Source organism: Cyanobium sp. LEGE 06113, from assembly GCF_015207615.1.
Genome location: NZ_JADEWM010000001.1, coordinates 105,888 through 160,388 on the forward strand (window position 1 = coordinate 105,888; position 54,501 = coordinate 160,388).

Annotated in this window: 51 protein-coding genes, 2 tRNA genes and 10 pseudogenes (1 of these 63 cut by a window edge); 35 read left to right on the top strand and 28 right to left on the bottom strand. The window is 69.6% G+C overall.

The window, feature by feature from the left end; all coding sequences use genetic code 11:
- From IQ220_RS00630 to murA, 3 genes are all read right to left on the bottom strand, one after another.
- On the bottom strand, positions 1-627 hold the 5' portion of the coding sequence (locus IQ220_RS00630) for an aspartate aminotransferase family protein (RefSeq protein ID WP_193913130.1). It extends 567 nt beyond the left edge of the window; only the first 627 of its 1,194 coding nucleotides appear in the window; it begins with the start codon at positions 625-627; its stop codon lies beyond the left edge, outside the window.
- Positions 628-659: 32 nt separating this feature from the next.
- A tRNA-Leu gene (locus IQ220_RS00635) sits at positions 660-741 on the bottom strand.
- A 12-nt stretch (positions 742-753) separates the two neighbouring features.
- Positions 754-2,115, bottom strand: coding sequence for a UDP-N-acetylglucosamine 1-carboxyvinyltransferase (murA, locus tag IQ220_RS00640; RefSeq protein ID WP_193912814.1), 1,362 nt, complete (start codon positions 2,113-2,115; stop codon positions 754-756).
- Between the two features lie 326 nt (positions 2,116-2,441).
- Here murA and IQ220_RS00645 point away from each other — a divergent pair.
- From IQ220_RS00645 to IQ220_RS00675, 7 genes and pseudogenes are all read left to right on the top strand, one after another.
- Positions 2,442-2,525 (top strand) — tRNA-Leu (locus tag IQ220_RS00645).
- An 11-nt stretch (positions 2,526-2,536) separates the two neighbouring features.
- Positions 2,537-2,785, top strand: a complete 249-nt coding sequence (locus IQ220_RS00650; protein WP_186697079.1) for a hypothetical protein — start codon at positions 2,537-2,539, stop codon at positions 2,783-2,785.
- 22 nt (positions 2,786-2,807) lie between these two features.
- Positions 2,808-3,616 (top strand): annotated as a pseudogene (locus IQ220_RS00655) (TrmH family RNA methyltransferase).
- 64 nt (positions 3,617-3,680) lie between these two features.
- Entirely contained in the window at positions 3,681-5,135 is a 1,455-nt protein-coding gene (gene lpdA / locus IQ220_RS00660) for a dihydrolipoyl dehydrogenase (RefSeq protein WP_193912816.1), read from the top strand.
- A gap of 40 nt (positions 5,136-5,175) precedes the next feature.
- Positions 5,176-6,060, top strand: a complete 885-nt coding sequence (gene trpC, locus IQ220_RS00665; protein ID WP_193912818.1) for an indole-3-glycerol phosphate synthase TrpC — start codon at positions 5,176-5,178, stop codon at positions 6,058-6,060.
- Positions 6,061-6,097: 37 nt separating this feature from the next.
- Positions 6,098-7,063 (top strand): amidohydrolase family protein, encoded by a 966-nt coding sequence (locus IQ220_RS00670; RefSeq protein WP_193912820.1) that lies wholly within the window; start codon positions 6,098-6,100, stop codon positions 7,061-7,063.
- A gap of 272 nt (positions 7,064-7,335) precedes the next feature.
- Entirely contained in the window at positions 7,336-8,070 is a 735-nt protein-coding gene (locus tag IQ220_RS00675) for a sulfotransferase (protein ID WP_228008786.1), read from the top strand.
- A gap of 129 nt (positions 8,071-8,199) precedes the next feature.
- On the opposite strand, the gene rpsD is transcribed toward IQ220_RS00675, so the two are convergent.
- Complete coding sequence (gene rpsD, locus IQ220_RS00680) at positions 8,200-8,808, bottom strand: 30S ribosomal protein S4 (RefSeq protein ID WP_186697074.1); 609 nt, start codon at positions 8,806-8,808, stop codon at positions 8,200-8,202.
- Between the two features lie 139 nt (positions 8,809-8,947).
- Between rpsD and yidD the strand changes: the two genes are divergently transcribed.
- The 4 genes from yidD (at position 8,948) to aqpZ (ending at position 11,963) form a co-directional block, all read left to right on the top strand.
- Positions 8,948-9,208, top strand: a complete 261-nt coding sequence (gene yidD / locus IQ220_RS00685) for a membrane protein insertion efficiency factor YidD (protein ID WP_193913132.1) — start codon at positions 8,948-8,950, stop codon at positions 9,206-9,208.
- A gap of 74 nt (positions 9,209-9,282) precedes the next feature.
- On the top strand, positions 9,283-9,558 hold the full coding sequence (locus IQ220_RS00690; protein WP_193912824.1) for a glutaredoxin family protein: 276 nt from the start codon (positions 9,283-9,285) through the stop codon (positions 9,556-9,558).
- A 29-nt stretch (positions 9,559-9,587) separates the two neighbouring features.
- A complete protein-coding gene (locus IQ220_RS00695) occupies positions 9,588-11,111 on the top strand; it encodes a UDP-N-acetylmuramoyl-L-alanyl-D-glutamate--2,6-diaminopimelate ligase (protein WP_193912826.1) in 1,524 nt (507 codons plus the stop codon).
- Positions 11,112-11,219: 108 nt separating this feature from the next.
- Positions 11,220-11,963: an aquaporin Z gene (gene aqpZ, locus IQ220_RS00700; protein ID WP_193912828.1), complete on the top strand. Its 744-nt coding sequence runs from the start codon at positions 11,220-11,222 to the stop codon at positions 11,961-11,963.
- Here aqpZ and IQ220_RS00705 read toward each other — a convergent pair whose 3' ends face one another.
- The 12 genes and pseudogenes from IQ220_RS00705 to sppA form a co-directional block, all read right to left on the bottom strand.
- The gene (locus IQ220_RS00705; RefSeq protein WP_193912830.1) at positions 11,964-13,127 is read right to left on the bottom strand and encodes an aminotransferase class V-fold PLP-dependent enzyme; all 1,164 of its coding nucleotides are present in this window, start codon (positions 13,125-13,127) and stop codon (positions 11,964-11,966) included. It lies immediately after the preceding gene.
- Positions 13,128-14,123 (bottom strand): hypothetical protein, encoded by a 996-nt coding sequence (locus IQ220_RS00710; RefSeq protein ID WP_228008787.1) that lies wholly within the window; start codon positions 14,121-14,123, stop codon positions 13,128-13,130.
- Positions 14,124-14,423: 300 nt separating this feature from the next.
- Entirely contained in the window at positions 14,424-14,603 is a 180-nt protein-coding gene (locus IQ220_RS00715; protein WP_186697068.1) for a hypothetical protein, read from the bottom strand.
- 70 nt (positions 14,604-14,673) lie between these two features.
- Positions 14,674-16,190, bottom strand: a pseudogene (locus IQ220_RS00720) (AAA family ATPase).
- Positions 16,187-16,807: a DUF177 domain-containing protein gene (locus tag IQ220_RS00725; RefSeq protein ID WP_193912839.1), complete on the bottom strand. Its 621-nt coding sequence runs from the start codon at positions 16,805-16,807 to the stop codon at positions 16,187-16,189. The pseudogene IQ220_RS00720 and the gene IQ220_RS00725 overlap by 4 nt, the downstream one beginning before the upstream one ends.
- A gap of 83 nt (positions 16,808-16,890) precedes the next feature.
- A complete protein-coding gene (yidC, locus tag IQ220_RS00730) occupies positions 16,891-18,039 on the bottom strand; it encodes a membrane protein insertase YidC (protein ID WP_186697065.1) in 1,149 nt (382 codons plus the stop codon).
- Between the two features lie 61 nt (positions 18,040-18,100).
- Positions 18,101-18,511: a PH domain-containing protein gene (locus tag IQ220_RS00735; RefSeq protein WP_186697064.1), complete on the bottom strand. Its 411-nt coding sequence runs from the start codon at positions 18,509-18,511 to the stop codon at positions 18,101-18,103.
- On the bottom strand, positions 18,508-18,891 hold the full coding sequence (locus tag IQ220_RS00740) for a ribonuclease P protein component (RefSeq protein WP_193912841.1): 384 nt from the start codon (positions 18,889-18,891) through the stop codon (positions 18,508-18,510). Before IQ220_RS00740 ends, IQ220_RS00735 begins: the two co-directional genes overlap by 4 nt.
- A 4-nt stretch (positions 18,892-18,895) precedes the next feature.
- Positions 18,896-19,033, bottom strand: coding sequence for a 50S ribosomal protein L34 (gene rpmH / locus IQ220_RS00745; RefSeq protein WP_186697062.1), 138 nt, complete (start codon positions 19,031-19,033; stop codon positions 18,896-18,898).
- Positions 19,034-19,115: 82 nt separating this feature from the next.
- Complete coding sequence (locus IQ220_RS00750) at positions 19,116-19,718, bottom strand: DUF2808 domain-containing protein (protein WP_193912843.1); 603 nt, start codon at positions 19,716-19,718, stop codon at positions 19,116-19,118.
- A 72-nt stretch (positions 19,719-19,790) separates the two neighbouring features.
- A complete protein-coding gene (gene aroH, locus IQ220_RS00755) occupies positions 19,791-20,165 on the bottom strand; it encodes a chorismate mutase (RefSeq protein ID WP_186700667.1) in 375 nt (124 codons plus the stop codon).
- The gene (sppA, locus tag IQ220_RS00760; protein ID WP_193912845.1) at positions 20,162-20,974 is read right to left on the bottom strand and encodes a signal peptide peptidase SppA; all 813 of its coding nucleotides are present in this window, start codon (positions 20,972-20,974) and stop codon (positions 20,162-20,164) included. Before sppA ends, aroH begins: the two co-directional genes overlap by 4 nt.
- 63 nt (positions 20,975-21,037) lie before the next feature.
- On the opposite strand from sppA, the pseudogene IQ220_RS00765 reads away from it, so the two are divergent.
- The 3 genes and pseudogenes from IQ220_RS00765 to IQ220_RS00775 all read left to right on the top strand — a co-directional run bounded on the left by IQ220_RS00765 (position 21,038) and on the right by IQ220_RS00775 (position 24,947).
- Positions 21,038-21,972, top strand: a pseudogene (locus IQ220_RS00765) (DMT family transporter).
- Complete coding sequence (locus IQ220_RS00770) at positions 21,972-23,096, top strand: glycosyltransferase (protein ID WP_193912846.1); 1,125 nt, start codon at positions 21,972-21,974, stop codon at positions 23,094-23,096. The pseudogene IQ220_RS00765 and the gene IQ220_RS00770 overlap by 1 nt, the downstream one beginning before the upstream one ends.
- Before the next feature lie 24 nt (positions 23,097-23,120).
- On the top strand, positions 23,121-24,947 hold the full coding sequence (locus IQ220_RS00775; RefSeq protein WP_370566291.1) for a glycosyltransferase family 39 protein: 1,827 nt from the start codon (positions 23,121-23,123) through the stop codon (positions 24,945-24,947).
- Here IQ220_RS00775 and IQ220_RS00780 read toward each other — a convergent pair.
- Positions 24,941-25,516 carry a DUF721 domain-containing protein gene (locus IQ220_RS00780; protein ID WP_193912848.1) on the bottom strand — a complete coding sequence of 192 codons (576 nt, stop codon included), beginning with the start codon at positions 25,514-25,516 and terminating at the stop codon, positions 24,941-24,943. The genes IQ220_RS00775 and IQ220_RS00780 overlap by 7 nt on opposite strands.
- Before the next feature lie 111 nt (positions 25,517-25,627).
- On the opposite strand from IQ220_RS00780, the gene IQ220_RS00785 reads away from it, so the two are divergent.
- The 6 genes and pseudogenes from IQ220_RS00785 (at position 25,628) to IQ220_RS00805 (ending at position 30,210) form a co-directional block, all read left to right on the top strand.
- Complete coding sequence (locus IQ220_RS00785) at positions 25,628-26,407, top strand: PspA/IM30 family protein (protein WP_186697056.1); 780 nt, start codon at positions 25,628-25,630, stop codon at positions 26,405-26,407.
- A gap of 157 nt (positions 26,408-26,564) precedes the next feature.
- Positions 26,565-26,897: a co-chaperone YbbN gene (locus IQ220_RS00790; protein WP_186697055.1), complete on the top strand. Its 333-nt coding sequence runs from the start codon at positions 26,565-26,567 to the stop codon at positions 26,895-26,897.
- Positions 26,884-28,086: pseudogene (locus IQ220_RS00795) on the top strand (aminotransferase class I/II-fold pyridoxal phosphate-dependent enzyme); the annotation flags it as partial. The gene IQ220_RS00790 and the pseudogene IQ220_RS00795, both read left to right, overlap by 14 nt.
- 130 nt (positions 28,087-28,216) lie before the next feature.
- A pseudogene (locus IQ220_RS16305) lies at positions 28,217-28,429 on the top strand (biotin--[acetyl-CoA-carboxylase] ligase); the annotation flags it as partial.
- 237 nt (positions 28,430-28,666) lie between these two features.
- Positions 28,667-28,843, top strand: a complete 177-nt coding sequence (locus IQ220_RS15440) for a hypothetical protein (protein WP_228008852.1) — start codon at positions 28,667-28,669, stop codon at positions 28,841-28,843.
- A gap of 416 nt (positions 28,844-29,259) precedes the next feature.
- Positions 29,260-30,210 (top strand): M23 family metallopeptidase, encoded by a 951-nt coding sequence (locus IQ220_RS00805; RefSeq protein WP_370566292.1) that lies wholly within the window; start codon positions 29,260-29,262, stop codon positions 30,208-30,210.
- Here IQ220_RS00805 and IQ220_RS00810 read toward each other — a convergent pair.
- A complete protein-coding gene (locus tag IQ220_RS00810; protein WP_186697051.1) occupies positions 30,207-30,914 on the bottom strand; it encodes an ABC transporter ATP-binding protein in 708 nt (235 codons plus the stop codon). The two genes, IQ220_RS00805 and IQ220_RS00810, sit on opposite strands and share 4 nt — an antisense overlap.
- A 4-nt stretch (positions 30,915-30,918) precedes the next feature.
- The gene (locus tag IQ220_RS00815; RefSeq protein WP_370561834.1) at positions 30,919-32,511 is read right to left on the bottom strand and encodes an NAD(P)H-quinone oxidoreductase subunit N; all 1,593 of its coding nucleotides are present in this window, start codon (positions 32,509-32,511) and stop codon (positions 30,919-30,921) included.
- A gap of 149 nt (positions 32,512-32,660) precedes the next feature.
- On the opposite strand from IQ220_RS00815, the pseudogene topA reads away from it, so the two are divergent.
- The 4 genes and pseudogenes from topA (at position 32,661) to cobT (ending at position 37,751) form a co-directional block, all read left to right on the top strand.
- Positions 32,661-35,422 (top strand): annotated as a pseudogene (topA, locus tag IQ220_RS00820) (type I DNA topoisomerase).
- A complete protein-coding gene (locus IQ220_RS00825; protein WP_193912850.1) occupies positions 35,422-35,958 on the top strand; it encodes a hypothetical protein in 537 nt (178 codons plus the stop codon). The pseudogene topA and the gene IQ220_RS00825 overlap by 1 nt, the downstream one beginning before the upstream one ends.
- Positions 35,959-36,009: 51 nt before the next feature.
- Positions 36,010-36,615, top strand: a complete 606-nt coding sequence (locus IQ220_RS00830; protein WP_193913140.1) for a DUF2232 domain-containing protein — start codon at positions 36,010-36,012, stop codon at positions 36,613-36,615.
- A gap of 2 nt (positions 36,616-36,617) precedes the next feature.
- Positions 36,618-37,751 carry a nicotinate mononucleotide-dependent phosphoribosyltransferase CobT gene (cobT, locus tag IQ220_RS00835; protein ID WP_193912852.1) on the top strand — a complete coding sequence of 378 codons (1,134 nt, stop codon included), beginning with the start codon at positions 36,618-36,620 and terminating at the stop codon, positions 37,749-37,751.
- A gap of 1,101 nt (positions 37,752-38,852) precedes the next feature.
- On the opposite strand, the pseudogene IQ220_RS00840 reads toward cobT, so the two are convergent.
- Both IQ220_RS00840 and IQ220_RS00845 read right to left on the bottom strand, forming a co-directional pair.
- Positions 38,853-40,033: pseudogene (locus tag IQ220_RS00840) on the bottom strand (aldo/keto reductase).
- On the bottom strand, positions 40,011-40,589 hold the full coding sequence (locus IQ220_RS00845; protein ID WP_193912854.1) for a bifunctional nuclease family protein: 579 nt from the start codon (positions 40,587-40,589) through the stop codon (positions 40,011-40,013). Before IQ220_RS00845 ends, IQ220_RS00840 begins: the two are co-directional and overlap by 23 nt.
- A 71-nt stretch (positions 40,590-40,660) precedes the next feature.
- Here IQ220_RS00845 and IQ220_RS00850 point away from each other — a divergent pair, with 71 nt between their 5' ends.
- Positions 40,661-41,314, top strand: a complete 654-nt coding sequence (locus tag IQ220_RS00850; RefSeq protein ID WP_193913142.1) for a riboflavin synthase — start codon at positions 40,661-40,663, stop codon at positions 41,312-41,314.
- Positions 41,315-41,341: 27 nt separating this feature from the next.
- Positions 41,342-41,962, top strand: coding sequence for a DUF308 domain-containing protein (locus IQ220_RS00855; RefSeq protein ID WP_193912856.1), 621 nt, complete (start codon positions 41,342-41,344; stop codon positions 41,960-41,962).
- A gap of 47 nt (positions 41,963-42,009) precedes the next feature.
- Here IQ220_RS00855 and IQ220_RS00860 read toward each other — a convergent pair whose 3' ends face one another.
- From IQ220_RS00860 to IQ220_RS00875, 4 genes and pseudogenes are all read right to left on the bottom strand, one after another.
- Positions 42,010-42,411, bottom strand: coding sequence for an AbrB family transcriptional regulator (locus tag IQ220_RS00860; protein WP_193913144.1), 402 nt, complete (start codon positions 42,409-42,411; stop codon positions 42,010-42,012).
- A gap of 118 nt (positions 42,412-42,529) precedes the next feature.
- A complete protein-coding gene (locus tag IQ220_RS00865; protein WP_193912858.1) occupies positions 42,530-43,159 on the bottom strand; it encodes a cytochrome c oxidase subunit 3 in 630 nt (209 codons plus the stop codon).
- Positions 43,156-44,780, bottom strand: a pseudogene (gene ctaD / locus IQ220_RS00870) (cytochrome c oxidase subunit I). Before ctaD ends, IQ220_RS00865 begins: the two are co-directional and overlap by 4 nt.
- Before the next feature lie 50 nt (positions 44,781-44,830).
- Positions 44,831-45,699 (bottom strand): annotated as a pseudogene (locus IQ220_RS00875) (cytochrome c oxidase subunit II).
- A gap of 206 nt (positions 45,700-45,905) precedes the next feature.
- Between IQ220_RS00875 and IQ220_RS00880 the strand changes: the two are divergent.
- From IQ220_RS00880 to IQ220_RS00910, 8 genes and pseudogenes are all read left to right on the top strand, one after another.
- Complete coding sequence (locus IQ220_RS00880; RefSeq protein WP_370566293.1) at positions 45,906-46,712, top strand: heme A synthase; 807 nt, start codon at positions 45,906-45,908, stop codon at positions 46,710-46,712.
- On the top strand, positions 46,700-46,960 hold the full coding sequence (locus tag IQ220_RS16310; protein WP_370566294.1) for a hypothetical protein: 261 nt from the start codon (positions 46,700-46,702) through the stop codon (positions 46,958-46,960). Before IQ220_RS00880 ends, IQ220_RS16310 begins: the two co-directional genes overlap by 13 nt.
- 3 nt (positions 46,961-46,963) lie before the next feature.
- Positions 46,964-47,924, top strand: a pseudogene (locus IQ220_RS00885) (heme o synthase).
- A 39-nt stretch (positions 47,925-47,963) separates the two neighbouring features.
- Positions 47,964-48,986, top strand: coding sequence for an ABC transporter ATP-binding protein (locus IQ220_RS00890; RefSeq protein WP_228008824.1), 1,023 nt, complete (start codon positions 47,964-47,966; stop codon positions 48,984-48,986).
- A 6-nt stretch (positions 48,987-48,992) separates the two neighbouring features.
- Positions 48,993-49,892: an ABC transporter permease gene (locus IQ220_RS00895; RefSeq protein WP_193912862.1), complete on the top strand. Its 900-nt coding sequence runs from the start codon at positions 48,993-48,995 to the stop codon at positions 49,890-49,892.
- A 12-nt stretch (positions 49,893-49,904) separates the two neighbouring features.
- Positions 49,905-50,273, top strand: a complete 369-nt coding sequence (locus IQ220_RS00900) for a hypothetical protein (protein WP_193912864.1) — start codon at positions 49,905-49,907, stop codon at positions 50,271-50,273.
- Positions 50,246-50,653 carry a hypothetical protein gene (locus IQ220_RS00905; RefSeq protein ID WP_193912865.1) on the top strand — a complete coding sequence of 136 codons (408 nt, stop codon included), beginning with the start codon at positions 50,246-50,248 and terminating at the stop codon, positions 50,651-50,653. The genes IQ220_RS00900 and IQ220_RS00905 overlap by 28 nt, the downstream gene beginning before the upstream one ends.
- 2 nt (positions 50,654-50,655) lie before the next feature.
- A complete protein-coding gene (locus tag IQ220_RS00910; protein ID WP_193912867.1) occupies positions 50,656-51,342 on the top strand; it encodes an N-acetylmannosamine-6-phosphate 2-epimerase in 687 nt (228 codons plus the stop codon).
- Positions 51,343-51,367: 25 nt separating this feature from the next.
- On the opposite strand, the gene groL is transcribed toward IQ220_RS00910, so the two are convergent.
- Positions 51,368-53,044, bottom strand: coding sequence for a chaperonin GroEL (gene groL, locus IQ220_RS00915; protein WP_193912869.1), 1,677 nt, complete (start codon positions 53,042-53,044; stop codon positions 51,368-51,370).
- Positions 53,045-53,229: 185 nt separating this feature from the next.
- Here groL and IQ220_RS00920 point away from each other — a divergent pair, with 185 nt between their 5' ends.
- Positions 53,230-53,421: a hypothetical protein gene (locus IQ220_RS00920; RefSeq protein ID WP_186700889.1), complete on the top strand. Its 192-nt coding sequence runs from the start codon at positions 53,230-53,232 to the stop codon at positions 53,419-53,421.
- A 36-nt stretch (positions 53,422-53,457) separates the two neighbouring features.
- On the opposite strand, the gene fabG is transcribed toward IQ220_RS00920, so the two are convergent.
- Positions 53,458-54,210, bottom strand: coding sequence for a 3-oxoacyl-[acyl-carrier-protein] reductase (gene fabG, locus IQ220_RS00925; RefSeq protein ID WP_193912871.1), 753 nt, complete (start codon positions 54,208-54,210; stop codon positions 53,458-53,460).
- Between the two features lie 66 nt (positions 54,211-54,276).
- Entirely contained in the window at positions 54,277-54,456 is a 180-nt protein-coding gene (locus tag IQ220_RS16315) for a hypothetical protein (RefSeq protein WP_370566295.1), read from the bottom strand.
- Positions 54,457-54,501: the final 45 nt, after the last annotated feature.

Sequence of the window (54,501 nt, forward strand, 5' to 3'; positions counted from 1 at the left end):
GAGCTGGCGCACCCTCTGGAAGAAGGCCCGCTCGCCAGGGTGCACGCCCCCTTCCCCCTGCAGGGGCTCCAGCAGCACGGCCGCCACCCGTGGTCCCTCGGCCTCGGAGGCCTCGAGCAGGGCTTCGAAGGCGGCGGTGTCGTTGTAGGGGAAGTAGCGGAAGCCCTGCACCATGGGGGTGAACCCCTGGTGGTATTTCGGCTGGCCCGTGGCCGTCACGGTGGCCAGGGTGCGGCCGTGAAAACTGGCTTCCGCCGTGAGGATCAGCGGCGGCCGCTCCACCGTGCCCACCAGGCCCCGGACCACCTGGGCGTGCTTGCGGGCCAGCTTGATGGCGGCCTCGTTGGCCTCGGCGCCGGAGTTGCAGAAGAAGACGCGATCGAAGCAGCTGCGGGCCGTGATCGTGGCAGCGAGCTGCTCCTGTTCCGGAATCCGGTAGAGGTTGGACACGTGCTGCAGCCTGCCCAGCTGGCGGGTCAGGGCACGCCGCAGACGGCCGTTGCTGTGGCCCAGGCTGCACACCGCGATGCCGGCGACGCAATCGAGATAGCGCCGGCCCTCGCTGTCCCACACCCACACGCCGCGGCCGCGGCAGAGGCTCACCGGCAGGCGGGCGTAGGTTTCCATCAACGGCGACCCGGGGTCGGTGGCCGTGGCGATAGGAGCGGTGGGACTTGAACCCACATGCCCGAAGGCGCTCGATTTTGAGTCGAGTCCGTCTACCAATTCCGGCACGCTCCCCTGGAGTGGAGCTTAGGCGGCGCTGCTCCCCTGGGTCAGGAGATCGCGCTCAGCCGGCGCCGGCCCGCCGCCGATCCGCTGGATGCAGGCGCCCACGGAGGCCAGCTTGTGCTCCAGGCCGGCGTAGCCGCGATCGAGGTACTCCAGGCCACGCACGCTGGTGACCCCCTCAGCCGCCAGGCCGGCCAGCACCATGGCGGCCGAAGCCCTGAGGTCGGTGCCCTGCACCGGGGCGCCGCTGAGCTGGGCCACCCCCTCGATAAAGGCGATGTTGCTCTGCAGGCGGATGGCGGCCCCCATGCGCTGCAGCTCAGCCACGTGCTGCATCCGATTCTCGAAGATGTTCTCGGTGACCACACTGGTGCCACGGGCCGTGGCCAGCAGGCTCATGAAGGGGGCCTGAAGATCGGTGGGGAAGGCGGGGAAGGGCTGGGTGCGCAGGTCCACGGCCTGGATGTCGCTGGCCTCAATGGTCATGCCGACGCCGTCGTGCTCGAGGCGACAGCCCGCCGCCTCCAGCTTGGTGAGCACAGCCCCCAGATGGTCGGTGATCACGGGGGTGACGCGCAGCCGCGAACGGGTGATCGCCGCAGCCAGAAGCAGGGTGCCGGCCTCGATGCGGTCAGGGATCACGGCGTAGTCGGCGCCATGCAGGCGCTCCACCCCCGTGATGGTGATCGTCTGGGTGCCGGCGCCGCGGATGCGGGCGCCCATGGCGATCAGCAGGCCGGCCAGGTCGGCCACCTCAGGCTCCTGGGCGGCATTGGCCATCACCGTTTCGCCCTCGGCGAGCACGGCGGCCATCATCAGGGTTTCGGTGGCGCCCACGCTGGGACAGTCGAAATAGATGCGGCCACCTCTGAGGCGCTGGCCGCGGCCGGGTACCACCGCCGTGACCACGCCATGCTCGATGGTGACCTGGGCTCCAAGCGCCTTGAGCCCCTTGACGTGCTCCTCCACTGGCCGGGTGCCGATCTTGCAGCCGCCAGGCAGGGGCACCTTGGCCATGCCCATCCGGGCCAGCAGGGGACCGATGCAGAAGAAGCTCGCCCGCAGGCTGTTCACCAGCTCATAGGGAGCCGTGGTGCTGTGGATGCCGGAGCCGTCCAGCACGAGGCTGTTCGCCTCGCGGCTGACCTGGCCGCCCAGGCTCTGCAGCATCTCGCCCATGCCCACGATGTCGGTGAGGGGAGGCACGTTGCGCAGCCTGATCTGATCGCGGGTGAGCAGGCAGGCGGCCATCAGCACCAGGGCCGAGTTCTTGGCGCCATCGACGCGCAGCTCACCCTCAAGACGCCGGCCACCGGTGATCTGGAGCTCCGGTTGGGCCTTGCTCAGGTCGGTCGCGAGGGATGGCAGGGATAGGGCTGTCATGAATTCCCGGACATCCCCGGCCTTTTTGTCTGGGGATTTTGACAACAAAAGGCCAGATCGTCTAGGTGGCCGCTGCGGGAACTGCACCACGCCCCCGGTAGTCAGGGGGGGAGACCCGCTACCGGCTGATTCAGGGCGATCCCTGGCGCCATCCGGCTTGCTGGCCCAGGGGGCTGCAGCGGCAGGCGCAACGGGGCGCTTGGGTGTGGCCAGGTGGATGTGCCCGTGCGCACACGGGGAGATGGGGTGTCCTGCGGGGCAAGGGCCCCGGGAGCGGCGCGTCGGGCCGATGCCGTATGGTTCCGAAGTCGCAGAGCGACGGCCACGCGGATGTGGCGGAATTGGTAGACGCGCTAGTTTCAGGTACTAGTGGCAGCAATGTCGTGGGAGTTCAAGTCTCCCCATCCGCATTTGAGATTCCATGATTCTTCTAAAAATCACCAATTCCTCCGAAGTGGTTGCTTCGAAGGTAGGCAAGTTTCTGGAGAGTCTCACGCCTGACGCCATGGATCAGACCACCGTTGAGGACATCGTGGTGGGCAAGCTCATTGAAAACTTGAGGGCCGAGGGCATCAAGGGTGAAGTGGCGGCGGTGAAGGGGATGGAGCTGGAGGAGGCCGAGATCGTGATGCAGGACGCCATGCGCGTGCGCCGCCACGAGCGCTTCTGAGGCCGGCCGCTTGCCCCCGGAGCTGATCAGCAGCCGCCGCAATCCCCTCGTGCGTCGCCTGCGCCAGCTGCACGCGGGCAAGGGCCGCCGGGAGCTGCAGTTGCTGCTGCTGGAGGGCACCCACCTGTTGCAGGAGGCGGTGCGCCTCGGTCTGCAGCCCGTCGACCTGCTGGCCACGCAGGCCTGGCTCGAGACGCACCGGAGCTGGCTCGACAGCCTGCCGCTGCCCCTGCAGCCCGTGCCGGTGACGCCGGAGGTGCTGGCGGCGGTGGCCACCACGGAGCACCCCGACGGCGTGGTGCTCAGCCTGTCCATGCCAGGGCTCGGCTGGGGGCCGCCCGTCCCGTCGCTGGTGCTGGCCCTGGATCGGCTTCAGGATCCAGGCAACCTCGGCACCTTGATGCGCACCGCCCTGGCCAGCGGCGTGGAGGCGCTGTGGCTGGTGGAGGGTGCCGACCCGTTCCAGCCCAAGGTGCTGCGGGCCTCGGCCGGCGCCGCCCTGGCCCTGCCACTGCAGCGCTGCAGCCACGCCAGTTGCTGGCGCGCCTGCAGGAGCTGGGCGCCGTCGCTGCTCACCATGGGAGCCAGCCCCCCCAGGTGGTGGCCGCCGTGCCCCCCGGTCCCGCCGCCCTGCCCTACTGGCAGCTCGACTGGCAACGCCCCACCGTGCTGCTGCTGGGCCAGGAGGGCTCGGGTCTGGCGCCTGAGCTGCTGGCCTGCGCCAGCCACTGCGCCACGATTCCCCATAGCCCGGCAGTGGAGTCGCTGAACGTGGCTGTGGCGGCGGCGCCGTTGCTGCTGGAACGCGCGCGCCAGCGCCTCACGGCCTGAGGCCCGAGCGGCAGACAGGCGACCGCTGGCGAGGGAGAATGCCGCCATCTGTGCACGGCCCCTGGTGAGCGACGCCCCTGACGACCGCAGCTTCGACTTCGACCTGATCGTGATCGGCGCCGGCTACGGCGGCTTCGATGCGGCCAAGCACGCCGCCGAGCATGGCCTCTCGGTGGCGATCGTGGAAGCGGCGGAGATGGGCGGCACCTGCGTGAACCGCGGCTGCGTGCCCAGCAAGGCCCTGCTCGCCGCCAGCGGCCGGGTGCGGGAACTGGCCGATGCCGAGCACTTGGCCGGCTTCGGCATCCACGCCGCGCCGGTGCGCTTTGAGCGCCAGAAGATCGCCGACCACGCCAACCAGCTGGTGGCCACGATCCGCACCAACCTCACCAAGACCCTGGAGCGCGCCGGCGCCACGATCCTGCGGGGCCAGGGCCGCCTCACCGGCAGCCAGCAGGTGACCGTGCGGGCCAGCGGTGGCGGCGTGGAGCGCACCTACAGCGCCCGCGACGTGATCCTGGCCACGGGGTCGGAGCCCTTCGTGCCCCCCGGCATCGAGACCGACGGCCGCACCGTGTTCACCAGCGACGAGGCGGTGAGCCTGGAGTGGCTGCCGCGCTGGCTGGCGATCGTGGGCAGCGGCTACATCGGCCTGGAGTTCGCCGACGTCTACACCGCCCTGGGCTGTGAGGTCACCATGATCGAGGCCCTGGATCGGGTGATGCCCACCTTCGATCCCGACATCGCCAAGATCGCCGCCCGCCATCTGATCGACGGCCGCGACATCGACGCCCGCGCCGGCCTGCTGGCCCGCAAGGTGACGCCGGGCTGCCCGGTGACGATCGAGCTGGCCGACATGCAGAGCCGCGAGCTGGTGGAAACCCTGGAGGTGGATGCGGTGCTGGTGGCCACCGGCCGGGTGCCCAGCAGCAAGCAGCTCAACCTGGCCTCCGTTGGGGTGGAGACCAACCGGGGCTTCATCCCCGTGGATGAGCGGATGCAGGTGCTGCTGAACGGCGAGCCCGTGCCCCACCTCTGGGCCGTGGGGGATGTGACCGGCAAGATGATGCTGGCCCACACCGCCGCCGCCCAGGGCAGCGTGGCGGTGGACAACATCCTGGGCCATGTCCGCCGTATCGATTACCGCTCGATTCCCGCGGCCACCTTCACCCATCCGGAGATCAGTTCGGTGGGGCTGAGTGAGGTTGAGGCCAAGGAGCTGGCGGCCGCTGAGGGCTTCGCGCTGGGCAGCGTGCGCAGCTACTTCAAGGCCAACTCCAAGGCCCTGGCGGAGCTGGAGAGCGACGGGCTGATGAAGCTGCTGTTCAACAAGAGCACCGGTGAGGTGCTGGGCGCCCACATCTACGGGCTGCACGCCGCCGACCTGATCCAGGAGATCGCCAACGCGGTGGCGCGTCGCCAGAGTGTGATCCAGCTCGTGAACGAAGTGCACACCCATCCCACCCTCAGTGAGGTGGTGGAGGTGGCCTACAAGCAGGCCGCCATGGCCGTGGCCTGAGGGCCGCTCCCTTCTGTCCCTTCCTCTCGTCCGCTGATCCATGCAGATTCGTCGCCGCCCCCCGAACCCCAAGGTGAAGGTGGCCTTCCTGGAGTACGGCGTGCCCCACGCCGAGGCGGCGCCGCGCCACATCCTCGAGGAGATCGTGTGGGAGAAGGACCGGGAGGTGGCCACGGCCCGCGATCGGGTGCCCCTGCAGAAACTGGCCCGCCAGGTGGCCGATCTGCCCCCCACCCGCGACTTCGAGGCCGCCCTGCGGGCCAGCTGCCGCAAGCCGGCCGTGATCGCCGAGATCAAGAAGGCCAGCCCCAGCAAGGGCGTGATCCGCGAGCACTTCGACCCCGAGGCCCTTGCCCGCGGCTACGCCGCCGGAGGGGCCAGCTGTCTGTCGGTGCTCACCGACAAAGCCTTCTTCCAGGGAGGCTTTGAGGTGCTGGTGCAGGTGCGCCAGGTGGTGGAGCTGCCCCTGCTCTGCAAGGACTTCATCCTCAGCCCCTACCAGCTCTACCAGGCCCGCGCCGCCGGCGCCGATGCCGCCCTGCTGATCGCCGCCATCCTCACGGATCAGGATCTGACCTACCTGCTCAAGGCGGCCCGCAGCCTCGGCCTGGCCACGCTGGTGGAGGTGCATGACAAGGCCGAGCTGGAGCGGGTGCTGGCCCTGGAGGGGGTGCGGCTGATCGGGATCAACAACCGGGATCTCGCCACCTTCCACACCGACCTGGCCACCACCGAGCAGCTGATGGCGCGCCACGGCGCGGCGCTGCGCGCCAAGGGCGCCCTGCTGGTGAGCGAATCGGGCCTGTTCAGCCGCGATGACCTCGATCGGGTGCAGAGCGCCGGGGCGGATGCGGTGCTGGTGGGCGAAGCGCTGATGCGCCAGGACGATGTGACCGCCGCGCTGGAGGCCCTGATCGGCGGCTGAAGGCGGCCTGTTCAGGTCTCTGCTGCACTGCACCCCCATGCCAAGGATCCTCAACAAGATTGCTCTGGAGGAACACTTCAGCGCCCCGGGCCTTGAGCCAACGATCAACGAGGTGGCCTTTTTTGATCCGGGTGTGCTTGCGGGTATTGAGGCGGCTTTGCCGGAGCTGGCCGAACAGCGCCTCCTCGCCATGGACAGGGCCGGCATCGCGATCGCCGTGCTGTCCCAGACGGCACCGGGTGTGCAGTCCATCAGGGATCAAGCCCTGGCGGTGGAGCTTGCCCAACGGGTGAATGATTTCCTGCACACACGCATGGCGCTGGCCCCGGCGCGGTTTCGTGGCTTCGCGTGTGTGGCTTTACAGGATGTGGATGCCGCCTGCAACGAGCTCAAACGTTGTATTCAGGAACTTGGATTTGTCGGCGTGCTTGTGAACGGTGCCACTAATGGCGTCTACTTGGACGAGCCCCATTTTGCTCCTTTCTGGCATGTCTTGGAACAGCTTGATGTACCGCTTTATCTCCACCCTGGCCTGGTGAGTGAGCGCGATGAGGCTTTCCGCGGCCATCCAGAGCTCGAAGGTGCCGTGTGGAGCTGGACCTGTGACACCGCCACCCACTTACTCCGTCTGGTGTTTGCTCAGCTGCTGGATCGCCACCCTCGGGCACGGCTGATCCTGGGTCACATGGGGGAAACCCTTCCCTACATGCTCTGGCGCTTGGACAGCAGGGCTGCTGTGACAACCGTCGGTCGCGCCTTGATCCGCCCCCCATCAGAGACCCTCAAGCGTCATCTCACAGTGACGACGTCTGGAGTCTGTGCGGATGCCCCCCTGCGTTGCGCCCTTGAAGCCATGGGCGACCACGCGGTGATGTTTTCCACCGATTATCCCTATGAAGACATTCAGTTGGCGGCTGACTGGATCGAGCAGGCTGCCATCACAGAAGACCAGCGGATCAGGGTGTGCTGTACCAATGCGCGGCGCGTCCTGCGCCTGGGATGAGAGGCCGGGGCTTGAACAGGTGTTGGCTGCTCGCCCATGAAAAAAGCCGCCGGAGGCGGGGCGAGGTGAAACAAGACAAGCTGGGATTGATCCCGGAGATCAGACCTTGCGGGAATAGAATTCCACGCTTGAGAGTCCTGGCTGGAGTGCCATTGTGGCAATGAGTCGTCGGGGGCCTTATGGGATTAAGACTTGATGGGAAGCCTTACGCCGAAATTGCAGATGGTCTTGCTGGGTTACACGCCAGACAGGTGAGAATGGGCAGGAGATACTTGCCTAATTTCATCATCATCGGTGCCGCCAAGTCGGCCACGACGACACTTGCAGCCGTGCTCTCAAGCCATGCCGATATTTTCATCAGCAGGCCAAAAGAGCCGAAGTTTTTTGGGCGCCATTACGGTAAGGGATGGCCATGGTATCGGAGCATCTTCAGGGCCGGATGTGGCTTTGCCTGGCGCGGTGAGGCGAGCACAATGTATGCCAGCCCGCTGAGGGAATTTCGGGATGCTCCTGGGCTGATGCATCGATACTTTCCAGGAATGAAAATCGTCTATGTCGTGCGTCATCCGCTTGATCGGCTCGTGTCTCAGTGGCGCCACGTCAAAGGACGATGCCCTGACTATGTGGCATTTGAGCGAATTCTTTCCGATCGTCGAGCCGCCCGCCTGTTGATCGGTTGTTCCAGTTACTACGAAAGAATCAACGCCTATCGAAAATATTTCCCGGATCAGCAGATCCATTGCTTGACGTTTGAGGATCTGATCGCTGATCCTGCTGCCGTGCTCGGGGAGCTGCTGGTTTTTCTGGGGCTTCCGCCTCAGACGCACAGCATTCTGGAAGCAGGAGAGTTGCCCAAGCTGAACAAGGTGGGACAAAAGGGCCGTGCCCATGTATCGGAGCCCGACTGGCCAGGCCCGATGCGTGCCTCTGTGATTCAACGGCTCCGTCCTGATGCGGAAGCCTTTCTCTCCTACATCGGCAAGCCAAAGGATTATTGGACTTGGTGATCAGGAGATACACCTGCACGTGCTCACGCAAAGGGCGAGCAAAGGGCTCTGGGAGCCATGGTCAGAGCTGCCCGATGAGCAGGCTGACCACAGCCCCCAGACCCCTTGCTGTGCCTCGGACTGAGCGTTCTACACCTTGCGGGAATAGAATTCCACCACCAGCAGCTCGTTGATTTCGAGGGCGACCCATTCGCGCTCGCAGCGGCTGATCACCTTGGCGGTGAACTTGCCCTTGTCCAGTTCCAGGTGGGGCGGGATGTTGGCCAGGCCCGGGAATTCCAGGTTGCCCTCCGCCAGCTTGCGGCTCTGCTTGCGCTCGCGCACGGCGACCACGTCGCCGGGCTTGCACTGGAAGCTGGCAATGTCCACGACGCGGCCGTTGACGGTCACGTGGCCATGGTTCACGAACTGGCGGGCGCCGGGCACGGTGGGCCCGAAGCCGAGGCGGAAACAGATGTTGTCGAGACGGCTCTCGAGCAGCTTGAGCAGGTTGGTGCCGCTGGAGCCTCCCTGGGCTCGCGCTTTCTTGACGTAGCGCACCAGCTGGCGCTCGGAGATGCCGTAGTTGAAGCGAAGCTTCTGCTTCTCTTCCAGGCGGATGGCGTATTCGGAGCGCTTGCGACGGGCTTGGCCGTGCTGACCGGGGGGATAAGACCGCTTGGCGGACTTACGGGTGAGACCGGGAAGGTCTCCCAAGCGCCGCGTGATCCTCAGACGAGGGCCGCGGTAACGAGACATGAAAACAAGGTGGTGGGACGGAACGGGACCCCAGGTGGGTCCCATGGCGGCCGCAGCTGGGGCATGCTGGATCAAGTCCGCTGCCCGCGCCTTGACGCGCCAACGATCGATCCTATCGGTTGGCCCCGTGGCCCTCGGACTGGCCCCATCCCCTGAGTTGCCCGGGCCTGCGGGCCCCTCCCGCTGGCTGGCCTGGCTGCTGCTGGGGCTGATCGGCCTCTACCGCCGCTTTCTCTCCCCCCTGCTGGGCCCCCGTTGCCGCTTCATTCCCAGCTGCAGTGCCTATGGCCTGGAGGCGATCAGCCGCCATGGACCCTGGCGCGGCGGCTGGCTCACCCTGCGGCGGCTGCTGCGCTGCCACCCGTTCACGCCCTGCGGCTGTGATCCGGTGCCCGACTGAACCGGACCGAGGGTTCCTCTCAACCCTGCTCTCCCCTTCCTGTTTCGTCCTTCCTGTCTCGCCCTGCGTCCCCCATGGCCGATCACCTGGTGCTCTACTCCCGCCCGGGCTGCTGCCTGTGTGAGGGGTTGGAGGAGAAGCTGCGCCGGCTGACGCCGCCGCCGCGCCTGGTGGTGGTGAATGTGGACGACGATCCTTCCCTGCAGGCCCGCTTCGGGCTGGAGGTGCCGGTGCTGGGCTGGCGTACGGTCACGGGCGAGCAGCTGCTGCCCCGGGTGCCGCCTCGCCTGGTGGACACGGCCCTGCTGGTTTGGTTGGGCAAGAACGGTTTTCCTGGGGGAAGCGTCTAGAACGGCGCCAGCCCACCCGTTGCCCCGCCATGCCCACCCTGCTTCACCCCCTGCTGAGCGAAGTGGGACTGCAGGTGCCTGAGGGCCTTCCCGACGCGACGGTGCGCTCGATCAGCTGTGACTCGCGCCGGGTGGGTCCCGCCACCCTGTTCATCGGTCTGCCCGGCACCCAGGTGGATGGCGGCCGCTACTGGCGTGCTGCCCTCGAAGCGGGAGCCTGCCTTGCAGTGGTGGGTCCCGGGGCGATTCTCGACGACCGCCCCGGCGACGGCGATCCGGTGCTGGTGGTGGAGGAACCCGTGGCCCGCTGGGCCGGAGCCCTGGCCGCCGCCTATTGGGCACAACCCAGCGCCCGCCTGGGCCTGATCGGGGTCACCGGCACCAACGGCAAGACCACCACCACCCATCTGATCGAGCATCTGGCGGGGGCGGCGGGTCTGCCGACCGCCCTGTTCGGCACCCTGGAGAACCGCTGGCCCGGCTACAGCGTCACGGCCCAGCACACCACCGCCTTCGCCGATCTGCTGCAGGCCCAGCTGGCCCGCGCGGTCGAGGCCGGCGCCCGGATCGCGGCCATGGAGGTGAGCTCCCACGCCCTCGATCAGCAGCGGGTGGCCGGCTGCCAGTTCGCCGGGGCGGTGTTCACCAATCTCACCCAGGACCACCTCGACTACCACGCCTCAATGGAGGCCTACTTCGCCGCCAAGGCGCTGCTGTTCACCTCCCCCCTGCTCAGGGCCAGTGCCAGCCCCACCGTGGTGGTGAACGGCGACGACCCCTGGGGTGCCCAACTGGCCCGCCAGCTGGGGCCGCGCTGCTGGCGCAGTTCCCTGCTCGACCCCGGCGCCGAGCTGTTCATCGATTCCCTCGAGATGGAGAGCAGCGGCGTGCGCGGCCGGCTGGTGACGCCCCTGGGGGAGGGCCGCTTCCAGTCGCCGCTGCTGGGCCGCTTCAACCTGATGAACCTGCTGCAGGCCGTGGGAGCCCTGGTGCAGCAGGGGATCCCCCTGGACCTGCTGCTGCCTGGACTGGCCGGTTTCCGCGGGGTGCCCGGACGCATGGAGCGGGTGAGCGCCGCCGGCAGCCAGCCCCAGCCGGTGGTGTTGGTGGACTATGCCCATACGCCCGATGGTCTGGACAATGCCCTGCAGGCCAGCCGGCCCTTCACCAGGGGGCAACTGATCTGCGTGTTCGGCTGCGGCGGTGACCGCGACCGCAGCAAACGCCCCCAGATGGGCGCCATCGCCGCTCGCCTGGCCGATCGCGTCGTGGTGACCTCCGACAATCCCCGCACGGAGGATCCCCAGGCCATCCTCGACGACGTGGTGGCCGGCATCCCCGCCGGCACCGACCTGGAGGTGGAAGGCGACCGGGCCGGCGCGATCGCCGCGGCGATCAGGGCAGCGCAGCCCGAGGATCTGGTGCTGATCGCTGGCAAGGGCCATGAGGATTACCAGATCCTGGGCACCACCAAGGTCCACTTCGACGACAGGGAAGAGGCCCAGAAGGCCCTTGGCTCGAGGCTGGCGGCGGAGCACCTTGCTGAGGCTTAGGTCGGGGTGCCTGTTACGGCATGGTGTTGATTGATCGTTGATTGATCACAGAGTGAGGGTAAATGGCCCATGGACCGGTAGGTTTTCAGAGTTGTAACTTTTGATGCAATGGCCCGAGCCATTCCACTGTCTAGAAAATGTCTCGCCGAGATGTTCGGCACGTTCTGGCTTGTCCTGGGCGGATGCGGCAGTGCCGTGCTGGCGGCCAACTTCCCCTATGACAACGCTGCAGCGAACCCACTGGGACTGGGCTTCCTGGGGGTGTCCCTGGCCTTCGGACTCACCTTGCTGACCATGGTCTACACCATTGGTCATATCTCGGGCTGTCACATCAACCCCGCGGTGAGCTTCGGCCTCTGGGCCGGCGGGCGCTTCAAGCAGGCTGAACTCCTCCCCTACATCGCGGCCCAAGTGGTCGGTGCCGTCATTGCCGGCGGCGTCATCAAGCTGGTGGCGAGCGGCCGCGCCGGCTTCGTGGTGGAGGGTGCCAACGCCCTTGCGACCAACGGTTTCGGCGCCAACTCCCCAGGTGGCTACAGCTTCTTCGCCGCCCTGGTGGTGGAAGTGGTGCTCACCTTCTTCTTCCTGCTCGTGATCCTCGGTGCCACCGACAAGCTGTCCCCCGCCGGCTTTGCCGGGGTGCCCATCGGCCTGGCACTCACCCTGATTCACCTCATCAGCATCCCGGTCACCAACACCTCGGTGAACCCGGCCCGCAGCACTGGCGTTGCCGTTTGGGTGGGCGGAGCGGCCGTTGGTCAGCTCTGGCTGTTCTGGGTGGCCCCGATCGTCGGTGCCCTGCTCGCCGGCTGGGTCTACAGCACCATGCTCAGCGACCCAGCTGCCGACTGATCACCGATCTCTCAGGGCGGCGACCAGCCTGTCGCTGTCCTGTTCAACGGTGCAGACGTGGGTGCAGGCCCGCAGGCAAGCCGGTTCTTCGAGGCTGCGGATCCAGAGGCTCTGCTCCCCCAGCCGTCGCACCACATCGCCAGGTTGTTCCCCTTCCAGCGTGAAGCTCACAATGCCGGCGGGAGGCGGTGTCTGCAGGGCGGTCTTCAGGTTTGGCAGGGCGGCCAGGGACTCCCAGAGGCGGCGAGCCTGCAGGCTGATCCGCTGCAGCCGCTGCTCCGGCGACCCCTCCGCCTCCAGCAGTTCCAGGGAGCGATCCAGGCCGGCGAACAGGGGGATGCAGGACGTGGCCACCTCAAAGCGGCGCCCGTCGGTGTGAAAGCCACTGGTGGCGCTGCCCTCATGGCTGAGGCTGCGCCAGCCGATCAGGGTGGGCTGGGCTTCCGCCAGCAGCCGCTCAGAGAGGGCCACCACGCCCAGGCCCTCCGGCCCACAGCACCACTTGTGACCTGTGCAGGCGTAGATGTCGGACGCATGGGCTGCCTCGGCCACGGGGATGCTGCCCAGTGACTGGGCAGCATCCACCAGGAGCCAGGGTCGCTGCGGGTGCTGGTCCAGCCGGCTGGCCACAGCGGCGATCGGCATCACCTGCCCGGTGTTCCAGAGCAGGTGGGAGAGCACCACCAGGCGGGTGCGGGGGCCGAGGGCGTTCTCCAGCCGCTGCAGCACTGCGGCGTCGGTGGCCGCCGGGTCCTGCCGCAGGTCAGCAACCTTGAAGCGCTCAATCGTGAGTTGCTGGCGTCGGGCCAGCTCCTGGCAGGCCGCCACCACGCCGGGGTGCTCGCAATCGCTCAGCAGCAGCACGTCTCCCGGCTGCCAGGGCAGGCCCCAGAGGGGCAGCACGCAGCCGCTGGTCACGTTCTCGGTGAAGGCCAGGCGCTGAGGCGGTACCCCGAGCCAGCGGCCCAGGCGCCTGCGCAGTCCGGCCACCGTTGACTCCACAAAGGGCCACACATCCCCAGTGAATGGGCCCAGCTCCTGCAACTGGCCCCAGGCCGCAACCATGGCCTCAAGACTCGTGGTCGGCAGGGGCCCCTGGCCGCCGTAGTTGAAGTAGGTCTTGTTGGCCAGGGCAGGCAGCTGGTCGCGAAAGCCGCTGGTCATTCAGGCCTGGGTGCCGAAGGTCACCTGGCAGGCCGCATTGATCAGCTGGGCTTCCGCTGGGGTGGTGGGCACCTCGCCGTTCAGCAGCCCCTCTTCGCAGTCGGCCTCCATCTCATAGGTGCCTGAACCGTTGTAGACGGCAAACGTGACTCCCGTGTCTTCCACAGGTTCAACGCTGCCGTAGTAGAGCTGCCAATTGGTATCGGGCACCAGCACGGTGGGCTGACGGCGCTCGATGGCCCGATCAATGGAGTCGTTGATGATCGCTGCGGTGGTGAGGGTGGTCACGCCCCACACCACGGACTGCCCGAGCCACCAGCCCCACGGTGGTGAACTGGACCAACCGCCGTACCAGCCACCGCCCCAGGGACGGGAGTTGTACCAGCCGCGTTGCCCGGCCCAGCCGCCGCGTCCGTAGTAGTTGTTGACCACCACCGGACGGCGCCATTGGTTCCGCTTGCTGCGGTTGTAACTGCGCCAGCGGTTGCTGTCCCAGCCTCTGTAGCGGTTTTCGGCCTTGCGGTAGCCGCGGTCATAGCCCCGGTCGTAGCCGCGCTTGCGTCCCTTGTCGACCCCCTCGCGATAGCCGGTCTTGACGCCTTTGTTGTAGCCACGGTCTTTGCCTTCGCGCAGACCCTGGCGATAGATACGATCGCGTTCAGCCTTGGTGAGGCTGCGATCGGATCTTGGTGTTCTGTCTTTTTTGTTGTTGCCGTTGTTGTTGTTTTTGGCGTTCCGATCACTGGCTCGATCGTTTTTCTGCCTCCGTTCGGCTCGCTCTTTCCGTTCGGCTCGCTCCTTGCGATCGTTCTTCTGGTTGTTGCTGGTCTTTCGATTGCCGTTGTTTTTCTGATTCCTGTCGCTTGTCTTGCGGTTGTTATTCTGGCGCTTCTCAGATTTCTGATCGCGGTTCTTCTTCTTTTTCTTATCCCGGTCTTTATCCTTGTTTTTCTCCTTGGCGATCAGCACTGGGCCGCTGTCGCCGCCGTCCACCATGGCAGGGATGGCCCGTTGGACTGAGGGTTGCTGCTGGGACTGCCGCAGAGCAGCCACGGAGGGTAGGGCGGTGGCGCCCGCCATCAGCAAAGCCATGCTGATGGCGGGCAGACTCAGACCAGCCTTGTGTTTTGAGTGGAGTGTCATGCCAAGGTCAAATTGGCGATGAAGGCACTATGGACAGCCTGGTGGGGGCTTGACAACCTTGGCTTTCCAGTTCTCAAGGTGGTGCTGATTGTGTTCTGAAGTAACGCCGCTGCGTGGCAGCCGCAGAGGCCAACCACTCAGCGGCGTTCAGCCTCAGAGCACCTGGCCGAGAGCCACGGCCGCGATGGCTGAGAACAGGGTGATGCCGAGCGCGGTGATCGGGTTCTGTCCCTGGGCCACCGCGACGGTGGTCACCACCCCGGCACCGATGCAGGCCACGGCCAGCTGGGTGAACAGTTCACCGCGGTCACGAGGCGTGGGGCTGGGGGTCATGGCGCTGCCAAGGTCGTCAGCAGACCGTAAGGGGGGTGGACAGGCCGACCCAGCTGGAACCACGGGCTTGTTACCTGGCGTCGGAGTTCGTTACGCCCCGCAACCTGGAGGCGGGGCGGGCCCGCCCCGTGCTGGCCCATTGCTCCAGGGCCTCGAGCTGCTCGCGGGCCGTGCGGCTGAGGGGAACCACCTGGCTGGCGGCGGCGATCAGGTCGGCCTCGCCGAACTCGCGCCGCTCGGCAAAGGCCAGGTGCATGGCCTCGATCACCGTCTGCTCCAGCTCCGCTCCGGAGAAGCCCGCCGTGCGATCCACCAACACCTCCAGCGGCAGGCTGTGGCCCGGCCGGCGCTGGCGCAATTGCAGGTCGAGGATGGCGCGCCGTTCCTCCGCTCCCGGCAGTGCCAGCAGAAAAATCTCATCGAAGCGACCCTTGCGCAGCAGTTCGGGGGGCAGCCTCTCGGCCGCGTTGGCCGTGGCCACCACGAACACCGGGCTGGTCTTTTCCGCCATCCAGGTGAGCACCGTGCCCAGCACCCGCTGGCTGGTGCCGCCGTCACTGCGGCCGTCGCTGCTGGCCCCGAGGCCGAAGCCCTTGTCCACCTCATCGATCCAGAGCACGCAGGGCGCCATGGCCTCCACCCTCTGGATCATGTCGCGGGTGCGGGCCTCCGAGGCCCCCACCAGGCCGGCGAACAGGCGCCCCACATCCAGCCGCAGCAGGGGCATCGACCAGCTGTGGGCAATGGCCTTGGCCGTGAGCGACTTGCCCGTTCCCTGGGGGCCCACCAGCAGCACTCCCCGGGGCAGGGGCAACCCGTAGGCCCGGGCCTCCTCGCTGAAGGCCCGGCGCCGTTGCTCCAGCCAGTGCTTGAGGGATTCGAGCCCGCCGATGTCGGCCGGGCTGGAGCTGCTGGGGCAGTACTCCAGCAGGTCGCTCTTGGCGATCGCCTGGCGCTTTTCCTCCAGCACCTCGGCCAGGTCGTCGGCACCCAGCTGGCCGCGGCGGGCCAGGGCGCGGGCCGCCAGCTGGCGCACGCGCTGTTCGCTGAGGCCGTGGCAGGCGCCGAGAGCTGGCGCAGCACCGGCGGATCGAGCGCCCGGCCACTGGCGGCGGCGATCGAGCTCAGCAGCTGGCCGATCTCCTCGGCATCCGGCAGCGGCAGATCCAGCAGGGTGATGCAGTCATCGAGGTCCGGCGGCACCTTCCAGTCCGGCGCCGTGATGATCAGGGTGCGGGGGGTCTGGCGCAGGCTGCCGGCCAGGTTGCGCAGGCGGCGGCAGATGCCGGCATCCTCGCCGTAGCGGTGGAAGTCGCGCAGCAGCAGGATCGCGCCCTGCTCAGCAGGCAGGGAATCGAGGCAGCTCAGGGCTGCCATCGGATTGCGGCTGGCCTCGCCCTCGCGGTTCGGGGCGCCGCGCAGGCCATCCACGAAGTCCCAGCGCAGCAGGGTGCGGTTGCCCAGCCGCCGCGCCGCCTGCTCCAGCAGGGCCTCCACCCGCTGCTCCTCGAGGCTGCGGATCCAGATGATCGGGGTGCGGGCCCGGATCATCAGGTCGAGGTGGTCGGCCCAGCTGGTTTCGCTCATGGTTGCGGTCTGGGATGGTTTGGCCCCTTGGCGGCGTTCTGGCGCAGAGCGGCCAGGGCTGCCCAGCGGGGGTCGCCGCCGGCGGCCTCGCCAGGCAGCTCGCCAGCGGGCTCCCCCACGGGTGGGCCGCTGCCCCAGTGGGCCGGGCCCGGGCAGTCGGCACCGCAGCGATTCACCAGGGGCAGCTGCAGGCTCAGCTGCTCGAAGATCCAGTGGGCCGGGTCGAAGTCGCCGCGGGGATCGAGCGATTCGCTGAGGCTGTCGGCGTCGAGATCGAGGCGGGGATCCAGCGCCCGGGTCAGGGCCACATCCAGGCTCTGGGGGTCGGCCGACCCCAGCCAGATCAGCTCCTGAGCCTTGGCTTCCAGGGAGTGGTTGTAGTGGCCCAGGCAGCGGTCGCAGCAGAGGGTCACGATCGTGGCCGCCTCCCCCTCCACCTCCAGGGCGTCGCCGCGGTGCACCGCCCGCACCACGCCCCGCACCGGCGTGAGGCTGTCCAGGCCGTTGAGGTGGTGCTCCAGAGGCCATTCGAGGCCGCCCTTGAGGGCCTGGAGCTCACGGATCGGCACGGGCCGCAGCCGTGGCGGCGCAGGGGGGGTGGCGTGGGGAGAATCCATCGGGGGTTGGTGGGGCGGGAAGCACCGGTGGCCGCAGTCCTCCATGCCGCTGCGGTGGACCCGCTGGCATCACCGGCGCGGGATCATTTCTTGCCCTTGGGCTCGAAGGGAAGCCGGCCGCCCCGCTCGCCGATGCCGACGCCGCCGGCTGCCACGGTGATGGCCTGCTGCGACCGCTGCTGATCGAGGATGGCCTGCAGGTTGTCGGGCAGGGCCTCGCGGCTGAGCAGAAAGGTCTGCAGAGCCTGAAAGATATTCGCCACCACCATGTAGAGCAGCACGCCGGCCGGCAGGGGGAAGAACAGGAACATGGCCGTGATCATCACGGGGGTGATCTTGTTGGCCGTGGACTGCTGCGGATTGGCCGGCATGCCCATCCCCGAGAGGATCTGGGAGATGAACAGGGTGGCGCCGAAGCCGGCCACCAGGCCGGCGATGTCCCAGTTCACCTGGCCTTCGCTCATGAAGCCCACCTGACCCAGGGCCTTGATGAACAGGAAGCCGCTGCGGGCCGCCAGGCCTGGAATCTTGGCCTCCACCGTGGCGTCGCCGGGGGCGATGGCGGTGATGGTGCCGTTCTGATCCACCCGCACCACCTCCTCGCCCTTGGTCACGCTCCAGCTGGGCTGGAAGGCGTCGCCGTTCTCCACCCCGGCCAGCACCGAGGCGAAGCTCTCATCGGTCTTGGTGTGCAGCGTCACGGTTTCGCTGCTGCCCACCGCCAGCTTGTTGCCGGCCTCGAGGCTGGCGATCACCGGCACATGGCTGGTGCTGGTGACGAAGATCGAGTGGCTGGCCGTGTTGAAGGGCTTGGTCTCGATCGTGGCCACCTGGTCGGCGGGCAGCACCTTGAGGTTCACGGTGTAGGGCACATCCGCGAAGGGTGAGCCCCGCAGGGTGGCGAACAGGGCGAACAGGATCGGCATCTGCACCAGCAGGGGCAGACAGCCCGCCAGAGGGCTGCCGAACTCCTTCATCAACTTGCCCAGCTCCTCCTGTTGTTTCTGGGGGTTGCTGGCGTGCCGAGCCTTGATCTCGGCCTGGCGCTTCTGCATCACCGGCTGGGCGATGCGCATGCGGCGGGCATTGCGGATCGATCCGGCGCTGAGCGGAAACAGGGCGAGCCGGATCACCACCGTGAGGGCAATGATCGCCAGCCCGTAGCTCGGCACCAATCCGTAGAAGAAATCGAGGATCGGGAGGAGCAGGTTGTCGGAGATGTAGCCGATCACAGCGGTGGGGGCCTGGGGGTTGAAGGAGGGCGAGGCTCAGTGTGCCTGAGCAGGCGGGGGTTCAGGCGGCCATGCCCTTGGGGGCGGCCGGACGCCTGGCCTGACGGCGTTCCTCGATGTAGGCCTCCAGCTCACGAAACCTGGGCATGGAGCGCATTTCGAGCTTGGCGCCGTCGTTGAGCACCAGCACCATGTCGCCCCAGGCGCCGAAGCCCCGGGGCACGCTGCGCACCTCCCGGATCTGGCTGTACACCACCTGGGTGCGGTCGCGGCCCAGCCAGCCGCCGTTGATCTCGATGCGGCGGCTGGTGATGCGGAAGCGCAGCCACAGGGCGCGCACCACGGCGCCCACGGCAAAGGGCAGGCCGATCACGGTGAGGCCGAAGAGCAGGTTGGTGATCAGGTCGCCCTTGGCCGGGCCCCCTTCGTAGAACACCGTTTCCTGGATCTCGGTGGGGCTCTGCTTGCTCATCGTCTCAGACCTGCCCGGTGCAGAAGCTGTTCACATTCTTCCAGCAGGGCGTCGTCTTCGCGATCGACACTGCCTGGCTTGAGGCTGAGCAGCAGCCAGATCGGCCCCTGGCATGGGGCGATCCCCTGGTTGGTCAGGTGGTTGTGCAGCAGCCGGCGCAGGTGGTTGCGCCGCACGGCCCGCTTGTGCACTTTGGAGCTGATCACCACCCCACAGCGCCAGGGACTCGGGGCATGGCCACGCTCGGCGGCGGGCTCGAGAGCGGGCTTGACGGGATGCCAGCGCAGGCTGAGGTGGGGGCTGTGGAGCTGTCGGCCCCGGCGGTAGAGGGCGTCAAAGACCCGCTGCCCCTTCAGGCGGTGGCGGCGGGGCAGAGCCATGGGTTCAGACGGCGAGGCGGGAGCGGCCGCGACGACGACGGGTGCGGATCACACGGCGGCCGGTGTGGCTGCGCATGCGCACCCGGAAACCAGAAACCCGCTTGCGCTTGCGGCTCGTGCCCCCCAGGGTTCGCTTGGTCATGGCTCTCTGTTCGCTCCTTCCGTCGCGTGTTGACTGGTGATCGATCAAGCTATCAGGCCAGCTTGCGCCGCCTGGCCTGAACTCAGTTGCTGGGCGGGTCGATCTGGATCAGCCAGCTGCCCAGGTAGCCCGAGATCGGCACCTCGCCGGGGGCCTGGGCCAGGGCATTGAACTGGTACATCCCCACATCAAAGGGGTTGAACAGACGCATGTACACACCGATGGTGTCGGTGTCAGACACCGGCGTGTCGGGGAAGATCTCAATGGCACCGCCGTTCTCGGCGATCTCGATCGTGGCGGGGATGGTCTCCAGGCAGCGCGTGCGCGACAGCATGCCGCCCTTGCTCATCCTGCAGAGCTCCACCCGGCTGGGATCGATCTTGGCGTCAAAGTGATCGGGGATCGTGACGCTGAGCTTGAGGATGGCCGTCTTGCGGTCCTTCGGGCGCAGCACCAGGTAGTACTCCGAGCGCTGCAGGCGCTGGGTGTTGGTCATGAAGAAATAGAGCTTGCGGTAGTCGCGGCTGTTCTCCCAGCGGAACTCCAGCAAGCCAGGGGTGCCCTGGGCACGGGCCGGCGGCTGCAGGGCCGCAGGGCTCAGCAGACTCAGGGCGCTGAGGGCGGCGGTACCGAGACCCGCTGCCAGGGCGAGGGCCAGGGGGCGGCGTGGTGGGTGGAAACCCATGGGGCCTGCTCCGATCAATCCCTCAATCCCAGCAGAGCGGACGGAGCGCTGCGGGCTGGGGTGGTCGGCGGGCTAGCTGGCGCGGTCGGGCCGCAGGCGGCTCGCGCCCCGCAGATAGGGATGGCAGGGCTGGCGATCCGGATCCATCCAGGCGTGGGCCAGCAGGCGGATGCAGTGGGTCAGATCCCCTGCCACCGCCATCTGCTGACAGTCGAGCAGGGCAACATGCTCCCAGCCAGCGCGGCGCCTGGCGATCGCGGCCGGGAAGCAGGCGTCGAGGTCCGTGGTCACCGAGAAGGTCACCGAGAGCACCTGATGGCCTTCCAGGCCATTGCGCTCCACCAGCGCCTGCATCAGTTCCGCCACGGCCTCGTCGATGGCAGCCGCCGTGTTCGCCTGGCAGGTGGTGGCCCCGCGCAGGGCCCGCAGCTGCAGCCCGCCGCTCATGGGCGGAACAGCCACAGGGGCTGGCCGCACCAGCCGAGCTCCAGGCTGAGCAGCTGCTGCAGCCGATCCACCTGGCTGCGGCCGGGGATCAGGCCGGCGAAGCGCCTGGGTGGCGCCCCGAAGGTGATCGGCCGGGTCTTCTCCGCATCCAGCCCGGCCAGGTCGGCCGCCAGGCGGCGGGCCGCCTCCTCATCCCCGAGAACATCCACCAGACCGAGTTCCAGGGCCTGGGCCCCACTGAACACGCGCCCATCGGCGAAGGCCCGCACCGCCTTGGTCTCGAGCTGGCGCCCTTCAGCCACGGCGTCCACGAATTGCTGGTAGCTGGAGTCGATCAGGCTCTGCAGCAGCTCCCGTTCCGCCTCGCTCAGGGCCCGATCCGGCGAGAGGATGTCCTTGTAGAGGCCGCTCTTCACCGTTTCGAAGCTCACGCCGAGCCGCTTCAGCAGCTTCGAGAGGTTGTTGCCCCGCAGGATCACGCCGATCGAGCCGGTGATGCTGCCGGGGTTGGCCACGATCTTCTCGGCCGCCACGCCGATGTACACCCCCCCGGAGGCGGAGATGTTGCCGAAACTGGCCACCACCCGGCAGCCCTTCTGACGCAGCCGCAGCAGGGCGGCATGGATCTCCTGGCTGTCGCCCACCGTGCCGCCGGGACTGTCGATCCGCAGCAGCAGGGCCGGGCACTCCCGTTGCTCCACCTGGCGCAGGGCCTTCAGCACCCTGGTGCGCGTGCCCCCGCCGATGGGGCCTTCGATGGCGATCCGCGCCATGGTGCGGCGTGTCTTGCGGCGCCAGGGCCAGACCATGGAACTCTTGTGTGGTTGCCGGATCTTAAAAAGAAGCCCCCACCGGCCTTGAAAACCGCCCCCATGCCCCAGGCCCTGCGCTGGCTGCTGATGCTGTTGCCGTTCGCCCTCTGGGGCACGGCGATGGCGGCCATGCGCCCGCTGCTCAGCGACGGCGGCCCCCTGCTGGTGGCCACCCTGCGGCTGCTGCCGGCCGGGGTGCTGCTGCTGCTGGCGGCGCTGCTGCTGGGCCGTCCCCTCGCTATCCACCGCGCTGACTGGCCCTGGCTGCTCGCCTTCGCCCTGGTGGACGGGGCCCTGTTCCAGGGCTTGCTGGCCCGGGGCCTGGTGCAGACCGGGGCTGGCCTGGGCTCGGTGCTGATCGACTCCCAGCCCCTGCTGGTGGCCCTGATGGCCCGCAGCCTGTTCGGCGAGGCGATCAACCCGGTGGGCTGGCTGGGGCTGGTGCTGGGGCTGCTGGGCATCCTCTGCCTGGGACTGCCGGCCGCCGTGCTGCGCCACTGGTGGCTGGAAGGACCCCTGGTGCTGGATCAGCGGGCCTGGAGCCATGGCGAGCTCTGGATGCTGGCCGCGGCGGTGGCGATGGCGGTGGGCACGGTGCTCTGCCGCTATGCCGTGCGCCACAGCGATCCGCTGGCGGTCACCGGCTGGCACATGCTGCTGGGGGGTCTGCCGCTGCTGGCGCTGCACGGGGCGCCGCTGCTGGCCTCGGGTGGCCCCTGGCTGCCGGCCTGGTCGTCGCTGCAGTGGGGCCTGATGGCCTACGCCAGCCTGCTGGGCAGCGCCCTGCCTACGGCTTGTTCTTCTGGTTCGCGAGCAGCGGTGATCTCACCGGCTTCACCGCTCTCACCTTCCTGACTCCCGTGTTTGCCGTGCTCTGTGGGGTGGTGTGGCTGCAGGAGCGGCTCTCGCCGCTGCAGTGGCTGGGGGCCGGCCTGGCGATGGTGTCGGTGCTGCTGATCAACCGCCGCCAGCAGCTCTGGGGAGGACCGCTCTGATGCGGATCCTGGTGGTGAACACCCCGATGGGCCCCCTGGGCAGCGGCGCCGGTGGCGGTGTGGAGCTCACGGCCTTCTCCCTGGTGGCGGGGCTGCTGCAGCGCGGCCACCAGGTGATGGTGCTGGCCGCCGAGGGCTCCCGGCTGCCGCCCAGCTGCGGCGGCGCTGAGCTCTGGTTGGAGCGGGGCGAGGCCCAGCCCAGCTGCCAGCACCAGGAGCGCCACAGCCCGGTGCTGATCCCGGCCGATGGCCTGCTGCCCCGTCTCTGGCGACGGGCCCTGAGCGAGCAGCATCGCGCCGATGTGATCCTGAACCTCGCCTACGACTGGCTGCCGCTCTGGCTCACGCCCCACGTGACCACACCCCTGGCCCACCTGATCAGCATGGGATCGGTGGGCGAGGCGATGGATGCGGTGATCGCTGAGGTGGCGGGCCGCCAGCCGGGGCGCCTGGCCTTTCACACCGCCGCCCAGGCCGCCGATTTCAGCCTGCCGGCAGCGCCGCGGCTGGTGGGCAACGGTTTTGATCTGGATCAGTACGGCTTCAATCCCGAGCCAGAGCGACTGCTGGGCTGGGCCGGCCGCATCGCCCCCGAGAAGGGCCTGGAGGATGCGGCGGCCGTGGCGGCCCAGCTGCAGATTCCCCTGGCGGTGTGGGGTCTGCCCCAGGATCCGGCCTATGCCCGCTGGGTGGAGAGCTCCGTGCCCCCCGGCACGCTGCAGTGGCGGGGGTTTCTGCCCACCGAGCAGTTGCAGCGCGAGCTGGGGCGCTGCGCGGTGCTGCTCAACACCCCGAAGTGGAACGAGGCCTTCGGCAACGTGGTGGTGGAGGCCATGGCCTGTGGTGTGCCGGTGGCCGCCTATGCCCGCGGTGGCCCGGGGGAACTGGTGCAGGAGGGGCTTACCGGTGCCCTCGCGGCTGCCGATGACCGGGCGGCCCTGGCGTTGGCCACCGAACGGGCGCTGGGGGTGGAGCGGGCGGCCTGCCGACGCTGGGCGGAGCGCCACTGCTCGCGGGCGGTGTTCGCCGAGCGGATCGAGGGCTGGCTGGAGGAGGTGTGGCGGGAGGCGGGGCTGCAGGGGGCAGGTGCTGCAGCGGCGGGTGGCCCCGGCCGGCGCAGATAGGGTCGCCCCAGTTCCCTGGGCCCTGTGACCCCTGCTCCGGTTTCCACCTCCCAGCGTCGCCGGGTGCTGCTGCTCTGTCTTGGCCTGGGGGTGGTGCTGTTTCTGTGGCAGCTGGGGGTCAGCGGCCTGGTGGACGAGACGCCGCCGCTGTTCGCCGCCTCCGCCCGGGCGATGGCCGAGGCCGGCGACTGGCTGATTCCGTGGGTCAACGGCCTGCCGCGCTACGACAAGCCGCCACTGGTGTACTGGGGGATGGGCCTGGTCTATGCCCTTCCCGGCCAGGGGTGGTGGAACCCCCTGGGCACCTGGGCGGCCCGGCTGCCCTCAGCCCTGGCCACGATCGGGCTGATGCTGGCCCTGGCCGACACCCTGCTGCGCTGGCCCCAGCACGGCCGCCGTGCCGCCCTGGCTGCCCTGACGGCCGCCGTGGCCTTCGCCCTCTCGCCCCTGGTGCTGCTGTGGGGACGGATCGCGGTGAGCGACGGCCTCTTTTCCGGTTGCCTGGGCCTCAGCCTGCTGCTCTGCTGGCGCTGCTACGCCGCGGGCGGCCGCGGCTGGTGGTGGGGCTGGCTCTGGCTGGGCCTGGCGGTGCTCGCCAAGGGGCCGGTGGCGGTGTTGTTGCTCGGCCTCACCCAGCTGCTGTTCGGGTGGCTGCAGGGTGACCTGGCGCGGCTCTGGTGCCGGCTGCGGCCGCTGCCCGGCCTGGCGATCACGGCGGCCCTGAGCCTGCCCTGGTACGGCCTGGCCCTGGCGGTGGAGGGGGAGCCCTTCTGGCGCAGTTTCTTCGGCTACCACAACCTGCAGCGCTTCACGGCTGCGGTGAACAACCACTCCCAGCCCTGGTGGTTTTTCGGGCCGGTGCTGCTGCTGGCCAGCCTGCCCTGGAGCCCGGTGCTGCTGCTGGGCCTGGTGCAGGGCCTCAGGGGGCCCGAGGCCTGGCGCTGGCGCCCGGTTCCGGTGGCGCCGCTGCCCCCGGCCCTGTCGCTGCAGCGCTACAGCGCCTGCTGGCTGCTGGCGGTGCTGCTGTTCTTCACCCTGGCGGCCACCAAGCTGCCCAGCTACTGGCTGCCCGCCACGCCTGCCGCCGGGCTGCTGGCGGCCCTGGCGGCCCAGCGGGCTCAGGCGAAGCGCTGGGGCTGGGGTTGGGCTGCGGTCAGCACGGTGCTGTTGAGCCTGGTGATGGCCCTTGCTTTCGCCGCTGCCCCCCTGTGGCTGCCGCTGGTGATCACGCCGGAGATGCCGTCGCTGCCCCAGGAGCTGCTGGAGTCGAGGCTGCTGGCCCTCGCCGCCGCCTGTTACGGCCTGGCCGCCCTGGTGGGGGCGGTGCTGTGGTGGCGGCGTCAGCCGCTGCCGGGGCTGGCGGCCCTGCAGGTGCCGCTGCTGCTGTTCGTGCCGCTGGTGCTGCTGCCCAGCTGGCAGCTGGGGGATCGGCTGCGGGGCCTGCCGGTGCGGGCCATGGCCAGCGCCGTGCGGCAGCACCAGACGCCTGACCAGCCCCTGGCCATGGTGGGCATGTTGAAGCCCTCGCTGCACTACTACAGCCGCCGTGTGGTGATCTACGAGGGGGCACCGGCCACGGGGCTGGTGAACCTGGCCGATCGCCTGGGCCGGGAGCGTCGCCGGGGTCAGGAGCCGAGCGGGGCGGAGCAGCAGCCTTCGGTGCTGCTGGTGATCGATGCCGCCACGGCTGAGCGGCCCCACTGGCGCGCTCTGGAGCCCGAGCTGCTGGCCTCCTCCGGCATCTATCGACTCTGGCGCCTGGATCGCCAGCGCCTGGAGCGCCGGGCCGCGGCACTGGCCGCCGCCGGTGTACGGCCCGATTGGCAGGATCCGCGGCCCGAGCGCTACTGAGGGCTGCCGCTGACGGGGTTCTCGGCGAGGAGCTGACGGCGGCAGAAGCTGCAGCTGCCCCAGCGGGCCATCTCCCCGGCGGGGGCTGGGCAGTGGCAGCCGGGGCAGGTGGCCATGCCGTGCACATCCACCCGGCTGGGGTGCCGGGCCCAGCTGCCTGCTGTCTCCTCAGCGGCCAGACCGGGCTGGGTGACTGGATGGTGCTGGGTGAGGCGCACCTCCCGCACGGCAAAGCCGGCGGCCCGCAGGCTGCCCAGCAACTGGTGGCGGTTGTACTGCAGGGCCTGCAGCCAGGGGCCGGGGGCGGCTCCCACCGTGAGCACCGAGCCCTGCAGGCGCAGGGGGCGGCAGTGTGGGACCAGTTGGGGACCGGCCAGCGTCGGCCAGCGCTGCCATAGCGCCCCGAGGTTGCCCTGGCGCTGCCACTGCTGCTGCAGGGTGTCGAGGCACTGGGCCAGGGCCGTGGCCGGCGGATGGCTGGCCGGCACCATCACCGTGATGCTGCCGATACGGCGCTGACCCGTGGCCGGGGCATTGCCGTGGCTCCGCTGTCGCTGCGACCCTGCCATTGCCGCCAATCAGATCCTGCCTCCATTCTGAGTCCTGAGCGCGATGGTGCCGCTCCGATCAGACGCCGGTGGCGTTCATGGTTAGCCTCTGGCCTTGCCCCCAGCTGCGCCATGGGCTTTTTTGACCGCCTCAGCCGACTGCTCCGTGCCAACGCCAATGCGGCGATCGGCAGCATGGAGGATCCCTCCAAGATCCTTGACCAGTCCGTCGCGGACATGCAGTCCGACCTGATCAAGCTCCGCCAGGCGGTGGCCACGGCCATTGCCAGTCAGAAGCGGATCGCCAACCAGGCCGAACAGGCCGAGAGCCAGTCCAAGACCTGGTATCAGCGCGCCGAACTGGCCCTCCAGAAGGGGGAGGACGACCTCGCCCGCGAGGCCCTCACCCGCCGCAAGACCTACGACGACACCGCCACCGCCCTCAACGCCCAGCTCAACAGCCAGGCCGGCCAGGTGGACGCGCTCAAGAAGAGCCTGGTGGCGCTGGAGGCCAAGATCGCCGAGGCCAAGACCAAGAAGGACATGCTCAAGGCCCGGGCCCAGGCCGCCCAGGCCCAGGAGCAGCTCCAGAGCGCCGTGGGCAACCTCGGCACCAACTCCTCGATGGCGGCCTTCGAGCGCATGGAGGAAAAGGTGCAGAACCTGGAGGCCCGCAGCCAGGCGGCGGCCGAGCTGGCCGGCGCCGACCTCGAGAGCCAGTTCGCTGCGCTTGAGAGCAGCGATGTGGACGATGAGCTCGCCGCTCTCAAGAACCGGCTCTCCGGCGCCGCCGGCCCGGAACCTGTGGCCCTGCCCAAGGACAGCGATCCGGTGCCCCAGCTGGAGCCGGTGAAGGTGGCCCAAGTGGATGCCGAACTCGAAGAGCTCAAGCGCTCGATCGACAAGCTCTGATCGCCCGTTCTGCTCGCCATGGGCCCTGAACCACCCGCGGGGGTCATGGCCTGATCCGTTGGCTGCCCCTGAGCGGTGCCGGCGGGCCCCTACCTTGAAGCCTCGCTCCGAAGGGTTCCCTCCCTCCACGCTCCCGTTCTTTCCCTCTGCTGTTCCCGTGTCCACTGCCGTGTCCGTCGTTCATCTCACCGACGCCAACTTCGACGCTGAAGTGATCGCCTGCAGCGAGGCGGTGCTGGTGGATGTCTGGGCCCAGTGGTGCGGCCCCTGCCGCCTGATGGCACCGCTGATGGACTGGGCTGCCAGCGACTACGCCGGCCGCCTCAAGGTGGGCAAGCTCGAGGCCGATCCCAACCCCGGCAGCCGCGACCGCCTGCAGGTGCAGGGCCTGCCGACCCTGGTGCTGTTCAAGGCCGGCGCCCCGGTGGCTCGCCATGAGGGCGCCATGGCCAAGGCCCAGCTCAAGGCCTTCCTGGATGCCCATCTCTGAGCGCCTGGCCCAGCTGGGCAGTGGCGTCTTCGCCCGCAACGACCGCCGCAAGAGCGCCTACAGCCTGAGGGCCGCCGTTGCCGACAGCGGCCTGGACCCCCTGCTCGATCTCTCCCTGGGATCCACCGATCTGCTGCCGCCGCCCGAGGCGATCGCGGCGATGCAGCGCGTCCTCGACGCCCCCTCAAGTGCGGCCTATTGCCTGCACCACGCCACGCTGCCCTTCCGGGAGGCCGCCGCGGCCTGGGCGCAGCGGCGTTTCGGGGTGGCCGTCGATCCGCAGCGCGAAGTGCTGCTGCTGGTGGGATCCCAGGAGGGCACGGCCCACCTGCCCTTGGCGGTGCTGAATCCCGGCGATGCCGCCCTCCTGCTCGACCCCTACTACCCCTCCCACCTGGGGGGCCTGCAGCTGGCCTCGGCCCGGCCCCAGCTGTTGCGCCTCGATGCGGCAAGCGGCTGGCGTCCCGATTTCGAGCGGGTGTCCACCGCCGAGTGGGAGGCCCTCAAGCTGATGGTGCTGGGGTTCCCCCACAACCCCACGGCCACCACCGGGGAGCAGGCCTGGGTGGATGCGGCCATGCACAAGGCCCTGCGCCACGACGTGGTGCTGGCCCATGACAACCCCTACGTGGACCTGGCCCTCGACGGGGAGGCCCCGGCCCTGCTGCGCCACCCGGGCTGGCGCAGCCATGGCATCGAGTTCTTTTCCCTCTCCAAGAGCTGGTGCCTGGGGGGCTTCAGGCTGGCCTTCGCCATCGGTGCCGAGTGGCTGATCACCGCGTTGAGGCAGCTCAAGGGGGTGGTGGATTTCAACCAGTCCCTCGCCCTGCAGGCCGGGGCGATCGCCGCCCTGGAACAGGCCCCCCACTGGCCGGCCCAGCTGGGCCGGACCTACCGCCAGCGACGCGACCACATGGCCGCGGCCCTGGAAGCTGTGGGCTGGCCGGTGCGGCGCCCCAGCATGGCCCTGTATCTGTGGCTGGCCCTGCCGCCCCAATGGCAGAGCCAGCCCGGCGAGGACCAGGGCGAGGGCTCAGAAGCCTTCTGTGCCGCCCTGCTGCAGGCCACCGGGGTGGCCCTCACCCCCGGCAACGGCTTTGGCCCCGGTGGTGAGGGCTGGGCCCGCTTGGCCCTGGTCCACCCCACGGAACAGCTGCAGCAGGGCGCCGCCCGCATCGGCACCTGGCTGGCCGCCGGGGCGCCCGGTGAGCGGCTGGCAGATCCGGCGGCTGCCCGTGTGCGCCAGCACCGAGTGGGAGCTGGACCGCTGGCTGCGGCACAGCCCCCCCGGCCCCCAGGGCCCCGATCCGTGGCGGGCCGTGGTAGCGAGGCGGCAGCGCCACGGCCAGGGGCAGAGGGGGCGGCCCTGGTGCGCGCCCGCTGGCGGGGTGTGGCTCAGTGCCGCCTTCCCCTGGCCTGGAGCATCGCGGGCGCCGGCCAACCTGCCCCTGGCTCTGGCCGTGGGCCTGGCGCGGGAGCTGGAAGGGCTGGGTCTGCCGGTGCGGATCAAGTGGCCGAACGATCTGCTCGTGCATGGCGGCAAGCTGGCGGGCCTGCTGCCGCGCCAGCGCTGGCGTGGGGGCCGCCTGCTCTGGGCCCAGGCCGGCATCGGCCTCAACGGCACCAACCGGGTGCCGCCCGGGGCGGTCTCGGTGGCTCAGGCCCTGGCCCGATCAGGAGGGCGGCGGGGACCAGGCCCCGGCCGCTGGCATCCCCAGGCCTGCCCCAGACGACTGGAGGCGAGGGTGTGGAGCGCGCTTCGCTGGGCCATGGCCCAGGCGGGTGAAGCGGAACTGGTGCGGGACCAGGCCGAACAGCGGCTCTGGCAGCCGCCCGAGGGAGTGCTGGTGGGGGAGGAGCCGTGGCAGGTGGCCGGTCTGGAGCTGGATGGTCGCCTGCGGCTGCAGAGGGGGGCGGCCCTCACCTGGCTCAGCCGTAGCTTCTGAGCCTGTCGCGCCTGCGACAGCATGGGTAGCGGCAGCTGGTCGGTTCGCGGGTGAGAATGGGGCCTCCCGGCTGCCCTGGGAGCCCTGACGCCTGCGCTGACGCTCGCTCCTCTGCCTGCTCTGATCCGCTCCATGGCACGTCTGATCCACCTCCATCTCCTTCCTGCCGCCCTGGTGACGGGTGGAACCCTGATCGGGCTGGTGGGCCTGGGGATCGCCCAGGAGCGATCCCCAGCCGATGCGGCGGCACCTGCGGCGCCCTCCCCGGCCCCCACGGCCTCAGAGGCTCCTGCCGCCGCGCCGGCGCCGCCGCCACCTCCTCTGAGGCCGGGAGCGCTGCCGGGGCGGAGCCTCGAGCCGGGCGGCCGCTGCGCCGCCCGCCCACCCCCGCTGCCGCAGTCCCGGCACCTCGCTCCGTGCCCCCTGCCTCAGCGCGGGACTCCCCTCCAGCGGCCAGCTTCGACAGCTCCCTCGATGCCCTCGTACGCGAGGGCGTTGTCACCCCGGCCGAACGGGAGCGGGTGCGTTCCGGCAGCCGCGCCATCCCGTTCAACAGCCCCGCGAATGTCCAGGCCTGCAGCAGCGGCGCTCTCTCAGCCCAGGAGTGCCGCCGGGGCGTGGTGGTGCGGGGCTGGGGTCGCCCTGGCAGCAGCACGTCGGCCCCCGGCGGCCTTCTTGGCGGCGACGCCGGCAGCGGCATCACCGGAGCCGGACAACGGCTGATCGGCGGGGCCCCGCTCACCACGCCGCTCACGGTCCCCGTGGCGGCCCTGCTGGCCGGCGGCGGCGGCGGCTTCCGCCTTGCCGATGTGTTCGCGGTCACGCCCCGCCCCTCGCCGATCGGTGGCAACGGCAATCGCCGTCTGCTCTTTCCCCTGATCGGTTCGGCCGTCACCAGCAGTGGTTTCGGCTTCCGCGTCCACCCCGTGCTGGGCAGCTGGCTGATGCACGCCGGCCGTGACCTGGCGGCGCCGGAGGGCACGCCTGTGGTGGCCTCCCTCAGCGGCCAGGTGATCAGCAGCGGCGTGGCAGGCGGTTACGGCCTGGCCATCGAGATCGAACATGAGCGCCCCAGGCGGCGCACGCTCTACGGGCATCTCAGCGAGCTCTACGTGAAGCCCGGCGATCGGGTGCGGCAGGGGGAGGTGATCGGCCGGGTGGGCAGCACGGGCCTCAGCACTGGCCCTCACCTGCATTTCGAGCTGCGGCTACCCGCCGATGGCGGCTGGCTGGCGGTGGATCCCGGCGATCTCGACCCCGGCCGGGCCGCCGGCGGCAGCGATGCCATCGCCCTGTTGATGGGCCAGCTGCTGCAGAGCCTGGAGCGGCCCGTCGCCCCCCTGGCCCCAGCCCCTCCAGCGGGCTAGCGGGCGGCAAGGGCCGGTGTCTGGGTGGTCGTCTCGGTGATCCGGCCATCACGGAAATGGACCACCCGGTCGGCGCGGGCGGCCACATCGTCTTCATGGGTCACCATCACCACGGTCATGCCGCCTCGGTGCAGTTCATCGAAAATGGCCAGCACCTCCTCGGTGGTGCGGGAATCGAGGGCGCCCGTGGGTTCATCGGCCAGCAGCAGGGCGGGTTGGTTGATGATCGCCCGGGCGATCGCCACCCGCTGCTGCTGGCCGCCGGAGAGCTGGTTGGGTTTGTTGTTCAGCCGATCCGCCAGCCCCACCCGTCCGAGGGCCTCCTCGGAGCGCCGCCGCCGTTCCGGGGCTGGCACTCCCGCGTACACCATCGGCAGCATCACGTTGTCGAGCGCCGAGAGCTGGGGCAGCAGGTGGAACTGCTGGAACACGAACCCCAGATCGCGGTTGCGCAGATCGGCCAGCTGGTCGTCATTGAGCTGGTTCACCTGGGTGCCGCTGAGGCGGTAGCTGCCGGCACTGGGCCGATCCAGGCAGCCGAGGATGTTCATCGCCGTGCTCTTGCCCGAACCGGACGCCCCCATCACGGCCAGATAGTCACCGCGGTTGACGGTGAGGCTGAGGCCATCGAGGGCCCGCACCTCCGTGTCACCTGAGCCGTAGACCTTCTCCACGGCCTCGAGTTGGGCAACGGGCTGGATCACGGCATCAACCGATCGGTGGAGCTGTGGCGCTGGCGATGGCCTGCTGCAGGATCGGCGTGCCCACCACCGCCTCGCTGGCCCAGGTGAACAGCGGGCTGGAGAGCACCCCTCCCACCGCGGTGACGATCACACAGCCCACCAGCGCCGTGCGCAGCTCCGGCATGCCGGCAATCGACCAGGAGATCTCCGGGTAGGCCTTCACCACATCGGACGCTTCCTGGGGCTCTTTGACCACCATCATCTTGATCACGGAGATGTAGTAGTAGATCGAGACCACGGAGGTGACCAGGCCCACCACCACCAGCAGATATTGCTGATCAGCCCAGCCGGCGAAGAAGAGGTAGATCTTGCCAAAGAAGCCCAGCATCGGCGGGATACCGCCCAGGGAGAGCAGGCAGAGGCTGAGCCCCAGGGTGATCAGGGGATCTTTCTGGTAGAGGCCTGCGTAGTCGGCAATACGGTCGCTGCCGGTGCGCAGAGAGAACAGGATGATGCAGGCGAACGCCCCCAGGTTCATGAACAGGTAGGCGGCCATGTACAGCACCATGGCCGCGAAGCCGTCCTCGGTGCCGCACACCAGCCCGATCATCACGAAGCCGGCCTGGCCGATCGAGCTGTAGGCCAGCATCCGTTTCATGGAGGTCTGGGCCAGGGCCACCACGTTGCCCAGCACCATGCTGAGGATGGCCAGCACGGTGAACAGCAGCTTCCACTGGGCATCAAAGCTCTCGAAGCAGCCCACCAGGATGCGAACGGCCAGCGCAAATCCTGCCGCCTTGGAACCCACCGAGAGGAAGGCCACCACTGGGGTGGGCGAGCCCTCGTAGACGTCGGGCGTCCACTGGTGGAAGGGCACGGCGGCGATCTTGAAGGCCACGGTGGCCAGCACGAACACCAGCGCCAGGGCGGTGACCGGCGAGGCGCTGGTCTGCAGGGCCAGGGCGACGGCATCCAGTCCGGTGGCACCACCGGTGAGGCCGTAGAGCAGGGAGGCTCCGTAGAGGAACACCGCCGCGGCGGCAGAACCCACCAGCAGGTATTTGAGTGCCGCCTCGGAACTGCGGGCGTCGCGCTTCATGTAGCCCGCCAGCAGGTAGCTCGATACCGAGAGCGTTTCCAGGGAGATGAAGATGCTCACCAGATCGGTGGCGCCGCAGAGGAACATGGCGCCCAGGGTGGCGGCCAGCAGGATGGCGGCGTATTCGCCCACCGGCGTGCCGCTGCGCTCCACGTAGCGCCAGCTCAACAGCAGCGAGATCAAGGTGGAGGTTGCCACCACGCCGCGGAAGGCGATCGCCAGGTTGTCGGCGAGGAAGGAGCCGAGGAAGGACGGCTCCAGCGCCGGGGTGTTCCACTGCAGGGCCAGCAGCACCAGGGCGCCGCCGAGACCGGCGTAGCAGAGGGGCGGCACCCAGCGGCTGGCGGCCTGCTCGCCGGCCAGATCCACCAGCAGACAGGCGATCAGGGCCAGCAGCACGGCCACCTCAGGGGCGATGGCGCCGGCATTGAGCTGGAGGCTGAGCCCACCACTGCCGAACCCCGCCCCGATGGCCTGGGTGGCGGGTTGGGCCGCCTCTGCGAGCGTGGCAGCGGCCACGGCTGGGAGAGCACCGAGCAGGGAGATCACGGGGGTGATGCGGCCAGATTTGGTGCCGGAACTGTAGCGGCGTTGCCCCGGTTCCCCAGCGGCGGGATGCGGTGCCGGCCGCCGATGCGATAAAGAGGGGGGAGGTCGTTCGCCTGTCTGTGGGTCACACCCTCGTCATCGTTGAGAGCCCCACCAAGGCCCGCACCATCCGTGGATTCCTGCCCAAGGACTTCCGCGTGGAGGCCTCCATGGGACACGTGCGGGACCTGCCGAACAACGCCAGTGAGATCCCTGCCGCTCACAAGGGTGAGAAGTGGGCGAACCTGGGCGTGAACACCGCCAGCAACTTCGAGCCGCTCTACGTGGTGCCGAAGGACAAGAAGAAAGTGGTGAAGGAACTCAAGGACGCCCTCAAGGGCGCCGATCAGCTCCTCCTGGCCACGGACGAGGACCGGGAGGGTGAAAGCATCAGCTGGCACCTGTTGCAGCTGCTACAGCCCAAGGTTCCCGTCAAGCGAATGGTGTTCCACGAGATTACCAAGGCCGCCATCGGCCGCGCCCTCGACGACACCCGGGAGCTCGACATGGAGCTCGTCCACGCCCAGGAGACACGCCGGATCCTCGATCGGCTGGTGGGCTACACCCTCTCGCCGCTGCTCTGGAAGAAGGTGGCCTGGGGCCTGTCGGCCGGCCGGGTGCAGTCGGTGGCGGTGCGCCTGCTGGTGCAGCGCGAGCGGGCCCGCCGGGCCTTCCACAGCGGCAGCTACTGGGACCTCAAGGCCCAGCTGGAGCAGGCCGGTGGCCGCTTCGAGGCCAAACTCAGCCACCTCAAGGGGGAGCGCATTGCCGGCGGCTCCGACTTCGACGAGACCACCGGTGCCCTCAAGGCCGGCAGCCGAGTGCGGCTGCTGGCCGAGGACGAGGCCCGCAGCCTCCAGGCCGCCGTGCAGAGCGGAGCCTGGTCGGTGGCGCAGGTGGAGGCCAAGCCGAGTGTGCGCAAGCCGGTGGCGCCCTTCACCACCAGCACCCTGCAGCAGGAGGCGAACCGCAAGCTGCGGCTCTCGGCCCGCGAGACGATGCGCGCCGCCCAGGGGCTCTACGAGCGGGGCTTCATCACCTACATGCGCACCGATTCGGTGCACCTCAGCGACCAGGCGATTCAGGCGGCCCGCAGCTGCGTGGCGGCCAAGTACGGCGACACCTACCTGAGTCCCGCGGTGCGGCAGTTCTCCACCAAGGCCCGCAACGCCCAGGAGGCCCACGAGGCGATCCGACCAGCCGGGGAGAGCTTCCGCGATCCAGGCGACACCCGCCTGGAAGGCAGGGATCTGGCCCTCTATGAGCTGATCTGGAAGCGCACTGTGGCCAGCCAGATGGCTGAGGCGCGGCTCACGATGCTGGCCGTGGATCTGGAGGTGGAGGGCGGTAGCTCGGCACGGCGCGCTTCCGCGCCAGCGGCAAGCGGATCGATTTCCCCGGCTTCTTCCGTGCCTACGTGGAGGGCAGCGACGACCCCGATGCGGCCCTGGAGGGCCAGGAAGTGCTGTTGCCCGCCCTGGCGGTGGGCGATGCTCCGGCCTGCCAGGGGGTGGAGGCCCTCGGCCACCAGACCCAGCCTCCAGCGCGCTACAGCGAGGCCGCCCTGGTGAAGATGCTGGAGAAGGAGGGTATCGGCCGGCCCTCCACCTACGCCTCGATCATCGGCACGATCGTGGACCGGGGTTACGCCACGCTCCTGAACAACTCCCTCACCCCCAGCTTCACGGCCTTCGCGGTGACGGCCCTGCTGGAGGAGCACTTCCCCGATCTGGTGGACACCAGCTTCACCGCCCGGATGGAGCAGAGCCTCGACGAGATCTCCCATGGCCAGGTGGCCTGGCTGCCCTACCTGGAGTCGTTCTACAGAGGCGAGAAGGGTCTCGAAACCCAGGTGCAGCAGCGCGAGGGTGACATCGACCCCGGCGTCTCCCGCACCGTGTCGCTGGAGGGGCTGCCCTGTGTGGTGCGGATCGGCCGCTTCGGGGCCTACCTGGAAACCAAGCGGGTGGCCGAGGACGGCACCGAGGAGCTGCTCAAGGCCACCCTGCCCCTGGAGATCACCCCGGCCGATCTCGATGCCGACAAGGCCGAGCTGCTGCTGCGCCAGAAGGCGGAAGGTCCCGAGTCCCTGGGCGAGGACCCCGAGACGGGTGAGCAGGTGTACCTGCTGTTCGGCCAGTACGGCCCCTACGTGCAGCGCGGCCAGGTGAGTGAGGCCGTTCCCAAGCCCAAGCGCGCCTCGCTGCCCAAGGGCCAGAAGCCCGAGGAGCTCAGCCTCGCCGATGCCCTGGGCCTGCTGCGCCTGCCCCGGACCCTCGGCGACCATCCCGAGGGCGGAAGGGTGGAGGCAGGCCTGGGCCGCTTCGGGCCCTACGTGGTGCACCACAAGGGCAAGGGCGAGAAGGACTACCGCTCGCTCAAGGCTGAAGATGACGTGCTCATGGTGCCCTTGAGCCGCGCCCTGGAACTGCTGGCGATGCCCAAGCGTGGCCGCGGTGGCCGCACCGCCCTCAAGCAGCTCGGGCTGCCGGAGGGCAGCGACGAACCGGTGCAGCTCTTTGATGGTCCCTATGGCCTCTACGTGAAGCAGGGCAAGGTGAACGCCTCCCTGCCGGAGGGCACCACGGCCGACACCATCACCCTGGAGCAGGCGATCGAGCTGCTGGCGGCCAAGGCCGCCACGGGCAAGACCTCCAGGGGCAAAGCCTCCCCTGGCACGACAGCCACCGGCAAGCGCGCCGCCTCCGCCAAGACCGCCAAGACCAAAGCCGCTGCGGCGGCCAAGAGCCAGCAGGCCGCCGCCAAGAAGCCTCCCACCACCACCAAGACCGGTCGGCTGCGGGCCAGCGCCGTGCGCGTGATCAAAGCGGCGGAGAGTTGATGCTCCGGCCCCGCCCCGATGGCCGCCGCTGGGGGCCGGTTCTGTGCGCCGGCTTCATCGGCGTGCTGCTGGGCGGGTGCAGTGGGACTCCCCTGGGGGAACAGCTCTCGCGCAGTTTCTCGGCCCCCGACCCCGCCACACCAGGTGATGGGGCCCCTGCTGCCACGCAGGAGACCACAGCGCCGGCCACCCCTGGATCCCCCACCGCGGCCCCCGGCGCTGCAACCCCGCCCGGAGGGGCCACGGCCCCAACGGCGGCCCAGCCGAAACCGGAGCCGGGGGCAGCCACCCCCCGGGCGCCCGTGCTCTCCCCGGCTCCCTACCGGATCACGCTCAAGCTGGCCGGGGCTGATCCGGCTGCGCCCGCTGAGGCCCTCACCGAGGCCCTGCGGGCGGCCGGGGTGCCCTTCGAAGTGGAGATGATCGAGCGGGTGCTGTCCTCCGGCGGTGCCGCCGACCCTGCCCCCACAACCACTCCCGCTCCGGCCCCAAGCGCCACGCCCCCCGCGACGCCTCCGGCCCCGGCGACCCGCTGATGGCTCCCCGGCCCGTTGCCCAGCCTCAGCCGCCGCCAGGCCCGCCAGCTGATGGACACCGCCTACCTGGCCGCGGCCACCGGGCTGCTCTGGCTGGCGCTCTACTACCTGCCGGTGGGCAGTCCCCTGTTCCGCCTGGCCCTGCCCCTGCCCCTGGCCCTGCTGCAGCTGCGCCACGGCTGGCGCTGCGCCGTGGAGGGGCAGGCGGTGGCCTGCCTGCTGGCGGTGGCGCTGATGGGGCCGATCCGCGGCCCGCTGCTCCTCTTCCCCTACGGCCTGCTGGCCCTCTGGCTGGGCTGGTGCTGGCGGCGCAAGCTGAACTGGTGGCTCAGCTGGTCGGTGGGCAGCCTGATCGGCGCCGCCGGCTTCCTGGTGCGGGTGGCGGTGCTCTCTGTGCTGGTGGGGGAAAATCTCTGGGTGGTGATCACCACGGCGGCGGCCGGCCTGCTGGAGCGCCTGGCGGGGCTGGTGGACCTGGTGTCCGCCATCGACCTGGCCCAGGTGCAGGTGGCGGCGCTGCTGCTGGTGCTGGTGCAGAACGCCATCGTGGTGCTCACCCTGCACGCCGTGGCCTACTGGATCTTTCCGCGCCTGCAGGCCCCCATCAGCGAACCGCCCGCAGCCCTCAGGGCCCTGGTGGCCCTCGATCCCCTCTGACCATGCCGGTCCCGCCGGCGGAGGCGGTCGCCTGGGGGCGCAGCCGGCCAGTGCTGTTGCTGGCGGCCACAGCCACGGCGGCGGTGGAGGGGATCTCCGCCGCCGGGGCCACTCCCGCCTCCCGGCGTGCCACGGCCGCCGCCGATGCCGAGCTGGTGGTGCACGGACCGCTTGGGCCTCGCCCCCATGCCCTGCCGCCCCTGCCGGCGGGGGTCAGTCCTGCCCTGATCAGTCACGTGGTGCTGGAGCGTCTGGGGCTGCTGGAGCGCCTGCAGGTGGTGGACCTGGGCTGCGCCGTGGCTCCCGCCGTGCCGCACCTGCGCCTGCCGGCCCTGGAGGGAGCGGGGCCAGCGCGCTGCGTCAGCAGCGGCCGGGCGCTGCCGCTGCAACGGGTGCGGGCGCTGCTGCAGCGCGGCCGCCGCTGGGGGGAGCGCAGCGCGCCGGACTGCCCCCTGCTGCTGGCGGAGTGTGTGCCCGGCGGCACCACCACGGCCCTCGGGGTGCTGCGCGGGCTGGGGGTGGCTGCCGATGGGCTGGTGAGCGGCAGCCTGCTCCACAGCGACCATCCCCTCAAGGCCCGCCTGGTGGGGCAGGGCCTGGCCCGGGCAGCCCTGGGGGACGCCGGGGTGGCTGGAGGAGCGGTTGGAGGAGCCGTTGGCAGTGGGACTGATCCGCTGGCCGTGCTGGCCGCCGTGGGGGATCCGATGCAGCCGCTGGCGGCTGGCCTCGCCCTGGCTTTCGCCCGCCGCGGCGGCACCGTGCTGCTGGCCGGCGGCAGCCAGATGGCGGCGGTGCTGGCCCTGGTGCTGGCCCTGGCCGCCCCCCGGGAGCGGCTGGGTCTGGTGGCCCGGATCACGGTGGCCACCACCGCCTGGGTGGCCGATGAGCCCGGCAGCGATCTGGCCCTCTTGCTGCAACGCCTGGGGCATCGCTGGCAGGTGGTGCCGCAGCTGGCGCCCGCGGGGCTGCGCTTCTCGGCCTGCCGCAGCGCTGCCCTGCGCGACTACGAACGGGGCTACGTGAAGGAGGGCGTGGGCGCCGGTGGTCTGGCCGTGCTCTGGGAGCAGCTGGGCCACAGCCCTGAGGCCCTCGCCCAGGCCTGTGACCTGGCCTGCCAGCAGCTGCTCGGGGGCTGACCGGCCCCATGGGCCGGGTTGGTCCGGCTCCTACGGTCGGTCCATGGCCTGTTCACCGGAGTTCCTCTCCCGCCGAGAGCTGCTGCGCCTGGGAGTGGGGGCGGCGGCGGTGGGAGCCCCCTGGCTGCTCGGCGGCTGCCGGGCTGCACCCCAGGCAGCGGTGCTGGCGCTCACGGCCCAGGAGTTGCCGGCTGCCTGGCTCAAGGGCCTGCCCGACGGTTGGCGGGCGCGCCAGCTCGAGGCGCCCCAGGCCGTGCTGGAGCAGGGCCGGCGCGACCCCGTCGCCGCCCTGCTGGCCCTCAGTGATGGCTGGGCCGGCTCGGTGGCATCCTCCAGCTGGCAGCCCTTCGGGGCCCCGGAGCTGCTGGCCCGCCTCACCCCCCTGGCGGCGTCGGCCAGCAGGTTGTTCGCGCCCGAGGGGCAGCCGGCGCTGGCCTACCCGTGGTCGTTCACGCCCTGGGTGATCCTGCTGCGCTCCCGTCCCGACCTGCAGGAACGGGCTCAGGAGGGCTGGTCGCTGCTGCTGGATCCGAGCCTGCGCGGGCGGCTGGTGCTGCCCTCCAGCCCCAGGGTGTGCATGGCCCTGGTGGGCTCCGAGCCGGAGCAGCTGAAACAGCTGCGGCGCCAGGCCCTGGCCTACGACGAACGCGATGGCCTCAACCTGGTGCTCAGCGGCGAGGCCGAGGCCGCCGTGCTGCCGCTGCGCCGGTTGGTGCCGCTGCTGCGCCGCGACCTGCGCCTGGCCGAGCTGTGGCCCGCCAGCGGGGCGCCGCTCAGCTGGCAGCTGCTGCTGAGGCCCACCGGTGTGGAGCAGCCCGTGCCCCTGGCCTGGCTGGCGGAGCTGCTGGAGGGGCCGCTGCTGGCCTCCCTGCTGGCGGCCGGCTGGGTGCCGCCCCTGCCGCGAGAGCAGCTGGAGCCGCTGGTGAGCCGCTTCCCGGCGGCCACCGCCAATCTGCTGCTGCCGCCAGCGGGTCTGCTCGAGCGCTGCTGGAGCCTGCCCCCCCTCGACACTGCCGAGCGCCTGGCCCTGCAGAGCCGCTGGGACGCGCGGCGCCGCGGCCCGGAACCTGAAGCCCAGCCCCCGAACACCCGGCGGCCCGCTCAACCCCAGAGCCGCCGCCGCGGCGCGGCCGCCAGGCGGCGGTGGGTATCGGCCAGCAGCTCGGGAATCGCCAGCCCGTGGGGGCAGCGGGGCAGGCAGGCGCCGCACTCCCGGCAGCCTCGGCATTGAGGCTCTCCCACCAGTGGCCCGCCCGGCCGATCAGGTTGTAGCGCTCCCGGGCAAAGCTCTCCATGCCATGGCCCACGGCCAGGTTGCGCAGCCGCAGCAGCTCGGGAATCGGCACGGCACTGGGGCAGGGCAGGCAGGCCCGGCACTGGCCGCAGCGCTCGGCGCCGAGCCGCTCCGCCGCCCCCTCGCTCAGCCGGGCCAGGGCCGCCCTGACCTCCTGGCTGAGACCCTCGGGGCTGGCCTGGCCGAGCGGGCCGCCGCCCCCCAGTATGCCCGCCTGCCAGCGCTCGGCCCAGATCAGATCCCCGGGCTGGGCCGCCCCCAGGCTGAGGGTGGAGATCCCCTGCTCCAGCAGAAAGCGGTAGGCCAGCTCCAGGGGCTGGAACGGCGCGCAGTCGGCCAGCAGCTCGGTCGAGGGGGCATAGAGCTGGCCGCCCTTGTCGGCGGGGGAGATGGCCAGCACCCCCAGGCCTGCCGCCAGGGCGGCCCGCGCCAGGGGCAGGCGGCTCTGGTCGAACAGGTGCACGTGCAGGGCGCAGAAGCTGAAGCGACCGCTGGCCAGGGCCTGCTCGATCACGGCCTGGCTGCCGTGGCTGCTGAAGCCCACCTGGCCCACCAGCCCTTGTTCCAGGGCCCAGGCGAGCAGTTCGGCGCCCGGCCCCTGGCAGGCCCAGGCCAGGTGCTCGGGCGTGTTCAGCCCGTGCACGGCGAGGCCGTGCAGCCGCGGCACCCCCAGGCGCTTGAGGATGCCCCGCAGCTGCTGCTGGCTGCTGGCCAGGTCGCCGCTCGGCAGCAGCTTGCTGGTGATCAGCCAGCCCCCCTGGGGCGCCAGGCCCCGCCGCGCCAGGGCGGCGATAGCCTCCCCCAGAAAGCGCTCCGCCGGCCCGTAGGCGGGGGCGGTTTCCAGATGGTTGATGCCGGCGGCCAGGGCCGCGCCCAGCACCGCCTCCATCTGGCCGGGGCTGCCCAGGGCGCGCATTGTGCCCAGGCTGAAGGCCGACACCGCCGGCCCCCGCCCGAACGGCCGTCTAGCTGGGTTCACGCGGCTCATCCGGGGTGTCCGGTTCGCCGGGGTCGCTGGGGCTGGGGTCGTTCTCGGGCTGGGCCCGGCCCAGCTGCCGCACCAGCTCGGCGGGGCTCACCGAGTCGAGGAAGCGGCGGAAATGGGCCTGGTCGGCGGCGTCGGCCTCGGCGTCCACCGGAATCGAGGCATCCGCCACCACCTCCTCCAGCATCCAGATCGGCGTGCCGGTGCGCACGGCCAGGGCGATGGCATCGCTCGGCCGGGCATCGATCTCGCTCAGGCCTTCGGGGCCCGGGTTGTCTTGGCTGCGCAGCTTCAGCACAGCGCGGAAGGTGCTCTCCTCGATGGCGTGGATGATCACCCGCTCCAGATGCAGTCCGCCGGCCTCGAGCAGGGCCACCATCAGGTCGTGGCTGAGGGGCCGGGGGGGGCGGTCATGGCCGAGCCCCACCAGGATGTTCTGGGCCTGGGCCTGGTCGATCCAGATCGGCACCTGGCGCCGGCCCGCCGGGTCCCGCAGCAGCACGATCGGGCTGCGGCTGGCCGCATCTAGGGCGATGCCGGCGACGCGCATTTCGACCATGGCCGGCAGTGCCGCTAGGCAGCGATGAACCCGTGTCTGATTATGGCCAGGAGGAACTGGAGCCCACGCCGATGTTCACCGGACTGGTCCAGGCCACGGGCACGATCGAACGGGTGCAGGGTGGTGTGCGGCTGCGCTGGGCCGCCAGCGAGGGCGGCTGGTCGGCCCACGATCTGGCCCTGGGCGAGAGCGTGGCCGTGGATGGGGTGTGCCTCACGGTGGCGGAGCGCTTCAGCGATGGCTTCCGCGCCGATGTCAGTGACGAAACCCTGCGCCGCAGCACGCTTGCGGCCCGGGCGGAACGCCGGGGCGCCGTGAATCTGGAGCCGGCGCTGCGGCTGGCCGATCGCCTCGGCGGCCACCTGGTGAGCGGTCATGTCGATGGCCTCGGCACCGTGCTGGCGGTGGCGGCCGAGGGGGAGTCGTGGCGGCTGGATCTGGCCTGGCAGGATCCGGCCTATGGCCGCTACGTGTGCGACAAGGCCAGCGTCTGCGTGAACGGCATCAGTCTCACCGTGGCGGGCTGCAGCCCCGATGGCGCCAGCTTCTGGATTGCCGTGATTCCCCACACCTGGAGGGGCACGACCCTGCAGGGCCTGCGCCAGGGCGATGGGGTGAACCTGGAGGCCGATCTGCTGGCCAAATACACCGAACGGCTGCTGGCTGGCGGCGCCCAGCCCGACCTCGACCGCGCCTGGCTGGCTGAACACGGCTGGCAGGCCTAGGGTCCAGCCTCTGCCTCTTGCGTTGCCATGGTCCAGCTCAGCCCAGCCCGGGATGCGGCAGCTCTGAGGACCTTCACCCTCGGGGAGGGGGTGCTGATGCTGGTGCTCGGCTTGCTGGCGATGATCTTTCCGCTGGCCGCCTCCCTCTGGGTCACGGCGATGGTGGCGCTGATCTTTCTGGTGGGAGGCCTGCTCGGCTGGATCAACAACCTGATGCGGGCCCGGCTGCTCGGCCGCTGGCTGGCCTTCTGGCGTCTGGTGGTGTCCACCCTGCTGGTGGCAGCGGGGCTGTCGATGCTGCTGCAGCTCGGTTCGGGACCGACCCAGGCGGCGGCCCCGATCGCCACCCTGGCCCTGGCCATCGGAGTGGTGTTCGTGGTGGAGGGTTTGGTGGCCCTGGGGGTGTCCCTGGCCCACCGGCGCATTCGGGGCTGGGGCTGGGGCCTGCTCAACGGCCTGATCACCCTGGCCCTGGGCACGACGATCCTGCTGCTGCCCGGCCCTGTGCTGTTGCAGGTGCTGGGCCTGCTGGTGGGCATCAGCTTCGTGTTCAGTGGCCTCGACCTGCTCAGCTTCAGCGCCAGTTTCCACGGCCCCGATCAGCACACAGCCGGCCAGCCCGAACCCCCCCGGCAGCTGAGGTCCTGAACCGCTGGAGAGCCACCCCGGGCGAAACGTGCTCACTCGCACCCCGCTTAAGCGGTGTCGTCGCTCGCTTCGCCCTCGGGGAACTCGCCGTCTTGGAGCGGCAGCAGCCGGATGGAGCGGCTGTCCCGCTGCAGTTCGATGCGGAATTCCTGGCCGGGCTGCAGCCCCAGCCGGCGGGTGTAGGCGTTGCCGATCAGCAGATTGCCGTTGCCGTGCACGCGGGTGCGGAACTCCGCCTGCCGCCCCTTGCCGGGGCCTGGGGCGGCGGCGCTGCGACCGGCGCTCGCCTCGGGAACGGGGTAGCCCTTGGCGGCCACCAGGGCCTTGTGGAAACTCTTCCTGAGCACGCGGCCACTGGGGCCGACGTACCCACAGGCGCGGGCAATCAGGTCCTCAGGCTGGTCGCTGAGGGCTCTGGCCCTGTCGAGCAGGGCCTTGCCTTCGAGCATCCCGCCCGGACCACCGCCACTGCTGGGACTCATGCCTGGAGATCCTGGCGACAGGTCATGAGCTGAATTGTGCCCAGTCCGCAGGCTGATCGGCAACAACCCCGGGGCTGGAAGGGGCTCAGAGCACGTAGAGGATGCCGTAGAGCACCACCCAGATGCCGTCCACAAAGTGCCAGTAGAGCTCTGCGGCCTCAAGGCCGAAATGCTTCTCAGCGCTGATCCGACCACCGCTGCGGGTCTGCAGGGCCACGATCAGGATGCAGATCACCCCCAGGGTCACGTGCAGACCGTGGAAGCCCGTGAGGGCATAGAAGGTGCTGGCAAAGAGGTTGTCGGTGAGGCCGAAGGGCAGGGTGAAGTACTCCACCATCTGGCCGGCCAGAAAGGTGGCTCCGAGGCCGGCGGACACCAGCAACCAGGTGCGGCAGGCGGCCCGGCGATTGGCGCGGATCTCGCGGCCGGCGCGGTGGAAGGTGAAGCTGCTCAGCACCAGCAGCACGGTGTTGATCGTGGGCAGCAGCAGCTCCAGCTCGTAGATGCTGCCCTCGGGCAGCGGATTCACCGCTTTGAAGGTGAGGTAGGCCGCGAAGAAGCCAGCAAAGGTCATGCCATCGGCCACCAGGAAGGTGGTGAGGCCGAACATGCGCACGTCGGCGTGCAGGTCGGCCTCGGCGCTGGCCTCAGCGGTTGGGGCAGCCGCTGCAGGGCTGCTCAGCAGCGAGCTGTCGGAGGAGTTGGTGGTGGTCATGACTGGGCCTCAGGACGGGTGCCGTAGCCGTAGGGCTCGGTGACGAGGGGGGCCTCCCCCTTCCAGTTCTCCACCGGAGGGGGCGAGGAGGTGAGCCATTCCGGCGTCAGGGCGTTCCAGGGGTTGTCGCCCGCCGGCTCACCGTTCCTGGCCGTGATCACCACGTTGATCAGCAGCGGCAGGATGCTGATCGCCATGATCAGGGCCCCCACGCTGCTCACCTGGTTGAGCGTGGTGAAGGCCGGGTCGTATTCCGCCACGCGCCTGGGCATGCCATTCAGCCCCAGCCAGTGCTGGGGCAGGAAGCAGAGCTGGAAGCCGATCAGGGTGAGCACGAAGTGCAGGCGACCCAGATCCTCGTTGAGCAGACGGCCCGTGAACTTCGGATACCAGTGGTAGAGCGAGGCGAAGATCACAAACACCGTGCCTCCGTAGACGATGTAGTGAAAATGACCCACCACAAAGTAGGTGTCATGAACATGGATGTCGAAAGGCACCTGGGCCAGGCTGATACCTGTGATGCCGCCGAACACAAAGTTCAGAATGAAGCCGCATGAAAACAGCATCGCCGAGTTGAGGGCGATCTTGCCTCCCCACAGGGTGGCGATCCAGTTGAAGAACTTGATGCCCGTGGGCACCGCAATGAATGAGGTGGCAATGGTGAAAAACAGCCGCATCCAGGGGGGTGTGCCACTGGTGAACATGTGGTGGGCCCACACGATCAGGCCCAGCCCCACGATGCCCATGATCGAGTACACCATGGTGGTGTAGCCGAACAGGGGCTTACGGGCGTGCACCGGCAGGATTTCGCTGACCAGGCCGAAGGCCGGCAGCACCATGATGTACACGGCTGGATGGGAATAGAACCAGAACAGGTGCTGGTAGACCACCACGTTGCCGCCCAGGGCCGGGTTGAAGAAGCCGGTGTGGGCCACGATGTCGAAGCTCAGCAGGATCAACACGCCGGCCAGCACAGGGGTTGAGAGCACCACCAGCAGGCTGGTGCCCAGCATCGCCCAGCAGTACATCGGCAACTGCATCATCTTCAGGCCAGGACGGCGCAGCTTCAGCACCGTGGCGATGAAATTGATGGCGCCGAAGATGGAACTGCCCCCCAGCAGCAGCACACTCAGAATCCACACCACCTGGCCGGCAGCCGGGGTGGTGAGACTGAGGGGTGGGTAGCTGTCCAGCCGGACTGGGCAGCGGCGCCCGCCAGGAAATAGCTGCTGATCAGCAGGATGCCAGCCGGCGGAATCATCCAGAAGGCCACGGCATTGAGCCTCGGGAAGGCCATGTCCCGGGCGCCGACGTAGAAGGGAATCAGATAGTTGCCGAAGCCGCCATTGACCACGGGCACGATCCACAGAAAGATCATCACCGTGCCGTGCAGCGTCAGCACCTCGTTGTAGGTGTCACGGCTCACAAAGTCGGACATCGGACTGACCAGCTCGGTGCGGATCACACCGGCCAGCGCCCCTCCCACCAGATAGAAGGCAAAGCCGCACACCAGATACTGAAGCCCGATCACCTTGTGATCGAGGCTGAAGCTGAGATAGCGGGCCCACCCGGTGGGCTGCAGACCCTCCTGGGGCAGAGGGCCTGGACTGGCGATCGTCATCGGCGGGAACGCTGCGGGGGAAAGGTCGGGGTCACGGTCAACACGCCAGTTCAGGTGCTCGTGGTGGGGGTGTTCTGCGCCAGCCAGGCGTCGAAGCTCTCGCGTTCATGCACCACCACGTTGGAGCGCATGCCGCCGTGGTAGGCCCCGCAGAGTTCGGCGCAGACGATCGGGAAGGTGCCGGCGCGGGTGGGGGTGAAGGAGAGCTGGGTGGTCTGGCCCGGAATCACATCCTGCTTGAGGCGGAACTGCGGCACCCAGAAGGCGTGGATCACATCGCGGGCCTCCATGCGCAGCTCCACGGGCTGGCCCAGCGGCACATGCAGCTCGCCGCTGGTGATGTCGCCCTGGGGGTAATGGAAGATGAAGGCGAACTGCATGGCCGTCACCTCCACCGGCAGGGTCGGGGGAACCACGCCTGTCTGATCAGGGGTGGCGGCAGCGCCGATGCCCCCCCAGATGCGCTCCGGGTCTGGGCCGGGGCTGTCACTGACGAGGGCGGCCCGGTCGATGGTGCTGTGATCCATGGCGCTGTGATCCATGGCGGCATGGTCCATGAGGGGGCCATGCCGCCCATGCGCTCGTAGATGTCGTAGCTATAGATACCAACGAAAAGAATGACCACCGCTGGTATCGCAGTCCAGACGATTTCCAGGGGCAGGTTGCCCTCAATGGCCACACCGTCGCTGGTGTCGCCGGCGGTGCGGCGAAACCGCAGCAGGCTGTACACCAAAACGATGGTGATGCCGAGGAACAGCATCGTGCCAATGCTGAATAAAACCTTAAAAAGGGAATCGTAGGTGGCGGCGTTGCTGCTCGCATCGAGCGGCAGCATGTTCACCCGATTGCCCACCAGGAGCCCTGTTCCCACAAGGCCAGTCGTGGCCAGCACGGTGGTGAGGGCTGTGCGGATCTGCACGGCATTGGAAGTACTGAGGATCAGCCTATGGGCAGGGCCTTGCCGATGCGAGCCATTGCGCCTGCACAGTTGTGATCAGCGCATCTCAGCGGGGTGTTGGTGTTGCTGGCGGCTGGCCATGTTGTGAATTGACGATGTGAGCGAATCCTCATCCCTCGCTCCCCGCACCATCGCTACCGTGCAGCGACTCTGGGGCGCTCGCTCCGATGCAGACAGGCCTGCGGCCATCCCAGACGCCCGACTCTGGGGCCCCGGCCGAGGCCGAGGCCCCTCAGGCAGGCCCCATCCAGGCCGGCTCCCCTGCTGATCAGCTGACCCCACGGCAGGCCGATCGGCTCGGGCAGCTCAGCCGCCTGAGTGGCCACCTGGTGGTGGCGTTGGTGGCCCTGGTGGTGATCGGTGGGGCCACCAGGGTCATGCAGGCCGGCCTGGCCTGCCCTGACTGGCCGCTCTGCTACGGCGTGCTGCTGCCTGGCCGGCAGATGAACCTGCAGGTGTTTCTGGAGTGGTTTCACCGGCTCGACGCCTTCGTGGTGGGGGTCGCCCTGCTGGTGATGGCCGCCGCCAGCCTGGTGGGCCGCCGTCAGCTGCCCGGCTGGCTTCCCTGGGCCTCCGGCCTGGCCCTGGCCCTGGTGGCCGTGCAGGGAGGTCTTGGTGCCCTCACCGTGACCCGGCTGCTGGCCTCCTCGATGGTGACGGCTCATCTGGCTGCGGCCCTCAGCCTGCTGGCCCTGCTCAGTGGGCTGCACCAGGCCCTGAAGCTGCAGCAGGCTCTCAAGCGGCACTCTCAGCCCAGCACGGCTCCCCTGGAGCGGCCCTGGCGACTCGTCTGGGGCCTGGCTGTCTGCGCTGCCCTGCTGCTGGTGTTCTGCCAGAGCCTGCTCGGGGCCTGGATGGCCAGCCACTGGGCCGCTGATCGCTGTCTGGCTTCCGGCGATGACTGCCGCTGGCTGCTGCTGCATCGCCAGCTGGCCCCTGGGGCCGGGGGTGCCGTGCTGCTGTGGCCGCCCTAGCCGCCCTCCGTCCTGCCCTGCCGCGCTCGGCCCGCCTGCTGGCCCTCGGCGGCGCCCTGCTGGTGGTGGCCCAGCTGGCCCTGGGCGTCACCACCCTGAGGCTGGCCCTCGCCGTGCCCGCCGTGACCATCGCTCACCAGCTCGGTGCGGCCCTGCTGGTGGCCGTGCTCGCCGGCCTGCTGGGCCAGCTGCCTGGCCTGGCCGGCCGGCCCCCCTCAACATCCCCATCCCCCTCTCCCCTGAGCTGATCCATGGTGAGCCTCTCTGCCCTGCCCATGGCCCAGCCCCCTGCGGTGCGCCCCTCTGTGCGCCTGCCGGCCTGGCTGGAGGTGGCCAAGCCCCGGCTGATTCCGCTGTTGCTGGCCACCACCCTGGCCGGCATGGCCGTGAGTGGCTCCAGCATCACCACTCCCGTGGTGCTCTGCACCCTGCTGGGCGGCGCCCTGGCCTCCGCAGCGGCAGGGGTGCTCAACTGCCTCTGGGAGCAGGAACTCGATGGCCGCATGCAGCGCACCAGCCGCCGGGCCCTGCCCTCGGGACGGCTGGCCCAGCGCCAGGCCTTCGGACTCGCCGTGGCGCTCACCCTGGTCTCGGTGACGGTGCTGGTGCTGGGGGTGAACCCCCTGGCCGCCAGCCTGGCCCTGCTGGGGTTGTGCAGCTATGTGCTCCTGTACACCGCCCTGCTCAAGCCCCGCACGCCCCAGAACATCGTGATCGGCGGGGTGGCGGGCGCCATCCCAGCCTGGTGGGAGCTGCGGCGGCCAGCGGCGAACTCGGTGCCTCCAGCTGGTGGTTGTTCTCACTGGTGATGGTGTGGACCCCGGCCCACTTCTGGGCCCTGGCGCTGCTGCTCAAGGACGACTACCGCTCCGTCGGCATCCCCATGCTTCCAGTGGTCAAAGGCGTGCAGGTGACGGCCCGGGCGATCAGCAGCTATGCCTGGCTGACGGTGGCGCTGAGCCTGCTGGGGGCCTGGATGCTGCCCAGTGGCGGCCTGTTCTACGGCCTGCTGGTGCTGCCCTTCAACGGCAGGCTGCTGCAACTGGTGAGCAAGCTCAGCCGCAATCCCAACGACCCTTCCTCCGCCAAGGCCCTGTTCCGCTGGTCGATCTTCTATCTGTTCGGCGTGAGCTGCTGCTGCTGATGGCACGCCTCCCCCAGGCGGAGCCGTTCTCCATCGGGCTGGGGATGCTGCCTACATTGGGCGGCTGATCGACGCACAACCGCTCTGATGGCCACGGGAGAGAGGGGCTGGTGATCGAAATCGATCGGTTGAGCAAGGCCTACGGCAGTGGCACGTCCAGGGTGGCTGCCCTCGATGGCCTCAGCCTGAACGTGCCGGCGGGCACGCTCTATGGCTTGCTGGGCCCCAATGGCGCCGGCAAGACCACCGCGCTGCGGATCCTCTGCACCCTGCTGGCCCCAGACGGGGGCAGCGTCCGGGTGGCCGGCGTGGATGCCCTGCAGGACCCCCGCCAGGTGCGGCGGCTGCTCGGCTACGTGGCCCAGGAGGTGGCGATCGACAAGATCCTCAGCGGCCGCGAGCTGCTGCAGCTCCAGGGCGACCTCTACCACCTGCAGCCGGCCTTGCGGAACAGCCGCATTGCCGAGCTGGTGGATCTCCTGGGTATGGGCGACTGGATCGACCGGCGCTGCGGCACCTATTCCGGTGGCATGCGCCGCCGGCTCGATCTGGCCTCCGGTCTGTTGCATGCCCCGCGGGTGCTGGTGCTGGATGAGCCCACTGTGGGCCTCGACATCGAGAGCCGGGCGGCGATCTGGACCGTGCTGCGCCAGCTGCGCGATGGCGGCACCACGATCCTGCTGAGCAGTCACTACCTGGAGGAGGTGGATGCCCTGGCCGACCGCCTGGCGATCCTCGAGGCGGGCCAGCTGATCGCTGAGGGCACCCCATCGGAGCTCAAGGATGCTCTCGGTGGCGATCGCGTCACCCTGCGGGTGCGGGAGTTCAGTGATGCCGCGGAGGCCAGCCAGGTGCAGGAGCTGTTGAGGGCCTGCCCGGGGGTGCGTCAGGTGGTGGTGAACCGCGCCCAGGGCTATTCGCTCAACCTGGTGGTGGAGCACCAGGGGGTGGTGGAACAGCTGAGGCATCAGCTGGCCGAGGCCCAGCTGCCGGTGTTCGCCCTGGCCCAGAGCCGGCCCAGCCTCGATGATGTGTACCTCCAGGCCACGGGCCGCACATTGATGGATGCGGAGCTGGCTGTGGCCGGCAGCCGGGATCCCAAGGCCGAACGCAAACAGAGCATGCGCTGATCCGTGATGACCACCACTTCTTCTGCTTCTTCTTCCGGCGCCTCGCTGTCCAGCCAGGTCAGCCCTCCGTCGCCGTTGCCCCTCGGCCCCGAGGCCTCCGCCCTGGCCGAGATCAGCCAGGAAACCCTGGCGCTCACCAAGCGCCTGTTCCTGCAGCTGCAGCGCCGCCCCTCCACCCTGATCGCCGGAGTGTTGCAGCCCCTGATCTGGCTGATTCTGTTCGGGGCTCTGTTTGCCAAGGCCCCCGCCGGCCTGCTGCCGGGCGGCATGAGCTACGGCCGCTTTCTGGGGGCCGGCGTGATCGTGTTCACCGCCTTCAGCGGCGCCCTCAACGCCGGGCTGCCGGTGATGTTCGATCGGGAGTTCGGCTTCCTCAATCGGCTCCTGGTGGCGCCGCTGCGGGCGCGCAGTTCGATCGTGCTGGCCTCGGTGCTGTTCATCACGGCCCTGAGCCTGGTGCAGAGCCTGGCGATCATGGCGGCCGCTGCCCTGCTGGGCTACGGCTGGCCGGGCGCCGGTGGCCTGCTGCTGGTGCTGGTCACGCTGCTGCTGCTGGTGTTCGCCGTCACGGCACTCAGCCTCGGGCTGGCGTTCGCCCTGCCGGGTCACATCGAATTGATCGCCGTGATCTTCGTGGCCAACCTGCCGCTGCTGTTCGCCAGCACTGCCCTGGCACCGATTTCCTTCATGCCGGCCTGGTTGGGCTGGCTTGCGGCCCTGAATCCCCTTACCTTCGCGATTGAACCGATCCGCGCCGCCTACGCCGGCCATTTCTGCCTCACCGCCGTGGTGCTCGAGGCTCCGTACGGAGACCTCACCGCCGGCACCTGCCTGGCCGTGCTGGCCCTCCTGGCCGCTGGACTGTTCGCCCTGATCCGGCCCCTGCTGGATCGCAAGCTCACCTGATTCCCGGTCCCCGTGCCCCGTACCCCCCGCTTCCCCGCCCCGGACCGTCCCGATCCGGAGGCGCGGCTCCTGGCCGCCGTGGCTGAGCGCGATGGCCCCCTGGCCCGCCGCCTGGGTGAGCGGTTCGTGCACCGCCGCGGCGTGGTCGCCCTTGAGAGCCTGCTGCAGCGCAAGCTGGAACCCATCCAAGGCGCCGAGGCCTGCAGCTGGCTAGCCGCCCTGGTGGGGGTGGAGCCACTGGCGCCCGTCGTGGTCGCAGCACCTGCGGTTGATCCCTGGGCCCCGGTTGCTCCGGTGTGGAGGAGGTTGGCAGCTTCAGCGCCGCTGACAGCTCCGCCCCACCGCTGGACTCCATGGGGGTTGAGCCAGGCGCGGCTCTGATCGCGTCCTGGCTGGAGGATCTGGAACAAGAGCAGGCAGAGCTGGGCCAGCTTGCTGAGGCCTGGAAGCCCGCTGCTGAGCAGCTCGCTGATGCTGAGCCCGAGGTGGCTGATCCCCGGCCGGGCGAGCCCAAGCTGGCTGCCCTCCAGGCTTCCGACCTGATGGTGTTCGCAGGGGGCGGATCTGCAGCTTCGTCCCCGGCCCATGCAGCCCCGCTGCCGGCGCAGCAGGTCGATCCTGACCCCCTGCTGCGCCGCCTCCAGCTGGTGGCTACCCCCAACGGCCAGGCCCCTGGAACCGTAGGGCCCGCGCCGGTGCCGGCCTCGCTGGCACGCCTGCGCTCGTGGCTCCATGACGATCAGCTGCCGGAGGCGAGCTGAGCATGGCCACCGCGCCATGGCCCCAGGGGCTGATCGTGTCGGTGCAGGCCCCGGAGGGATCACCCATGCGTCACCCCGAGGTGATCGCGGCCATGGCGGAGGCCAGCCTCAACCAGGGCGCCAGCGGGGTGCGGCTGGAGAGTCCCGAACACATCGGTGCGGTGCGTCGGCGCTGCCCGGAGGCCCTGATCGTGGGGCTCTGGAAGCGCACCTACCCCGGCAGTGCGGTGTACATCACCCCCACCTGGATCGACATCCAGGCCGTGTGGGCGGCTGGGGCCGATGTGGTGGCCATCGATGCCACGAGCCGACCGCGGCCCTGCGGCGAAGATCTGGCGGAGCTGATCCGCCGGGCCGCTCAGGAGCTGGGGGCGCCCCTGATGGCCGATGTGGATTCCGTGGCCCACGGCCTGCGGGCCGCCGAGCTGGGTTGCGGCTGGGTGGGGACCACCCTGTTCGGCTACACCGAGGACACCGCCAGCTGCCCCCCTCCTGCCATGGACCTGCTGGCGCCCTTGCGGGCTTCTCTCCCCAACGAGGTGGCCCTCATCTGTGAGGGAGGGATTCACTCGGCAGCCCAGGCCCGCGCGGCGCTGGCGCACGGGGCCGATGCGGTGGTGGTGGGCACGGCGATCACGGGGATCGATCTGCAGGTGGCGGCCTACCTGCGGGCGCTCGCCCAGCCCTGAGGGGAGGCGGGGAGCGCAGCCCGGCTCACATCATGCCGGGCATCCCCATGCCGCCCATGCCTCCCATACCACCCATGCCGCCCATACCTCCCATGCCGCCCATGTCGTCGCCGGGGCCTGCGGCCGCGGGCGGTTCGGGCTTGTCGGCGATCACGGCTTCGGTGGTGATCAACAGGGCCGCGATCGACACAGCGTCCTGGAGCGCCAGCCGGGTGACCTTGGCGGCATCGAGAATGCCGGCGGCCAGCAGGTCTTCGTATTCACCGCTGAAGGCGTTGTATCCCTTGCCGCCGCGCAGGATCTCGGCGCTCACCACGGAGCCGTCGATGCCCGCGTTCACGGCGATCTGGCGCACCGGCTCAGCCAGGGCCCGCTTGACGATCTCCACTCCCGTGCGCTCATCGCCCTGGCGGCGGCCAGCCAGCTCAGAGAGGGTTTCAGCCAGTTCCAGCAGGGTGGTGCCGCCACCGGCCACGATGCCCTCCTCGACGGCGGCCCGGGTGGCGTTGAGGGCGTCCTCGATACGCAGCTTGCGGTTGCGCAGCTCGGTTTCGGTGGGGGCCCCCACCTTGATCACGGCCACACCGCCGGCCAGCTTGGCGATCCGCTCCTGCAGCTTCTCGCGGTCGTAGTCGGAGTCGGTGGCGGCCAGCTGGCGACGGATCGAGGCGATGCGGTCGGCCACGGCGGCCTGATGCTCCTCGCTGGCCACGATCGTGGTGCTGTCCTTGGTGATGGTGATGCGGCGCGCCTGGCCCAGGTCGGCCAGGGTGGCCTTCTCCAGGGTCATGGCCTGGTCTTCGCTCACCACCGTGGCGCCGGTGAGGGTGGCGATGTCCTGCAGGTAGGCCTTGCGGCGATCCCCGAAGGAGGGGGCGCGCACGGCGGCCACCTGGAGCACGCCGCGGTTCTTGTTCACCACCAGGGTGGCCAGGGCTTCACCCTCCACCTCCTCGGCCAGGATCAGCAGCGGGCGGCCGCTCTTGGACACGGCTTCCAGCACCGGCACCAGATCGGCGATGCTGCTGATCTTGCGATCGGTGATCAGGATCAGAGCACCCTCAAACACGCACTCCCGGCGCTCCGGATCGGTCACGAAATAGGGGGAGCTGTAGCCGCGGTCGAAGGCCATGCCTTCGGTGATCTCGAGCTCGGTGGCCAGGGAGTTGGACTCCTCCACCGTGATCACGCCATCGACGCTCACCTTGTCCATCGCCTGGGCGATCATGGCGCCGATCTCGTCGTCGTTGCCGGCGCTGACGCTGGCCACCTGGCGGATCGCGTCGCCCTCCACGGGCACGGCCCGGGCGGCGATGCCCTCCACCACCAGGGCGGCAGCCCGCTCCATGCCGCGGCGCAGGTTCACGGGGCTGGCGCCGGCGGCCACGTTGCGCATGCCCTCCCGCACCAGGGCCTGGGCCAGCACGGTGGCGGTGGTGGTGCCGTCACCGGCCTCGTCCTTGGTCTTGCTCGCCACCTGCTGCATCAGCTTGGCGCCGAGATTTTCGAAGGGATCCTCCAGTTCGATTTCCTTGGCGATCGTCACGCCGTCGTTGACGATGTCGGGGGCGCCGAACTTCTTCTCGAGCACCACATTGCGTCCCTTCGGACCGATGGTCACCCGCACGGCATCGGCGAGGGCGTTGACACCCCGCTCCAGGGCGGCGCGGGAGGCGTCGGAAAAGCTGACCAGCTTGGTCATCGGCTCACAGGAGTTCCAATGCTTCAGGTTCCCACGCGGCCTGGGGCCTGGTCCGGTAGGGAAAGCCGAAAAGACTGTCGGGCTGCCCTGACGGACCGATAAGGTCTGGTGAGGGGGCCTGGAGCCGCACAGAGGTCTTGGACGAGTTGCTTCAGAGCGCCCTTGACACGGCTTCAGCCGAAGCCATGCCCCTCAGCACCGCCAGCGGCGCCAACGCCATGGTGTTCGTGCTGGTCACGGCCCTAGGGCTGCTCATGGCGCTCATCTATGTGCCGCTGCGGCTCTACCTCACGCTCACGGCGCGCAGCCGGCGGCTGCGGCTGCTGCAGCGGATCCGCCGGCTGCGGGAGGAGCTGGGCCAGCCGATCGGCGGCTGAGCCCGGCGGATGGCGCGGTGGGTTGTGCCGCGGCGCTCAGCGCATCACCATGCCGCCATCCACCTGAAGCACCTGGCCGGTCATGTAGGCGGCGCTGGGATCGGCGGCCAGGAAGCGCACCGCTCCGGCCACTTCGGCGGCGCTGCCCATGCGACCCAGGGGGATGGCCTTGAGGATCGGCTCCTTGTCGAGGGAGGCGGTCATGTCGCTCTCGATGAAGCCGGGGGCCACGGCATTCACGGTGACGCCCCGGGCGGCGAACTCGGCCGCGTTGCTGCGGGTGAGGCCGATCACCCCGGCCTTGGCGGCGCTGTAGTTGGCCTGGCCGGCATTGCCGCACAGCCCCACCACCGAGGTGATGTTGATGATGCGGCCGCTCCTGGCCTTCAGCATCGGCCGGCTCACGGCCCTGGTGCAGAGGAACACGCCGGTGAGGTTGAGGTCGATGACGCTCTGCCAGTCGGCGGTCTTCATGCGCATCAGCAGCCCGTCGCGGGTGATGCCGGCGTTGTTGACCAGCACGTCGAGGCGGCCCTCGCGCTCCAGCACCGCCTTCACCATCGCCTCCACCTCGGCCTCCTCGGCCACGTTGGCCCGGTGGGCCCAGGCCCTGCCACCGGCGGCCTCGATGGCACCCACGACATCGGCCGCGGCCTCTTCGGAGCTGGCGTAGTTCACCACCACGGTGGCGCCGTTGGCGGCCAGTTCCAGGGCGATCGCCGCGCCGATGCCGCGGCTGGCGCCGGTGACCAGGGCGACCTGACCGGTGAGGGGAGCGGCGACGGCCATCGAGGGGGAGGGGTGAGTGGCGCCGATCGTATGGCGAGGCCCATCACCCGCTGGGCTGGGGGCCGCTCAGGCCAGCCCCAGGGCGCTCAGCACGGCGGCGCTGCCGAGCTGGGACAGCTCGTCTGGATTGCCCAGCGCTTTGACTCCCTCGCGCTGGGGGAGGTCGCCGGCTGCAGCCCCGAGGGCCACCAGCGGCAGGCCCAGCAGCAGGGCCAGCTCCACACTGGCCGGATCGCTGGCCAGCACCACATCGGCGCAGGCCAGCCGTGCGGCCCGCTGGCTCCAGGAACC

What these genes read in the sequence shown, in the direction of transcription:
- murA (WP_193912814.1), bottom strand. Translation starts at nt 2,115, where the DNA reads ATGACAGCCCTATCCCTGCCATCCCTCGCGACCGACCTGAGCAAGGCC.
- IQ220_RS00650 (WP_186697079.1), top strand. Translation starts at nt 2,537, where the DNA reads ATGATTCTTCTAAAAATCACCAATTCCTCCGAAGTGGTTGCTTCGAAG.
- trpC (WP_193912818.1), top strand. Translation starts at nt 5,176, where the DNA reads ATGCAGATTCGTCGCCGCCCCCCGAACCCCAAGGTGAAGGTGGCCTTC.
- IQ220_RS00670 (WP_193912820.1), top strand. Translation starts at nt 6,098, where the DNA reads ATGCCAAGGATCCTCAACAAGATTGCTCTGGAGGAACACTTCAGCGCC.
- rpsD (WP_186697074.1), bottom strand. Translation starts at nt 8,808, where the DNA reads ATGTCTCGTTACCGCGGCCCTCGTCTGAGGATCACGCGGCGCTTGGGA.
- IQ220_RS00690 (WP_193912824.1), top strand. Translation starts at nt 9,283, where the DNA reads ATGGCCGATCACCTGGTGCTCTACTCCCGCCCGGGCTGCTGCCTGTGT.
- IQ220_RS00695 (WP_193912826.1), top strand. Translation starts at nt 9,588, where the DNA reads ATGCCCACCCTGCTTCACCCCCTGCTGAGCGAAGTGGGACTGCAGGTG.
- aqpZ (WP_193912828.1), top strand. Translation starts at nt 11,220, where the DNA reads ATGGCCCGAGCCATTCCACTGTCTAGAAAATGTCTCGCCGAGATGTTC.
- IQ220_RS00705 (WP_193912830.1), bottom strand. Translation starts at nt 13,127, where the DNA reads ATGACCAGCGGCTTTCGCGACCAGCTGCCTGCCCTGGCCAACAAGACC.
- IQ220_RS00710 (WP_228008787.1), bottom strand. Translation starts at nt 14,123, where the DNA reads ATGGTGGACGGCGGCGACAGCGGCCCAGTGCTGATCGCCAAGGAGAAA.
- IQ220_RS00715 (WP_186697068.1), bottom strand. Translation starts at nt 14,603, where the DNA reads ATGACCCCCAGCCCCACGCCTCGTGACCGCGGTGAACTGTTCACCCAG.
- IQ220_RS00725 (WP_193912839.1), bottom strand. Translation starts at nt 16,807, where the DNA reads ATGGATTCTCCCCACGCCACCCCCCCTGCGCCGCCACGGCTGCGGCCC.
- IQ220_RS00735 (WP_186697064.1), bottom strand. Translation starts at nt 18,511, where the DNA reads ATGAGCAAGCAGAGCCCCACCGAGATCCAGGAAACGGTGTTCTACGAA.
- IQ220_RS00740 (WP_193912841.1), bottom strand. Translation starts at nt 18,891, where the DNA reads ATGGCTCTGCCCCGCCGCCACCGCCTGAAGGGGCAGCGGGTCTTTGAC.
- rpmH (WP_186697062.1), bottom strand. Translation starts at nt 19,033, where the DNA reads ATGACCAAGCGAACCCTGGGGGGCACGAGCCGCAAGCGCAAGCGGGTT.
- IQ220_RS00750 (WP_193912843.1), bottom strand. Translation starts at nt 19,718, where the DNA reads ATGGGTTTCCACCCACCACGCCGCCCCCTGGCCCTCGCCCTGGCAGCG.
- aroH (WP_186700667.1), bottom strand. Translation starts at nt 20,165, where the DNA reads ATGAGCGGCGGGCTGCAGCTGCGGGCCCTGCGCGGGGCCACCACCTGC.
- sppA (WP_193912845.1), bottom strand. Translation starts at nt 20,974, where the DNA reads ATGGTCTGGCCCTGGCGCCGCAAGACACGCCGCACCATGGCGCGGATC.
- IQ220_RS00770 (WP_193912846.1), top strand. Translation starts at nt 21,972, where the DNA reads ATGCGGATCCTGGTGGTGAACACCCCGATGGGCCCCCTGGGCAGCGGC.
- IQ220_RS00780 (WP_193912848.1), bottom strand. Translation starts at nt 25,516, where the DNA reads ATGGCAGGGTCGCAGCGACAGCGGAGCCACGGCAATGCCCCGGCCACG.
- IQ220_RS00785 (WP_186697056.1), top strand. Translation starts at nt 25,628, where the DNA reads ATGGGCTTTTTTGACCGCCTCAGCCGACTGCTCCGTGCCAACGCCAAT.
- IQ220_RS15440 (WP_228008852.1), top strand. Translation starts at nt 28,667, where the DNA reads ATGGCCCAGGCGGGTGAAGCGGAACTGGTGCGGGACCAGGCCGAACAG.
- IQ220_RS00825 (WP_193912850.1), top strand. Translation starts at nt 35,422, where the DNA reads ATGCTCCGGCCCCGCCCCGATGGCCGCCGCTGGGGGCCGGTTCTGTGC.
- IQ220_RS00830 (WP_193913140.1), top strand. Translation starts at nt 36,010, where the DNA reads ATGGACACCGCCTACCTGGCCGCGGCCACCGGGCTGCTCTGGCTGGCG.
- cobT (WP_193912852.1), top strand. Translation starts at nt 36,618, where the DNA reads ATGCCGGTCCCGCCGGCGGAGGCGGTCGCCTGGGGGCGCAGCCGGCCA.
- IQ220_RS00845 (WP_193912854.1), bottom strand. Translation starts at nt 40,589, where the DNA reads ATGGTCGAAATGCGCGTCGCCGGCATCGCCCTAGATGCGGCCAGCCGC.
- IQ220_RS00850 (WP_193913142.1), top strand. Translation starts at nt 40,661, where the DNA reads ATGTTCACCGGACTGGTCCAGGCCACGGGCACGATCGAACGGGTGCAG.
- IQ220_RS00855 (WP_193912856.1), top strand. Translation starts at nt 41,342, where the DNA reads ATGGTCCAGCTCAGCCCAGCCCGGGATGCGGCAGCTCTGAGGACCTTC.
- IQ220_RS00860 (WP_193913144.1), bottom strand. Translation starts at nt 42,411, where the DNA reads ATGCTCGAAGGCAAGGCCCTGCTCGACAGGGCCAGAGCCCTCAGCGAC.
- IQ220_RS00865 (WP_193912858.1), bottom strand. Translation starts at nt 43,159, where the DNA reads ATGACCACCACCAACTCCTCCGACAGCTCGCTGCTGAGCAGCCCTGCA.
- IQ220_RS00880 (WP_370566293.1), top strand. Translation starts at nt 45,906, where the DNA reads ATGCAGACAGGCCTGCGGCCATCCCAGACGCCCGACTCTGGGGCCCCG.
- IQ220_RS00895 (WP_193912862.1), top strand. Translation starts at nt 48,993, where the DNA reads ATGACCACCACTTCTTCTGCTTCTTCTTCCGGCGCCTCGCTGTCCAGC.
- IQ220_RS00905 (WP_193912865.1), top strand. Translation starts at nt 50,246, where the DNA reads ATGGGGGTTGAGCCAGGCGCGGCTCTGATCGCGTCCTGGCTGGAGGAT.
- IQ220_RS00910 (WP_193912867.1), top strand. Translation starts at nt 50,656, where the DNA reads ATGGCCACCGCGCCATGGCCCCAGGGGCTGATCGTGTCGGTGCAGGCC.
- groL (WP_193912869.1), bottom strand. Translation starts at nt 53,044, where the DNA reads ATGACCAAGCTGGTCAGCTTTTCCGACGCCTCCCGCGCCGCCCTGGAG.
- IQ220_RS00920 (WP_186700889.1), top strand. Translation starts at nt 53,230, where the DNA reads ATGCCCCTCAGCACCGCCAGCGGCGCCAACGCCATGGTGTTCGTGCTG.
- fabG (WP_193912871.1), bottom strand. Translation starts at nt 54,210, where the DNA reads ATGGCCGTCGCCGCTCCCCTCACCGGTCAGGTCGCCCTGGTCACCGGC.